The following is a 57,671-nucleotide window of genomic DNA, read 5'->3' as shown; positions in this document are numbered from 1 at the left end:
TACACTGCTGAATCTGGTTGCCGGTTTCCTGATGGCAGACAGCGGGGAATTACGGCTTAACGGCGAACCTCACCGCGAGACACCTCCCGCTAAACGACCGGTGTCGATTCTGTTTCAGGAAAATAACCTGTTTCCTCATTTGACGATCGGACAGAACATCGCGCTGGGGCTACATCCCGGCCTGCGACTGAGTGCCACACAGCGTGAAACGTTACGGCAGATCGCCGATCGGGTCGGTCTGGCAGATCTTCTGGATCGTCTGCCGTCGCAGGTGTCCGGCGGGCAGCGCCAGCGCGCGGCACTGGCACGCTGTCTGGTGCGCCACCAGCCTATTCTGCTGCTGGATGAACCCTTCTCAGCGCTCGATCCTGCGCTGCGTCAGGAGATGCTCGATCTGGTTGAGAGCGTGTGTCAGGAGCGTGAATTCACGCTGTTGATGGTGTCTCACAATCTGGATGATGCCATGCGGATCGCGAAGCGTACGGTGCTGATCGTGGACGGACAGATTTATTATGACGGGCCGACTCAGGCGCTACAGGATGGCAGCGCTGAAGCAGCCGCCATCCTGGGAATTTCACGTCCGTCTTCGGATTGAGAAGCTAAGGCAACGCCTGGTAGCGCAGGTTGCTGAACGTCACCTCGCCTTCGCCTGAAGCATACAGGGCAGGCCGCAGACTGAGGAAATCATACGCGACGTTGTGATGGTAGCCGGACACTTCCATCTGCACCGGGTATTTTTTCCACGGTTCCTGATCCGAGGTTCGGGTGTAGAACGTCACGATATGGCGATCGTTTTTCATCCGAATCTGTACCTCATTGCCCGTAATATGCGGCAATTTCTTCTCCGCCCTTTCCAGCCCGTAGCGATGCATGACGGTGCCATCCTGATTAAACGACAGCCCGACATATAGCTTCGCGTTGTAGAACAGCAATAAACCAGCCTGCGCGCCGGGAGCAAAGTTCGCTGTCACTTCAATCTGGTAAGCCTGATCGCCGGGGATCATCGTCAGCGGCGCGCTATCTTTCGGCGACGTGCCTTTTGCCTTCAAGTGCAGCTTGCCGTCGCTAAGCGTAACCCGCTTTAGCTCTTCCGCATTGGCGCGGTAGAAATGCCAGCGTGCCGGAAATTTCTCGTCGGTAAAGCTATCAGACCAGCCAATGCCGTGAGGCACCGCTTCGCCCCCTGTCGGCTTGCGAATCGGTTTGCCGGTATCAAATCCGGCAGACGTAAACCAGCCGTCATCGCCCCAGACAATTGGCTCCAGCATCGCCTGCCGCCCCAGCGTCATAAAGCCGTTTTCATAGCCGTGATACACCATGTACCAATTTTTATCCGGCCCGTCGATCAGCGTCGCATGACCGCGTGACCACCACTTCTCTGAACGATCCTGCGTGCGGATAATCGGGTTATGCGGCGAGTTTTCCCACGGTCCGTTGATCGATTTAGATCGCGCGGCAATCACCATGTGCCCGGTTGGTGGCCCAGCCGTTCCGCCTTCCGCCAGCACCATATAGAAGTAGTCGCCGTGGCGCAGCATCTTAGGCCCTTCCTGCGAGAAGCTTTCCACATCCCACTCTTCCGGGTACTGCCATCCCTGATAGACCACCGCCATGTCGCCGACCGTCGACAGCCCGTCGTCCGTTAATTGCACGCGGTTGCCACCAGACATAAAGATGTAACGCTTGCCATCCTCTCCCACGACGTGGCCGGGATCGCTGGCCGGGTTTTTCAAGCCCGTATCCTTCGGCAGCGTCCACGGGCCGTGGATATCATCGGCGGTAATCACATACAGCGTCTTCTTTTTCGTCCCTTTGGCGTCGATAATCCGGTTTGTGGTGAAGTAGATATAATACTTGCCGTTGTGTTTCACCAAATCCGGTGCCCAGATCGCATCGACAGGCGTCGTTATTGCTGGGCCAAGCGGTTCCCAGTTCACTAAATCGCGAGAATGCCAAATCAACAGCCCGGGGATGTCGTCAAATGACGAGAACGTCATGTAATAGTCATCCCCGTCTTTGATAATCGTGGGGTCAGGATGATCGCCCGCAATAATCGGATTGAGATAACAGCCATTGCCCAAATCCGCCTGACGCTGCTGTTCAATACCCCGTTTCCATTCGTTAGCAGGGCCAGCCTGACAGGCCATCGCCGTGCCGATACTCATTGCCATCAATAAGATACCGCTTAATACGCCTTTCCCTACCGCTCGGGACACGCCCATTTATCACCACCCACTATCCCAATGATTATTTTATAATTTATAACATTGAAACCCTGTTCCAATTGTGAAAACAGTCACGCTTCTCTCGGTTATACGGCGAAAAATCAGGCGGTAATCGTGCGGTGAAATACCAATATATACCCTAAATAATTCGAGTTTCAGGAAGGCGGCAAGTGAGGGAATCCCGATGAGCTTACTCAAGTAAGTGATTCGGTTGACAAATCTGCTGGGAGCAGATTTGAACGCTGCTTGCAGCGGCCCTTCAGGGCGAGGCCCACGACGGGCCGAGTATTTGAGCGCAGCCAACGCACATGCAACTCGAAGTATGACGGGTATACTGTGACCAATTCGACATATTCAGTTTTTATCCCTTGTAGGTATTGTGTCTTTTTGTACTGCTGTGCTTATATGAGTTGGCGAGTGAATAACTCATTCGAACACAACATTCGGCCATAAATAATTCACTAGAACATAAATAGGATTCCCGTGACGCACTATTCTTCTTCCACTTCAGCACTACTAAGCACCGCGCATGTTGACGCGGTCGTCGTCGTGCGCGTGGTCGTCGTGGTCGTCGTCGGCAGCGCGCCGTAACGGGTTCCGAATCGAAGATTCTCAAACCCCGCCGGCGCAAGCCGAGCGGGGTTTCTTGTTTTTACCCTCCCCGCTCCGACACCGCACCGGCCCTGATGAAGGATGTAAACATGCGTTATACAGGCGCTCAGTTAATTGTTCGGCTGCTCGAACAGCAGGGCATCACCACCGTAGCGGGCATTCCCGGCGGCGCGGCCCTGCCGTTATATGATGCACTGGGTCAGAGTAAGACTATTCGCCACGTTCTGGCTCGCCACGAGCAAGGCGCTGGATTTATGGCACAAGGCATGGCGCGAGCCAGCGGACGCGCGGCGGTTTGTATGGCTTCCAGCGGACCGGGGGCGACCAACCTGCTCACCGCCATCGCCGATGCCAAACTGGATTCGATCCCGCTGGTGTGTATCACTGGTCAGGTGCCTTCCAGCATGATCGGTACCGATGCGTTTCAGGAAGTCGACACCTACGGCATCTCTATTCCCGTCACCAAACATAACTATCTGGTTCGCGACATCAACGAACTGCCGCGCGTGATCCCGGAAGCCTTTCGCATCGCGCAGTCGGGCCGCCCTGGCCCCGTGTGGATTGATATTCCAAAAGACATTCAGAATGCGACCATTGAACTGAGCGAACTGCCGGACGTCTTCCCTCTCGATACGCCGCCCGCCATCGCCCAGCAGGAAATCGAGCGTGCTGCGGCCATGATTAATGCGGCTCAGCGTCCGGTGCTCTATCTGGGCGGTGGGATCATTAGCAGCGCCGCGCACGAACAAGCGATTCAACTGGCGGAACGCTCCAGCCTGCCAACCACCATGACGCTGATGGCGCTGGGAACCATGCCCGTCGATCACCCTCTGTCGCTCGGGATGTTGGGTATGCACGCCGCACGATCAACCAATCTGATCTTACAGCAGGCAGATTTGTTAATTGTGTTGGGTGCGCGTTTTGACGATCGCGCGATTGGTAAAGCGGAACAGTTTTGCCCGCAGGCCAGCATCATTCACATCGATATCGATCCCGCCGAGTTGGGCAAGATCCGCCAACCGCACGTGGCGATCAACGCGGATGTCGCACAGGCGCTGGATCAGCTGCTGCCACAGATTACGCCGCAGCAGCGTGACGTATGGCGCACCACCGTCCGTGGTCTGCAACAGGAATTTCCGTTCAGCATGCCGGGCGCTGACGATCCATTGAGTCATTATGGTCTGGTTCAGGCCACGGCACAGGCGCTGACGGATGATGCCATCATCACGACCGATGTCGGCCAGCATCAGATGTGGGTCGCACAGTCTTATCCGCTGCGTCGTCCACGCCAGTGGCTGACATCCGGCGGGTTTGGGACGATGGGTTTTGGCCTGCCTGCGGCGATTGGCGCGGCGCTGGCTGAACCGGATCGCACCGTGGTGTGTTTCTCGGGTGATGGCAGCCTGATGATGAATATTCAGGAAATGGCGACCGCGGCAGAAGAAGGACTCAACGTAAAAATCGTCCTGATGAACAACCAATCGCTCGGTCTGGTTCACCAACAACAGGATATGTTTTTCCAGAAACGCATCTTCGCAGCCGATTACCGCTACAGCACGAATTTCCTCGCGATTGCCGCAGGGTTTGGCTTTGCAACTTGCGATCTGAACGCCGCCGCCGACCCACAGGCCGCGCTGCAAGAGATGCTCAATCAACCAGGTCCTGCGCTGATCCACGTACTTATTGACGCCAATGAAAAAGTGTTACCCATCGTGCCACCGGGCGCAGCGAACATCGATATGATCGGAGATTAATGACTATGTCAACTCAACTAACTTCGTCAACTCAACCAACTTCAAATCAGGTCACGCTAGAACTCTCTGTGCGCAACCATCCCGGCGTCATGTCACACGTTTGCGGCCTGTTTGCCCGCCGGGCATTTAACGTGGAAGGCATTCTGTGTATGCCGCTGGCCAACGGTGAAGAAAGCCGCATCTGGCTACTGGTCAAAGATGACCAGCGGCTACCGCAGATGATCAGTCAGGTGGAAAAGCTGGAAGACGTCCTTCAGGTTCGCCGTCACGGTGAAGAAATGCGTATTTTCGAGCAGGTCGCCGAGTTTTACTGCTAACTGGCTTGGCCGGGTCTTTCCCGGCCTGCCCAACATTACCCGTTTAACACCTGCCATAGCAGATGACGGTAAACTGGCATCAGCGGGTGCTGTAGTAGTACGATCAGCAAGGCAACCGCTGCCACGGACATCACAGGCGCGACCCAGCGCAGGCGTCTGAGCGGCATCTTTCTGCTAAACCAGTCATGATGTTTACGCTTATCACTGCGCCACCAGCGCCAGTTTAGCCAGCCAGCGCCCCACAGCATGATGGCAGTAATCAGCAACAGCCACTTAAATCCTGCGCTGTTTGTCCCCGCGGGAATATCAATCGCAACGCCAGCCAAAATGCCCGGTAAGAAATAGGCTGGCGGCCACAGCAGGCAGCCGATGATATTCGGTACAGCAAATTTATAAGGCGGTAACCCCAGCATCCCCGCCACCATCGGGATGAGCGGACGCGTCGGCCCGACAAAACGCCCGATCAGTATCGTCGGCATCGGGTGCTGATACAGGGCATATTCGGTTTTACTCAGCAACGCCTGATGCTTTTTCAGGAAAGACCAGTTATGCAGCGGTGCCTTAAAACGCATGCCAATAAAATAGGAAATCCAGTCCCCTAGCAGGCAACCGATAATCCCTGCAGCCCACGCCGGGTAAAGCCCCATTTGTCCGCTGCCGATCAGTGCTCCCAGCGTTGCCATCATCACCGTTCCCGGCAACAGCAGCCCTACCAAAGCCAGAGATTCGAGAAAGGCAACCAGCATGACGGCGATCAGTGAATACGCTAGCGATTGGGTAACCAGATGATCCAGCCACGCTTCCATAAAATCTACCCGTACGTTATAAAAACAAGGATTGTCTGGATCATAGCAGAAGCCGTCAACTCCTGATTTCACCTCATCATCCGATTAGGATTAATGTAAAAATCCAACACACCGGATTACCACGCGATTTCGTCTCTCAGGCGATATTGATCTCCGTCCGCTAGCACGAAACCCAGCAATATCCTACCGAAAATATGTAGCATGATTTATCTATCCTACGTTGAAACGATCTCAGCTCGCAGGTATAGAAAGCCTGTACGTTCTGATAAATATCAACTATTCCCCTTATCAAGGCAGACGCAATATCATTTTCCAATTCAAGCCGTTAGCACCACTTCAGTAATGTTGTTTTATGGTCAATTCTTTTGCACCGACGGGCATCAACACTTATGATAGCGGTCATTTTTTGCCATCGTGCCACACTGCCACTATGTTTTTTAAACTATTCAAACATTTCGGATTACGACGTCTTATCCTACTCCTGGCAGTGGCGAGCGCCTTGGTAACACTGGCAAACAGTTTTTATGCCAGCTATCGCGTCCAACGAGAGCTGCTGATTGATAACACCCTTGAAGCCAACCGCGTTTACGCCACCAAGCTCGCGGCAATGACCCATTCCTTCTTTAAAGAATCCCAGCAGCAGCTCGCCTACAGCGCCAATATCGTCGCTACCCAAATGGATGATAAGGCCAGCCTGTTTAAAGAAGCCGAGCGACTGCGGTTACAGACCAGCAATTTCAACTCAGTCGTCATTGCAGATGAAAAAGGCATCGTCAGAGCCACGTCACCCGATACGTTCCAATTAATCGGGAGAAATCTGACATCAGAAGGCGCGCTCGAAGCCTTGAAAGAAAAACAGCCGCTTATCAGCCAGCCCTATGTATCCGCCGCCAATAACCTCATCGTGCTGATATCTGCGCCGATATTCACACGAGATGGCCGCTATAAGGGGTTTATCGGTGGCTCGATCTATCTTAAGCATCCCAGTGTGCTCAATACGCTCTTAGACAAACACTATTACCGCGATGGTTCTTATATTTATGTCACCGATAAGAACAAAAAAATGCTGTATCACCGTGACATGGAGCGTATTGGCAAAACAGAAACTAATAATCTGAAGATCGATGCGTATCACGAAAATAATGGCAGCCAGCATATGGTGAACTATCTGGGTGAAACCATGCTGGCGGGTTACGCCGTTGAAGCCACCTCACAGTGGCAAATTGTGGCGCTTCGCCCGACGGACATCACGCTAAAACCGCTCGATAGCCTGATGCTGAACGTACTGCGTCACACGCTTCCACTCGCACTGTTGACCATCTTCTGCGTCTGGCTGCTGGCCCGACTCATCGCCCAGCCTCTGTGGCTGCTGGCGCGCAGTGCCAATAAGATGGATGCACTCGATGTCTCCGACGACATCAGAAATATACACTCCTGGTATTTCGAAGCCTCACAGCTCAAACAGGCCATGCTGCTGGGTATCGATTTACTCCAGCGCAAAATTGGTAAGCTGCGTTCAGAAGCACATTCAGACCCCATGACCGAACTACTCAATCGTCGTGGGTTGGATAGCGTGCTCCGCTACTGGCAAATGGGGCAAAAAAGCTTTGCAGTCATCGCACTGGATATCGATCGCTTCAAGCGCATCAATGACACCCACGGCCACGATGTCGGCGACAACGTCATCCGCTATCTCTCACAGCTTATTCGCACCAGCTCACGCGATGCCGACATTCTGTGCCGCAGCGGCGGTGAAGAGTTCCTGGTACTGCTGCCCGAAACCAGTCTGAATGAGGCTATCAACATTGCCGAACGATTACGCCAACGCACGCAGGAATCGACCATTCCTGTCGTGGGCAATATCACCATCTCATTAGGCATTGCCCTATGGGAACCGGGCGTCAGCAATATGCCAATCGATCGCACCTTCAAGCTGGCAGATGAAGCCCTGTATCAAGCCAAGCAAGAAGGACGCAACCGCGTGGTCTCTGCCTCCGGCAACGAGCAGTAATCCATTTTCCCCTTATTTTATATACCCTAAATAATTCGAGTTTCATGAAGGCGGCAACGGCGCGACAAATTCGTCGGGAACGAATTTGACCAGCCAACGGCTGGCCTTCGGTGAGAGACAGGATGTCTCTCATTTCATCCCCAGGAGCTTACTCAGGTAAGTGACTGGGGTGAGAAAGGGAAGCCAACGCACAAGCAGCTTGAAGTATGACGGGTATAGAGGTGATGTCGCTGGACATCACCTGTATAAATAACCATACTTATCCCTACCATCCTTCCTTATCCCGCTCGCTATAAAAGGCCGCTTAGTGACTCAGGTTCGTCAGGGGTTTCTACTGACCCGCCACTGGAATGACACACCAGCTGGCACACAGGTTGAATTCTGGCTGGCCACCGATGAGGGCCCGCTGCTCGCACGTCTGCCAGTACAGCAGGCCGTTGCCTTTATTCCTGCACAGCAGGAAGCCCGTGCCAGAACGCTTTTACAGCAGGAGAAACGCTGGCAGTTAAAACCGCTCGCCATGCAGGATTTCCACCATCAGCCGCTGCTGGGGCTGTATTGCCCGCAATACCGACAGCTGCTGCGGCTGGAGAAATTGCTGCGTGAAGGCGGCGTTCAGGTCTACGAAGCAGATATTCGCCCGACGGAACGCTTTTTGATGGAACGCTTTATCACCGCACCCGTGTGGTTTAGCGGCAACGCCGTTTCAGATAGCCTGCTGACGGACGCCCGCATGAAACCCAATCCTGATTACCGCCCGATGCTCAAGCTGGTGTCGTTGGATATCGAGACCACCCGCCACGGCGAGCTTTACTGCATCGGGCTGGAAGGCTGCGGGCAGCGTCAGGTTTACATGCTCGGCCCACCAAACGGCACGCCCGCCGAGCACGAAGATTTTACGCTGGAGTATGTCGCCAGCCGTCCGCTACTGCTGGAAAAACTGAACATCTGGATGCAACAGCACGATCCTGATGCCATCATCGGCTGGAATCTGGTGCAGTTTGACCTGCGCGTCTTGCAGAAACATGCCGAGCGCTACAACATTCCGCTCAAGCTTGGGCGCAACGGTCAGGCGTTAGAATGGCGGGAGCACGGCTTTAAACAGGGGCATTTTTTTGCCAGCGCCACTGGCCGTTTGATTATCGACGGCATTGAAGCGCTCAAATCCGCGACATGGAATTTTGCCTCGTTTAGTCTGGAGTTTGTCGCGCAGTCGCTGCTGGGGGAAGGCAAAGCCATCGACACGCCCTATCAGCGGATGGATGAAATTGACCGCCGTTTTGCCGAAGATAAGCCCGCACTCGCTCGCTATAATCTGCAAGACTGCGAATTGGTTACGCGTATTTTCGACAAAACCGAGCTGCTGCCTTTCTTGCTAGAACGCGCCAGCGTCACCGGTCTGGCGGCCGACCGCAGCGGCGGTTCCGTTGCGGCATTTTCCCACCTTTATTTACCGCGCATGCATCGCATGGGTTACGTCGCCCCGAATCTGGGTGACGTCGCACTTGAAGCCAGCCCCGGCGGATTTGTGATGGATTCACGTCCCGGCCTGTATGATTCGGTGCTCGTACTAGATTATAAGAGCCTCTACCCTTCCATTATCCGTACGTTCCTGATCGACCCGGTTGGGCTAGCGGTAGGAACACAAAATCCAGACGCTCAGCACGCAGTCCCCGGCTTTCGCGGGGCATGGTTCTCCCGCGAACAGCACTGCCTGCCGGCGATTGTTGAACAAATCTGGCAAGGACGTGAAGCGGCGAAGCGTACTAATAACAAGCCACTGTCGCAGGCGCTAAAGATCATCATGAATGCCTTTTACGGTGTGCTGGGCGCGACAGGCTGCCGTTTCTTCGATCCGCGTCTCGCCTCCTCCATCACCCTACGCGGCCATGAAATCATGCGCAAAACGCGCGAACTGATCGAGGAACAGGGCTATCAGGTGATTTATGGTGATACCGACTCCACCTTTGTCTGGCTGAAGCACGCACATAGCGAAGAAGAGGCCGCAAAGATTGGCAATGCGCTGGTGCAGCACGTTAACCAATGGTGGATACAGCACCTGCAAGACACTCAGCAGTTGAGCAGCGCGCTGGAACTGGAGTTTGAAACGCATTTTCGCCGCTTCCTGATGCCAACGATTCGCGGCGCGGAACAAGGCAGCAAAAAGCGCTACGCCGGCATGATCGACACGCCACAAGGCGAAAAGATGGTGTTCAAAGGGCTGGAAACCGTACGCACCGACTGGACACCGCTGGCGCAGCAGTTTCAACAGCAGCTCTATCTGCTGATTTTTCAGCAACAGCCTTATCAGGACTGGCTGCGGGATTATGTCGATCATACCCTGAATGGGGATTTTGACGATCTGCTGATCTACCGTAAACGGCTGCGCCGCCGGCTTGATGATTACCAACGCAACGTGCCGCCTCACGCCAGAGCCGCGAAAATCGCTGATGACTATAACCGCCAGCAAGGACGACCGCTGCAATACCAAAACGGCGGCTGGATCAGCTATGTGATGACCGTCAACGGCCCTGAACCGCTGGAAACCCGGCATTCTCCGCTGGACTACCAGTTCTATGTAGAACGCCAGCTCCAACCCGTCGCAGATGCCATTCTGCCTTTCCTGCACGACGATTTTGCTACACTGGTAACAGGTCAGATGGGCTTGTTTTAAATGGCAGATATTCATGTTTTTAAATGACAGGGGTTAATTCGCGCCATAGCAAGTTTGAGGGGTGACGAACGCACCGTCATCCATTACCATAACGCCCTTTCTGAATTTGCATCAGCAGCATTATCGGCACCCGATAATGTAATCAGACATTCCTCCGACACAGACGAACATCGAGCTAAGAATTTATGCCTTTTACACTTGGTCAGCGCTGGATCAGCGATACGGAAAGCGAACTTGGACTGGGAACGGTTGTTGCCGTCGATACGCGTATGATTACGCTGCTTTTCCCTGCCAGCGGTGAAAACCGACTTTATTCCCGCAGCGACGCCCCCATCACCCGCGTGATGTTTAATCCTGGCGACACCGTCACCAGCCATGAAGGCTGGCAGCTCAAAGTTGATGACGTGCGAGAAGAAAAAGGGTTGCTGGTGTATTGCGGCCAACGCCTGGACGATGAAACGTCGGCGGAACTGCGTGAAGTCTTCCTCGACAGCAAACTGACGTTCAACAAACCGCAAGATCGCCTGTTTGCCGGGCAGATCGATCGTATGGATCGCTTTGCGCTGCGCTACCGCGCCCGCAAGCATCAGAACGAACAGGCGCTACAGCAGCAGGTCGGATTGCGCGGCATGCGTGCCAGCCTTATCCCCCATCAGTTGCATATCGCCCATGAAGTCGGCCAACGCCACGCACCGCGCGTTTTGCTGGCGGACGAAGTCGGTCTGGGGAAAACCATTGAAGCGGGGATGATCATCCACCAGCAGTTGCTGGCAGGTCGTGCCAGTCGCGTGCTGATTGTCGTGCCGGAAACTCTGCAACATCAGTGGCTGGTCGAAATGCTGCGCCGCTTTAACCTGCTGTTCTCACTGTTTGACGACGAGCGCTATGCCGAAGCCAAGCTGGACAGTAGCAATCCGTTTGAAACCGAACAGCTGGTGATCTGCTCACTGGGATTTGTGCAACGCAGCGCCCAGCGCTTTGCGCAGCTCGTCAACGCCGACTGGGATCTGCTGGTGGTGGATGAAGCCCACCATCTGGTCTGGAGCGAAGAAAGCCCTAGCCCGGAATATCAGGCCATTGAAACGCTGGCACGCGCCACGCCGGCCGTTCTGCTCTTAACCGCGACGCCGGAACAGCTCGGCCAACAGAGCCACTTTGCACGCTTACGCCTACTCGATCCCAACCGTTTCCACGACTACCAGGAATTCGTTGCCGAACAGCAGCAGTACCGCCCGGTTGCCGATGCCGTCACGCTGCTGTTAGCGGGCGAAAAAGCCCAAACGGCTGAACTGAATGCGCTGAGCGATCTGCTGGGCGAACAGGATATCGAACCGTTGCTGAAAGCCATCAACAGCGACAGCGATGACAATCAGAAAGCGCGTCAGGAACTGATCACCATGCTGATGGATCGCCACGGTACCAGCCGTGTGCTGTTCCGTAACACGCGTCAGGGGGTTAAAGGCTTCCCGCAGCGTATCCTGCATCAAATCCGGCTACCGCTGCCGGCACAGTACCAAACGGCGATTAAAGTGTCCGGCATTATGAACGCGAATAAGGCGCTGGAAGTCCGCGCCCGCGACATGCTGTACCCGGAACAAATTTATCAGCAGCTCGAAGGGGACGATGCCACGTGGTGGAACTTCGATCCGCGCGTGGAATGGTTACTGAACTACCTGACTGCACATCGTGATGAAAAAGTGCTGGTGATCTGTGCACAGGCCGCCACCGCGCTACAGCTGGAGCAAGTGCTGCGCACGCGTGAAGCGATCCGCGCCGCCGTCTTCCATGAAGGGCTGTCGATTCTGGAGCGTGACCGCGCCGCCGCCTATTTTGCTTCTGAAGAAGAAGGCGCACAGGTGCTGATCTGTTCAGAGATTGGTTCCGAAGGCCGTAACTTCCAGTTCGCCAGCCATTTAGTGATGTTCGATCTGCCGTTCAACCCCGACCTGCTGGAACAGCGTATTGGTCGTCTGGACCGTATCGGACAGGCCAAAGAAATTCAGATTATGGTGCCCTATCTGGAAAGCACCGCACAGGCGTTGCTGGTGCGCTGGTATCACGAAGGGCTGGACGCATTTGAGCACACCTGCCCGACAGGCCGTACCATCTATGATGCGCACCACACGCAGCTGATCGAGCGACTGACGACCGTTGGTGAACAGCAGGGACTGGATGAGTTTATCCATGTTTGCCGTCAACAGCACGACAGCCTGAAACAACAGCTTGAACAAGGCCGCGATCGCCTGTTGGAAATGCATTCTAACGGTGGCGAACAGGCTCAGCTGCTAGCGCAGGCCATTGCCGAGCAGGATAATGACGTCAATCTGGTGACATTCGCCCTGAACCTGTTCGATATTGTTGGCATCAATCAGGAAGATCGCAGCGATAACCTGATCATCCTGACGCCATCCGATCATATGCTGGTGCCAGACTTCCCGGGCCTGCCGCAGGACGGCTGTACGATCACCTTCGATCGCGATCAGGCGCTCTCTCGCGAAGATGCACAGTTTATCAGTTGGGAACACCCGCTGATCCGTAACGGACTCGATCTGGTGCTGTCCGGCGATACCGGCAGTTGCGCAGTGTCGCTGCTGAAAAATAAAGCGCTGCCGGTCGGCACGCTGCTGGCAGAATTGGTTTACGTGGTGGAAGCACAGGCACCGAAACACCTGCAACTGACCCGCTTCCTGCCGCCTACGCCGGTTCGCCTGCTGATGGACCGTAAAGGCACCAATCTGGCGGCACAGGTTGAGTTTGAAAGCTTCAACCGCCAGCTCAATGCGGTAAACCGCCATACGTCCAGCAAGCTGGTGAATGCCGTACAGCCTGATGTTCACGCCATGCTGCAACAGGCGGAAGCGCTGGTGGAAACGCAGGCGCGCCAGCTCATCGCCGAAGCTCAGGAGCAGGCTGACCTGCAATTGCGCCGCGAGCTGGAACGTCTGGAAGCGTTGAAAGCCGTCAACCCTAACATTCGTGAAGATGAGCTGACTGCACTGGAAAACCAGCGCGAGCAGGTGCTGAGCAACCTGCATGAAGCCAACTGGCGTCTGGATGCGATCCGTCTGGTTGTGGTAACGCATCAGTAAGCGTTGCTGACTGCGGTATCGGCATCGTGCTATACCGCAGCCATAAAGACATGTTGTTTGCAAAATCGAGATACACGGGCCTACCACGGGGCGAGGTCTCCCTGCGGGAACCTCATCCCCGTGTTCTCCCTAATATCACACATTATACGTTGCCTGAAAGGTGCTCCGATGGAACCCTATAATCCGCCTACCGATCCCTGGTTGCATATTCTGTATCAGGATCAGCACATCATGGTGGTGAATAAACCCAGCGGTCTGCTGTCGGTTCCCGGCCGTGCGCCAGAACATAAAGACAGCGTCATGAGCCGTATTCAGGCTGACTATCCGACCGCAGAATCCGTGCACCGTCTGGATATGGCAACCAGCGGCGTGATTGCCGTCGCACTCACGAAAGCCGCCGAACGCGAATTAAAGCGTCAGTTTCGCGAGCGTGAACCCAAGAAATCCTACCTTGCCCGTGTCTGGGGACATATGGCACAGGATGAAGGCGTCATCGACCTGCCACTGATCTGCGACTGGCCGAACCGCCCGAAACAGAAAGTCTGCTTTGAAACAGGAAAAGCAGCGCAGACGGAGTATCAGGTACTTTCACGTGACGCTGACGGTACAACACGCGTCAAGCTGATGCCGATTACCGGTCGCTCCCACCAACTGCGTGTTCACCTGCTCGCGCTAGGTCACCCTATCCTCGGCGATGGCTTTTATGCGCATCCCGATGCCAAAGCACTTGCCCCCCGCCTTTTACTGCACGCACAAGAACTGGCTATTACCCACCCTGAATTCAATACCCCAATGCACTTTCGTTGCGAAGCGGATTTTTGAGGCAGATACGCCGACAGTATTTGCAAATCGGTGTTTGCTGGAACGGTAAAACGGGGAAGGAGTAAGAAGAGGAAGGATGCGGATTATTTTGTCTGATTCGCGCTTTTCAGCAGTTCATAGGCGGCCTGAATATCCTGCGCTTTGCGCTTGGCCATCTCCATCATCCTCGGCGAAAGCTTCTTGGCGACCAGCTTATCGGGATGATGCTCGCTCATGAGTTTGCGGTAGGCACGCTTAATCGTCACAGCGTCATCGCTGCTGCGCACGCCTAGCGTACGACAGGCACTTTCGACCGTTGGCCCACGCGGCGGTGAAACTGGGCGTTGGCCGCCATAAGAGTGTCCGTTGGAGTAACCCCCGCTGGAGTGGCCGTTACTGCGTCGTTGATACGATTTACCGTTCTGGCGTGACTGATTCTGCCGCGACTGTTGCCCCGTGCTACTTTCCATATTGCGCAGAAAGAACTCAAACTGCTCACGCGTCACACCCAGCTCATCGGCAATCACATACAACACGCGTCGTTCATTTGGATGCAAAACGCCATCAACAAACGCGACCTGAAGCTGAATTTCCAGAAACATCTTAATTAAATCAAAACGTCCCAGACAGGCATCACGTAGCTTGCGTAATTTTATTCGCAGAGGGAAATGGCTAGTCTTTCCTTCGCGGAAAGCCCGTTGAGCGGCGGTTCTGGCCTCACCAAATAGCTCAAGGCGATCCATCATTTTGGTTGCGATCTTGATATCAGCTTCCGTCACCCGGCCTTTGGATTTGGTCAGGTGCCCCATGGCCTGAAAGGTCGTGAGAAAGAACAATGACTGACGGGTAGACTGGGCGGAGAAATAATCACGGCGACGCGATGCCCGAGCTTTGTCAATCCAATGCCCCATCAGTAAGCCCATGATCATTCCCCAGATGCCAGCGCTTGAGACGATTCCCAGCGCCAACCCCAGCAACTTTCCCCAATACCGCATATACTCCTCAAATCCTCATGCCGTCAGCCAAAAATTGCTTTATCATACCTGTCATTTATCTTTGCACCTAACGGCGGTGCGTATAGGCGGTGGGGATTTAACACTGGCGCAACGCTAACGAGTGATATAGTCTCTGACCGCTTGCCGGCATGATGCCCCTGATGACGGAACACCTGATACTACGTATGAAAAAAAGTTTCCCAACTCTGCTGGCCACTCTGGTTTGGTCGGCGCTTTACAGCCAGCACGCGCTGGCCGATCTCGCTCAACAGTGCATGCTGGGTGTACCGACGTACAACAGACCGCTGGTAACAGGCGATCCTAATCAGCTGCCGGTCAATATTCAGGCCGACAAAACCGAAGCCAACTATCCCGACAACGCCAAATTCATCGGCAATGTTAACATCCAGCAGGGCAACAGCGTCATGACCGCCGAACAGGTGGAGCTGAACCAGCTGGATCCGACAACGCAGAGTAGCACGCCTACGCGTACCATTACTGCGACGGGAAATGTCCACTACGACGACAATCAGGTTATCCTGAAAGGCCCTAAAGCCTGGGCCAACCTGAACACCAAAGATACCGACGTCTATGAAGGCGACTATCAGATGGTGGGCCGTCAAGGGCGTGGTTCCGCCGACAAAATGAAAATGCGTGACAGCAATCGCTACACCATTCTGGAAAACGGCTCCTTCACTTCCTGCCTGCCGGGAGATAATAGCTGGAGTGTCGTCGGTTCGGAAGTGATTCAAGACAGAGAAGAGCAGGTTGCTGAAATCTGGAACGCACGTTTCAAGATTGCTGGTGTACCTGTGTTCTATAGCCCGTATTTACAGCTTCCTATCGGCGATAAACGACGCTCTGGCTTCCTGATCCCCAATGCGAAATATGGTAGCAGCAATGGCTTCGAACTGCTGACGCCCTATTACTGGAATATTGCCCCTAATTTTGACGCCACGATCACACCGCATCTGCAAACTAAACGTGGTATGCAGTGGCAGAACGAATTTCGCTACCTGACCACACCGGGCCTTGGTGTCATTCAGTTCGACTGGCTGCCCAGCGACAATGAATACGCCAAAGTCTCCCCGCAAGATAGTAACGATACCCGCTGGCTGTTCCACTGGGGTCATAGCGGCGTGATGGATCAGGTGTGGCGTTTTAATGCCGATTACACGAAAGTCAGCGACGACCGCTACTTCACCGATCTGGACTCGCATTACGGCTCGACCACCGATGGGTATGTCACGCAAAAACTCAGCGCAGGCTATGCGAACCAAAACTGGGACACTACGCTGTCTACCAAACAGTTCCAGGTCTTTTCCAATGCGACCAGCCGTGATGTCTACCGTGCTGAACCGCAGCTTGATATCAATTATTACCAGAATGATATCGGCCCGATTGATATGCACCTTTATGGTCAGGCGGTAAAATTTACTAACGTCAACGACAATCGACCGGAAGCGACTCGCCTGCACGTTGAGCCAACGTTGAATCTGCCACTGGCAAACCGCTGGGCAAGCCTGAATACTGAAGCCAAGCTATTGGCGACGCACTATCAGCAGGACAATCTCGATCGCTATCGTTCTTCCTCAACGCCAAACATTGATCAAGGTACAAAAGATGCACTGAAAGATTCGGTGAATCGGGTGATGCCGCAATATAAAGTCGATGGCAAGATGGTCTTTGAACGCGAAATGGACTGGTCGCAGGCTTATACCCAGACGCTGGAACCACGTGCGCAGTACTTGTACGTCCCTTATCGCGATCAGAGCAGTATTCATACCTATGACTCCACGCTGATGCAGACCGACTATTCAGGTCTGTTCCGCGATCGCAGCTACAGCGGCCTGGACCGCATCGCATCCGCGAATCAGCTTGTGACCGGTGTCACCACGCGTATTTATGATGATGCGTTGGTTGAACGTTTTAACGCTTCCATTGGTCAAATTTATTACTTCGATCGCCAACGCACTGGCGACCGCACCACGTCGTTCGATAGAAGTGAGAACAACGGCAGCCAGGTATGGGCAGGTGACTCCTTCCTGAGAATCGATGACAGGTGGGAGGTTCGCGGTGGTCTGCAATATGACAATCGCCTGAACGAAGTCGCGCTGGGCGATGCCGTGTTAGAATACCGTCGTGATGCGGAACGTCTGGTGCAGTTGAACTACCGTTACGCCAGCCCAGAATATATTCGTGACATGATCCCTAACGTTACGAACCCTGGCTTCCAGCAAGGTATTTCGCAGGTCGGTATCACCGCAAGCTGGCCGATCGTCGAACGTTGGGCGGTGGTTGGGGCTTATTATTACGACACCAAGGCTAATCAGCCAGCAAATCAGCTGATTGGGTTGCAGTACAATACCTGTTGTTGGGCCGTGAGCGTTGGTTATGAACGTAAAATTACCGACTGGAACAGCGCCAGCCGCAGCAGCGAATACGACAACAAAGTGTCATTTAATATCGAATTACGTGGTTTAAGCAGCAATTACAGTCTGGGTTCCGACAAAATGCTGCGTTCAGGTATTTTGCCTTACCAGCGCGCATTCTGATGCAATATGGTGTGCTTATACACTAAATAATTCGAGTTTCAGGAAGGCGGCAAGGGAAGGAATCCCGATGAGCTTACTCAAGTAAGTGATTCGGGTGAGTGAACGAAGCCAACGCACATGCAACTTGAAGTATGACGTGTATAGATGTGGCAAACAGGCTGTCTCACTAAAACGTTGGAACTTTTAACCCGCCTTGCGGATGAAATAATGGGAAAGGTATGAAGAACTGGAGAACGCTTATTCTCGGATTGGCACTGAGTGCCTCTACCGCGTTCGCAGCACCACAGGCGGTTGATAAAGTCGCAGCAGTGGTCGACAACAGCGTCGTGTTGGAAAGTGATGTAAACAGTCTTTTGCAGTCGGTAAAACTGAACGCCCAGCAGGCCGGGCAACAGTTACCGGATGACGCCACGCTGCGTCATCAGATTACCGATCGCCTGATCATGGATAACATCATCCTGCAAATGGCGCAGAAGATGGGTATCCAGGTGACGGATGAGCAGTTGAATCAGGCGATTACCAATATTGCCGCTCAGAACAAGATGTCTCTGGACCAGTTAAAAAGCCAGTTGGCTTATGAAGGTCTGAACTACAACACCTACCGTAACCAGATTCGCAAAGAGATGCTGATTTCGGAAGTGCGTAACAACGAAGTCCGCCGTCGCATTACCGTGCTGCCACAGGAAGTCGATACGCTGGCTAAGCAAATCGCCACCCAGACCGGTGAAAACGATGAGCTGAATCTGAGCCATATTCTGATCCCATTACCGGAAAACCCGACTCAGCAGCAGGTTGATGAAGCGGAAAACCTGGCAACGTCGCTGGTGAAACAAATCAATGAAGGCGCGGATTTTGGCAAGTTGGCCATTACCTATTCTGCAGACCCTCAGGCGCTGAAAGGCGGCCAAATGGGCTGGGGCAAGTTGCAAGAGATCCCAACGCTGTTTGCTGAACGCTTAACACAGGCGCAGAAAGGTCAGGTCGTTGGCCCGATCCGTTCTGGTGTGGGTTTCCATATTCTGAAAGTGAACGATATTCGCGGCGGTAACAAAAGCGTATCGGTAACCGAAACGCATGCTCGCCATATTCTGATTAAACCGTCTGTCGTCATGACGGACAGCCAGGCGCAAGCCAAGCTGGCCGAAGTGGCACAGCAGATCAAAAACGGCAGCACCGATTTCGCCTCACAAGCCAAACTGCTCTCTCAGGATCCTGGTTCAGCGAATCAGGGCGGCGACCTTGGCTGGGCTTCTCCAGATATGTACGATCCGGCCTTCCGCGATGCGTTGTTGAAACTGAAGAAAGGTGAAATCAGTCAGCCTGTTCATTCCTCTTTTGGCTGGCACCTGATTCAGTTGCTAGACACCCGTCAAGTTGATAAAACCGACGCGGCGCAAAAAGAGCAAGCGTACCGTATGATCTTTAATCGTAAATTCGCTGAAGAAGCGCAAACCTGGATGCAGGAACAGCGTGCAGCGGCCTATGTCAAAGTGATTAATGGTGCCAGTAACTAATGCAGACTGAGAGCAATACGCCACGCGTTGTGATCACCCCCGGCGAACCCGCCGGGATTGGCCCCGATCTGGTGATTGCTCTGGCTCAGCAGGCTTGGCCTGTAGAGCTCGTGATCTGTGCGGATCCTGACCTGTTACTCAGTCGCGCATTGCAGCTGTCTATGCCGCTGACGCTGCGTGACTATCAACCCGGCCAGCCCGCACAGCCACAACAGGCGGGTAGCCTGACCATTCTGCCGATCGCCGCACCGGCAACCATCATTCCAGGCCAATTAAATGTCGCTAACAGCGCTTATGTCGTTGAAACGTTGGCGCGTGCTTGCGATGGCTGCCTGAACGGTGAATTCGCCGCGCTGATTACCGGCCCGGTGCATAAAGGCATTATCAACGATGCCGGCGTTCCCTTCAGCGGACACACTGAGTTTTTCGCCGATCGCAGCCGCTGTGACCGTGTCGTCATGATGCTGGCAACAGAAGAACTGCGCGTTGCCTTAGCGACCACGCATCTTCCGCTTGCAGCCGTTTCTGCGGCGATTACCCGCCAGAGTCTGCACGAAGTCATCACGATTTTGCATCATGATTTGCAGAAAAAATTCGGCATCGCTCAACCGCAAATCTATGTGTGTGGGCTAAATCCTCATGCCGGTGAAGGCGGCCATATGGGCCGTGAAGAGCTGGATGTGATTAACCCGGCGCTGGACGAACTCCGGCAGCAGGGTATCACGCTGGTTGGGCCGTTGCCTGCCGACACACTTTTCCAGCCAAAGTATCTGCAACACGCTGACGCCGTTTTGGCGATGTATCACGATCAAGGGCTCCCGGTTCTGAAATATCAGGGCTTCGGGCGCGCCGTTAATATCACGCTGGGGTTAGCTTTTATTCGTACGTCGGTCGATCACGGTACAGCGCTTGAGCTGGCCGCAACCGGCAGCGCCGACCCCGGCAGCTTCATCACGGCATTAAATCTTGCCATTAAAATGATAAAACACAGTAATGAATAATCGCGTACACCAAGGTCACTTCGCCCGTAAACGTTTTGGGCAAAACTTTTTAAACGATCACTTCGTGATCGATAGCATCGTTTCGGCGATTCATCCTCAACCGGGTCAAGCGATCGTTGAGATCGGTCCCGGCCTCGGCGCGTTGACCGCACCCGTTGGCGAACGGATGGATCGTTTTACCGTTATCGAGCTGGATAGGGATCTGGCAGCGCGCCTGGAAACGCATCCGACGCTGAAAGACAAGCTGACGATTATTCAGCAAGATGCCATGACGATCGATTTCGCCGCGCTCGCTGAACAGGCTGGGCAACCGCTGCGTGTTTTCGGCAACCTGCCGTATAATATTTCCACACCGCTGATGTTCCACTTGTTCACCTATACTCAATCTATCCGCGACATGCACTTTATGTTGCAGAAAGAGGTGGTTAACCGCCTGGTGGCAGGGCCGAACAGTAAAGCCTTCGGACGCCTGAGCGTCATGGCACAGTATTATTGTCAGATAATCCCAGTGCTTGAAGTACCACCAGAGGCATTCAAGCCCGCGCCTAAAGTTGACTCCGCCGTAGTGCGACTCGTTCCTCATGCCGAGATCCCCTACCCGGTCAGCGACATTCGCGTGCTGAGCCGCATCACGACGGAAGCGTTTAACCAGCGCCGTAAGACACTGCGTAACAGTCTGGGCAACCTGTTCACCCCGGAAATTCTCACCGAGCTGGGAATTGATGTCTCCAGCCGCGCAGAGAATGTGACCGTTGAACAATATTGCCGATTGGCGAACTGGTTGAGCGAGCATCCTGCAAAACAGGAATAACTGGAGTTCATCATGATTAATGCGCCCCGTGTTTGTGTACAGGTTCAGAGCTTCTACGTGGAATCACAGTCGGAGCCTGATGAAGAACGTTTCGTGTTTGCTTACACGATTACGGTTCGCAATCTGGGGCGTCATGAAGTCCAGCTTTTGGGACGTTATTGGCTGATCACCAACGGTAACGGTCGCCAGACAGAGGTTCAGGGTGAAGGTGTCGTCGGCGAACAGCCGATTATCCAGCCCGGCGGCGAATTCCACTATACCAGCGGTGCCGTCATCGAAACGCCTCTCGGCACGATGGAAGGCCACTACCATATGGTTGACCATCAGGGTAAAGCGTTTCAGGTTTCCATCCCCGTTTTCCGTCTGGCTATTCCTTCACTGATACATTAATTATGTCTACCTATTTAGTTGGCGATGTTCACGGCTGTTTCGTGGAACTTAATGCGCTATTGGCGCAAGTTTCCTTTAATCCAGAGCAAGATACGCTCTGGCTAACTGGCGATTTAGTCGCACGCGGGCCGGATTCCCTCCAGGTTCTACGCTTTGTTCGCTCCCTCGGTTCCTCTGTGCGCATGGTGCTTGGCAATCACGATCTGCACCTGCTGGCCGTTTATGCGGGAATCAGCCGCAACAAGCCGAAAGATCGGCTCAACGAACTCCTTACCGCGCCCGATGCAGACGAGCTCATCAACTGGCTACGTCGCCAGCCGATCTTGCAGGTTGATGAAGAGCTGAAGCTGGTGATGGCGCACGCGGGCATCACACCGCAGTGGGATCTGCCGACGGCGCTCATGTGCGCACGCGAAGTCGAGTCGATCCTGAGCAGCGACAGCTACCCGCTTTTCCTCGATGCCATGTATGGCGATATGCCGAACCACTGGATCCCAGAGCTCAGCGGTCTGGCCCGTCTACGCTTTAGCACCAATGTCTTTACCCGTATGCGCTACTGCTTCTCTGGCGGGCAGTTGGATATGCTCTGCAAAGAACCGCCGGGTCAGGCACCGTCTCTGCTAAAACCGTGGTTTGAGCTGTCGAGCCAGGTTACCGGGGAATACGCTATTGCGTTCGGCCATTGGGCCTCGCTGGAAGGGAAAGGCACGCCGGAAAACATTTACGCACTGGATACCGGGTGCTGTTGGGGGGGAGAACTGACTATGCTGCGTTGGGACGATAAGCGCTATTTCACGCAACCGTCACTTTTATCAAACACGTCATCAAATACCGAGCTTTCTGGCGATAGCGTGCCCTTATCGGGTGAGTAAAGGCTCGAAAGCCGTTGCTCCATCGCCAACCGTGCCAGAGTCATAGAAAGGGGAAAGTCGTCTCAGACTGAGCCTTTTTGGATGACGGTACGGCCAACGCCTCGGCGGGAATCGACCAGATGCCACCGCCAAGAAACCCGGAAAGGCCGACGGCTTCTACGCCGCCTGACGGCAATTCACGTCGACGTGGATCGCTCAGGCGGTCAGTATTCAGATTACGGTTTCTATTCGTCATGCTTACTGTCTCCTATCTATCAAATACAGCGGCTTAACGACATCTCAATTGAACGACGGAAGCCGCTACTCGTTTTTATACTAGCGATGATAGATGACGGAAATGTGACCCCTTTCCGTTAAAAAATGGAGAAGTCATCTCTCACTGTGGCTGCTGGTGGGTTGCCGCGGTGGATTTTGTCAGCGGTTGAGAAGCCGCGGAATATTGCACCACCAGCATCCCCATCACGATTAACGCGACACCCGCGATTCGCCCCAGCGTCGCAGGCTTCACCGCCAATCCCATCAAACCAAAATGATCGATGATCAACGATGCCACAACCTGCCCAACAATCACGCAGACAATAAAACCTGAGGCTCCGAGCTTTGGCGTCAGCAACAAGGCGGCGGTGATATAGGCCACACCCGCCACGCCGCCCAGCCAGATCCACCACGGCCCCTGCAAGGCATTACCCAGTGCTGGCGTGGGCACCCGAGCAGCAAACAGAATCGGCAACAGCACGCAGATGCTGACCAGCAGTGAGACCAGCGTTGCCCAAAGTGGATGGCCTAACGAGCGCCCCAGCATCGCATTACTGGCGGCCTGAAAAGGCACAATGCTCCCGGCGAATACCGCAATACCCAGCGGCAGCAATAATGAGAGAGAAAAAGAAGAGAATAACGACATGGAGCCCCCTGATTCACAATATAAGTTCACAACGTAATTGGGATGTTCCAATACTCCATCATCCATTAAACTGATGGAAATTCGTAATTCATACGGAAGACATTCACAGAATGGATGATTTACGTCGTATCGATATGAATCTGCTGCTAACGCTTCATGCGCTGTTGACGGAAAAACACGTCACGCGGGCGGCACTGCGTCTGCACCGCAGCCAGCCTGCCGTCAGCCATTCACTAGCACAGCTTCGCCAGATTTTTAACGATCCGCTGTTAGTCCGGCGTGAAGTCGGTCTGACGCTGACGACCCGTGCACAGGCGCTACTCGGCCCGCTGGAACTCGCGCTTGATCAACTAAATGGCCTCATACAGGCTCCACAGTTCGATCCGCGCCATAGCACGCGACATTTCCGTTTGGCGCTTTCTGATTACGGTACGAATGCCGTTTTGCCAACGCTCATGCGGCATCTACGCGTGCAGGCTCCCGGCGTTTCGCTGGCCGTCAGTCATGCCGGCCGTGAAATGATGCTGGCACAGTTGATTGATGGAGAAATCGATTTAGGCCTCGGCGTATTTCCTGAACGCCCGTCTGAAGTACACGCCGAGCTTCTCTTTGAAGAACAGTTTGCCTGTCTGGCCGACCGCGCCACGCTGCCGGAAAACGGTACGCTATCGTTTGAGGCATGGCTGGAACGCCCACATGTTCTGGTCACCATGCATCCCGATTCAGCCAATGAAGTGGACAGCGCGCTTGCTGCAAGCGGCCTGTCACGCAATGTCGTGCTTACGCTGCCCCACTGGCACGCCGCCATCAATCTCATTGCCGGTACTGACCTGATTTTAACTGCCGCACGGCGCAGCATGGCCCACATCACTACGCCAGATTTGCACATTTTTTCGCCTCCGTTCGCGATACCTAATTTTGCCTTCCAGCAGGTGTGGCATACGCGACGCGAGAGCGATCCTGCGCATCGCTGGCTGAGACACGCCATTTGGGAAAGCTGTCAGGCGGGGGAAGTAAACATCGGGTAAGAAAACGAAAAAACCCGCAACAAGGCGGGTCTAGCGAGTCATCGACAGAACGTTATCGCAGGAAGGCGCTTAGCGGCGTTCCAGAATTTCGAAGCAGTAACTGTGTGAGTTACGCTCGTCAGCATCATGGAATTCGCTGAAAACAGACTGCCACTCATCCGGCTCATAGTCAGGGAAATGCGTGTCGCCTTCCACTTCGGCATCAATGTGCGTCAGATAGAGGCGATTAGCCTGCGCCAGCATTTGTTGATAGATACTGCCGCCGCCAATCACCATCACTTCCTCGACATCGCCCGCCGCCGCCAGCGCAGCGTCCAGCGAAGAGACCCAGGTCACACGATCGTCATCACCGGGATGATTGCTGACGACAATGTTCAGTCGGCCGGGCAGCGGCTGACCGATAGAACGGAAAGTATTACGCCCCATAATAATCGGCTTATTAAGCGTATTACGCTTAAACCATGCCAGATCGGCTGGCAAATGCCACGGCATCGCGTTTTCCATACCAATCACGCGATCCACTGCCAGTGCAGCAATCAAACTAATAACCATGGTGAAAAAACCCTGTAGGTCAGAAAATTGCTGACACTATACGGAAAGCCCTTTCGCTCGTCGATATAGATACAAGACCGAAACGTAATATAAGAGTTTTATACTCCCGGCCGTTTACGGTAGAGCCAGATCCCCGGTAAAGACAGGCCGATAGAGAGCGCGCCGACGATAAAACTGGCCTTCAGGAAATTAGTCATCATGACGCTCATCAGCGCTTCGCTGTAGCCAAGATGCGAAATCTCCACCACCGAAATCATCGCGGTATAGGCAGAAATACCGGGAAACATCGGGATCACCGCCGCTACGGTAAAGACTTTCGGATGCGCCAGCAGCCAGCGTGACCAGCGAATACCGATGATGCCGATCAGAATCGCCGCCAGAAACGACGCCCACTCGATATTCATGCCGAAATGTATCGCCAGAAACCGTACGCCATGCCCAGCACCGCCCAGCAGCGCGCAGTAAGGCAGCACTTTCAGCGGCACATTGAAGACCATCGCAAATCCCAACGCAGGGACCGCCGCCAGCACCATATCCTGCAAGAGTGCCCACAGTAAACTTAAGCCCATCCGCGTAACCCCCACAGCGACATCGCCATCACCACACCAATACAGGTTGCCAGCGTCAGTAAACTCGCGACCGTCCAACGTGCCAAACCGGTATTCACGTGCCCTTTAAACATATCCGCCACGGCGTTAATCAACGGAAAGCCGGGAACCAGCAGCAGCACGCTCGCCGCCATCGCGACCGTTGAGGTTTGTTCAAAAGCAGGCAAACGCATCAACAGCCCTGATGCCGACGTCGCGACAAATGCTGTAATGCAGAAGTTGATCAACGGATTCAGGTGTCGCGCCGTAAAGACCTGTCGGACGTACATCGCCAGACCGCTGGCAATCAGCGTGACGATAAACGCATCCCACCCGCCGCCGTTCAAACGGCTGAAGCAGCCGCAGGAGAGCGCCACAACGGAAACCATCAGCCAGCGCGGATAGCGCAGCGGTTTGATATTTCCCAGACGTTTTTCCACCCCTGCCACATCCAGCAGCTTATGCTCGGCCATGATGACCGCATGCTGAACCTCAATGACGACGTGCATATTAATGCCGCGATCCACATTCTTCCGCGTCGACGTCAGGCAATGCCCTTGCATGATGGTGGTCAGCACAATCGAATTTGCTGAGATGGAGCTTTCAACGCTATCAGCGCCGAGTGCCATACCTAGCCGTGACGACAACTGCTCTACGACCATACTTTCCGCACCATGCTGTAACAGCAACAGCGCACACTGGATGCACAATCGGGTTATTTCCCGCTGCAGTGGTGCTTCCCCCATCTGTTTTTCGGCACTACATTGTTTTTCACTACTGAATGGTTCACAGTTCTCACGTTCACTGACCATGTTGTTATCTCAACCCGCCCCTGAAATTAACCACAAAAAATTAAAGGACAATTGTTAACATATCGCCGCCGAATAACCAATAAGTGTGATGCGAATTCATTATTCTGGCGCTATCATTTCAGACGTTCTCACTATTTCACTCATCTGGATGACCATGTTAGAAACATCACTGTTTGTCGCGACCATCGCCACGCTGGGGATGCTCTCTCCCGGCCCCGACTTTTTCCTCGTTATCAGGAATGCGGCGCGCTATCCGCGTGCTGCTGCAATGATGACCGCCTTTGGCGTCATCTGCGGCGTAGCAACTCACATGGCGTACTGCGTCGCCGGGCTAGCCGTCGTCATCACCACCACGCCTTGGCTGTTTAATGTACTGAAATATGCGGGTGCCGCCTATCTGATCTGGATCGGTATTCAAGCGCTATTCGCGCGCGGCGGAAGCAAAATGGACGTATCAAACCTGACACAGCAAAGCGTCAGCCTGAAAAAAGCGTTCCTGCAAGGCTATCTCTGCAACCTGCTGAATCCGAAAGCCACACTCTTCTTTCTGGCAATGTTTACTCAGGTTCTGAACATTCACTCAGGCCTCGGTGAAAAACTGTGGTACGCCATGATTATCTGGCTGCTTTCTCTCGTCTGGTGGCCGCTGTTGGTGGTACTTTTCCAAAGCGAACCGGTACGCCGTGGATTGGCTAAAGTGCAGAAATTGGTCGATAAGCTGCTGGGAACGGTGTTGATCGCGTTAGGTATCAAAGTCGCGCTAGGCTAACACTCAAAACGCGCCCATGAAAAAAGCCAGCGCTGTTACCAACGCTGGCTTTTATTATCCGCTTACTGCCTACCGAAGTCGGTCAATCAGCCTTTAATCATCGCATGCATTTCCTGCACGGAAGTCACCTTCTCCGTCGGATCTGCCGTCAACGACATGGCCGTAGCGAAACCGCCGTTCAGCGTCGTGTCGTAGTGCACCTTGTACTGCAGCGCGCTGCGGCGAATCAGCTTGGAATCTTCAATCGCCTGACGCCCTGCGGTGGTGTTGACGATGTAAGTGTACTCGCCGTTCTTGATGCGGTCCTGAATATGCGGACGACCTTCATGCACCTTGTTCACCAGACGCGGGTTAATACCCGCTTCGCCCAGCTCAATCGCCGTGCCGTGCGTCGCATCCAGCTCAAAGCCGTACTTCAACAGCTTGGCAGCCAGATCCACCACGCGAGCTTTGTCACCTTCACGCACTGACAGCAACGCACGTCCGGTTTTCTTCATGTGCGAGTTACTGCCCAGCATCGCTTTAGCAAACGCTTCAGCAAACGTGCGGCCCACGCCCATCACTTCACCGGTTGAACGCATTTCTGGCCCCAGAATCGGGTCAACGCCAGGGAATTTGTTGAACGGCAGCACCACTTCTTTTACGGAGTAGTACGGCGGGATAATTTCTTTTGTGACGCCCTGCTCAGCCAGCGTTTTGCCTGCCATCACGCGTGCCGCTACTTTCGCCAACGGAACGCCCGTCGCTTTCGAGACAAACGGTACGGTACGCGCCGCACGTGGGTTCACTTCAATCAGATAAACTTCGTTATCCTTCACCGCAAACTGCACGTTCATCAGGCCGCGAACGCAGAGTTCAAACGCCAGTTTCTCAACCTGCTGACGCATCACGTCCTGAATCTCTTTGCTCAGCGTATAAGCCGGCAGTGAACAAGCCGAGTCACCGGAGTGAACGCCCGCCTGCTCGATGTGCTCCATAATGCCGCCAATCAGCACACGCTCGCCGTCACAAATCGCATCAACGTCGACTTCGATGGCATCGTCAAGGAAGCGGTCTAACAGCACCGGCGCATCGTTGGACACGCTAACCGCGTTTTGGAAGTAGCGACGCAGGTCGATTTCGTCGTACACGATTTCCATCGCGCGGCCGCCCAGAACATAAGAAGGACGGACAACCAGCGGGTAGCCGATGCCACGCGCTTTTTCTACCGCCTGCTCAATGGTCGCGACCGTAGCGTTAGCCGGTTGCTTCAGCCCCAGACGATTCACAGCCTGTTGGAAGCGCTCGCGGTCTTCTGCACGGTCAATCGCGTCCGGGCTGGTGCCAATCACTGGCACACCCGCTGCTTCCAGCGCACGCGCCAGTTTCAGCGGCGTCTGGCCACCGTACTGCACGATAACGCCTTTTGGCTTCTCGATGCGGACAATTTCCAGCACGTCTTCAAACGTTACCGGCTCGAAGTACAGACGGTCGGACGTATCGTAGTCTGTTGAAACGGTTTCCGGGTTACAGTTGACCATGATGGTTTCATAACCATCTTCACGCAGCGCCAGTGAAGCGTGGACGCAGCAGTAGTCAAATTCGATCCCTTGACCAATACGGTTCGGCCCACCGCCCAGTACCATGATTTTGTCACGATCCTGAGTCGGGTTGGCTTCACACTCTTCTTCGTACGTGGAGTACATGTACGCTGTATCGGTCGCAAATTCTGCCGCACAGGTATCGACGCGTTTATAGACGGGATGCAGGTCGAACTTATCGCGCAGCTTGCGAATTTCGCTTTCCGCCACACCAGCCAGTTTCGCCAGACGCGCATCAGCAAAGCCTTTACGCTTCAGCGTACGCAGGAATTCGGCATCCAGCGCGGTTGCACCTTTTTCAGCGACCTGCTCTTCCAGACGCACCAGCTCTTCAATCTGCACCAGGAACCAGCGGTCAACGTTGGTCAGGTTAAACACGCCATCGACAGACATCCCCGCGCGGAAGGCATCGGCGATGTACCAGATACGCTCGGCACCGGCATCTTTCAGCTCGCGGCGAATTTTGGTCAGCGCTTCAGGGTCATCTAAATCCACTTTCGGATCGAAGCCCGTTGCGCCCACTTCCAGGCCACGCAGCGCTTTCTGCAAGGATTCCTGCTGCGTGCGACCAATCGCCATCACTTCACCCACAGATTTCATCTGCGTGGTCAGACGGTCGTTGGCACCCGCGAATTTCTCGAAGTTAAAACGTGGAATCTTAGTGACAACGTAGTCGATAGCAGGCTCGAAGGACGCTGGCGTACGGCCACCAGTGATGTCATTCATCAGCTCATCGAGCGTGTAACCTACAGCCAACTTGGCCGCGATTTTTGCAATCGGGAAGCCCGTCGCTTTAGAGGCCAGCGCGGAAGAACGTGATACACGCGGGTTCATTTCGATAACAATCAGACGGCCGGTTTTCGGGTTTACCGAGAACTGAACGTTAGAACCGCCCGTTTCTACGCCGATTTCACGCAGTACCGCCATCGAGGCGTTACGCATGATTTGATACTCTTTATCCGTCAGCGTTTGTGCCGGTGCAACGGTGATGGAGTCTCCGGTGTGGATCCCCATGGCATCGAAGTTTTCGATGGAGCAGACGATGATGCAGTTGTCGTTCTTATCACGCACCACTTCCATCTCATACTCTTTCCAACCGATCAGCGATTCATCGATCAGCAGCTCTTTGGTTGGAGACAGATCCAGACCGCGCTCACAGATCTCTTCGAACTCTTCACGGTTGTAAGCGATACCGCCACCGGTACCGCCCATCGTAAAGGAAGGACGGATGATGCACGGGAAGCCGACGTCAGCCGCAACCGCCAGCGCTTCTTCCATATTGTGTGCAATACCGGAACGCGCGGTATCCAGACCGATCTTCTTCATTGCTACGTCGAAGCGGCGGCGATCTTCTGCTTTATCAATCGCATCCGCCGTTGCACCAATCATGGTAACGCCGAATTCGGCCAGCACGCCCTGACGTTCCAGCTCCAGCGCACAGTTCAGCGCAGTCTGGCCACCCATCGTTGGCAGCACCGCATCTGGACGCTCTTTTTCAATGATCTTGCGCACCACTTCCCAGTGAATCGGCTCGATGTAGGTCGCATCGGCCATTTCCGGGTCGGTCATGATGGTTGCCGGGTTGGAGTTCACCAGAATAACGCGGTAACCCTCTTCACGCAGCGCTTTACACGCCTGTGCACCCGAGTAGTCGAACTCACACGCCTGGCCGATAACAATCGGGCCTGCGCCCAGAATCAGGATGCTTTTAATATCTGTACGTTTTGGCATTTTCTCGCTCCTGATTATTTAGCTGAAGAACGGTAAGTCTGAATCAAGTCAATAAAGTGGTCGAACAGCGGCGCGGCATCGTGCGGGCCTGGACTCGCTTCCGGGTGACCCTGGAAGCTGAACGCGGGCTTATCCGTGCGGTGAATCCCCTGAACCGTATGGTCAAACAGGGATTTATGCGTGACGCGCAGCGTGGCAGGCAGATTATTTTCATCAACCGCAAAGCCGTGGTTCTGCGCGGTAATCATCACACAGTTGTTATCCAGATCTTTGACCGGATGGTTGCCACCGTGGTGACCCAGCTTCATTTTGATGGTCTTGGCACCGCTCGCCAGTGCCAGCAGTTGGTGACCCAGACAGATACCGAATACCGGAATATCCGTTTCCAGGAAGGTTTTGATCGCGCGAATCGCGTAGTCGCACGGTTCCGGGTCGCCCGGGCCGTTAGAGAGGAAAATACCGTCTGGATTCAGCTTCAGCACCTCTTCGGCAGGTGTCTGCGCCGGAACAACCGTCAGGCGGCAGCCGCGATCCACCAGCATACGCAGAATGTTGCGTTTCACACCGTAGTCATAAGCCACAACGTGGTAAGGCAGTTCGCTTTCGTTTTTCGCCGCAGGCAATTCGCCTTCCAGCGTCCAGCTTCCCTGTAGCCAGCTGTAGCTTTCTGCCGTCGTCACTTCTTTTGCCAGATCCATGCCCTTCAGCCCCGGGAAGGCTTTCGCTTTCTCCAGCGCGACGGCAGCATCCGGCGCATCGCCCGCGATGATGCAGCCATTCTGTGCGCCTTTCTCACGCAGCAGACGGGTCAGTTTACGGGTATCGATATCAGCAATGGCGACGATGTTGTTGCGTTTGAGGTATTCAGACAGGCTTTCTTCACTACGGTAGTTGCTGGCAATCAGAGGTAAATCGCGAATAACCAGACCTTGAGCCTGTACAGAGGGGGATTCTTCATCGTTGGCATTGGCGCCGACATTACCGATATGGGGATAAGTGAGAGTGACAATCTGGCGGGAATAGGAAGGATCAGTAAGGATTTCTTGATAACCGGTCATCGACGTATTGAAGACCACTTCCCCCACTGCCGACCCTTCTGCCCCAATGACCCGACCGTGGAATTGGGTTCCGTCTTCCAGAACCAATAGCGCTGACTTAATCAAAACACCCTCCAAGGAATAAACAATCACGTTATTTGCATATTAATTCAGATTTGAGTCACTAAATCAATGCAAAAACTACCTGTAAGGCCAATTTTTGGCAAATTGGGCGCATTTTAATGATGGTCTTCCTGATTGTCTACCCAAACCGCTTTTTTTCTCTTATTTTTATGCTTTACGAAATAAATAGTGACCCACTGACGTAAAAAACGCTATCAACTTAGATAAGTAAACGGTTGCGAGACAACATCGTTAAAATAAGGATAACAAATCGCCAGTAAAGGGGACTTCGGTAGTCACAAGGAAGAATTACTGCTAAAAAATAGAATAAAAAACAGATAAAAAGAAACAATAAGATAAAATTTACCTTAAACAGGTAAAAGCAAAGGTGATTATAAAAATAACCACCATTATCAGTTAGATATGATATTTATATAAAAATTAAATACTATAAATCATCCAGAGAAAGCACATCTCTCATATCAAAAAGGCCACTTTCTTTCGAGCTAATCCAGATAGCGGCTCTTACTGCACCATTAGCAAATGTCATACGGCTGGATGCCTTGTGGGTAATCTCAACGCGCTCGCCAATGTCAGCAAACATCGCCGTATGTTCACCGACAATGTCACCCGCACGCACAGTCGCAAAACCAATGCTTTTCGGATCGCGTTCACCCGTATAGCCTTCACGGGCGTACACGGCACAGGACTTCAGATCGCGTCCCAACGCATCGGCAATCGCTTCGCCCATCGCCAGCGCGGTACCCGATGGCGCATCCACTTTGTGACGATGGTGTGCTTCAATGATTTCGATATCAGTATAGTCGCCCATGACCTTGGCGGCTTTTTCCAGCAGCTTCAGCATGACATTGACGCCGACGCTGAAGTTCGCTGCAAACACAATCCCAATATCCTGTGCAGCCTGCTTAATCGCCGCTTTCCCTGCGTCATCAAAGCCAGTTGTCCCAATAATCATGCCTTTACGGTGCTGACGGCAAAATGCCAGATGCGCTAAGGTGCCTTCCGGACGGGTGAAGTCGATCAAAATATCGAAATCATTCTGCACGGCATCCAGATTTTCATTCACGGTAATACCGCTTTTACCCAGCCCAGCGAGTTCGCCGGCATCGCTTCCTATCAGAGACGAACCAGAACGCTCCAGCGCCGCGCCCAATACCACGCCGTCCATTTGCTCGATAGCCTGAATCAGCTGGCGTCCCATACGGCCGCCCGCACCTACAACCGCAATACGGATGGATGAATCCTTCATAATGTCTCTCTCTTTTTGATCCTGACGACATAAAAATAACATCAGGTTAACGGGCGCTGCGCACTATCGCCAGCGGATTTACCGCCAGATTAGAAAATACTGTTTGAAGTCGCAGAAAATCAGCAAAACTGTCTAACCACACACAGCAAAATGGCGCATCAGAGCGATGAAAAGCCGCAAGGTATTTGAAGATAAGCAAAAGTGGTCAAAATTAAACCACATAGCATAACGCATAAAAATTCATTTTTATGCATTAACATTTTCATGAGTGAATAACAGAGAAGAGATATACCCTAAATAATTCGAGTTTCAGGAAGGCGGCAAGCGAAGGAATCCCGATGAGCTTACTCAAGTAAGTGATTCGGGTGAGTGAGCGTAGCCAACGCACATGCAACTTGAAGTATGACGGGTATAAAATGGAAGGGGATAAAAGCGGTAAGGCCTAAGCCCTACCGCAGAAACAGCATTAATCTATCTGTTTGACTTCAACACGCAGTTCTTTCGGCACTTCAAAGACGATGTTTTCTTCACGTCCCTGCATTTCAACCGCCACCTTGCCGCCTAATTCTTTCAGGCGCTGGATCACCTGTTGTACCAGAATATCCGGTGCCGATGCGCCTGCGGTTACCCCAACATGCGAAGCGCCCGCTAGCCATGACTCCTGGATATCTTCTGCTGAATCAATCAGATAAGCCGCTTTCCCCGCGCGCTGTGCTAATTCAGCAAGGCGATTGGAGTTTGAGGAGTTTTTAGAGCCGACGACAAAAACGACATCCGCCTTATCCGACAAGTGGCGAACGGCTTCCTGACGATTGGTCGTGGCATAGCAGATGTCATCTTTACGCGGGCCGACGATCTGCGGGAAACGCTCACGCAATGCATCAATCACCGCATAGGTATCATCAACAGAAAGAGTAGTTTGCGTCATAAAACACAGATTGCTTTCGTCTTTTACCTGTAGCTGCCAGACATCCTCAGGGGATTCCACCAGATACATGCCGCCGTCCGCATTGCTGTACTGCCCCATCGTTCCTTCAACTTCAGGGTGCCCGGCATGCCCGATAAGAATCGCTTCTACGCCTTTCTTACTGGCTCTGGCCACTTCCATATGCACCTTGGTTACCAGCGGACAGGTCGCATCGAATACCGTCAGATCGCGGTTTTTGGCTTCATTACGTACCGCTTGCGAAACGCCATGTGCCGAGAAAATCAGAATCGCACCGTCCGGCACGTCTTCAATCTGCTCAATAAAAATCGCACCACGTTCGCGTAATCCGTTAACCACATAGCGGTTATGTACCACTTCATGACGGACGTAGATCGGCGTACCAAAAAGCTCCAGCGCACGTTCCACAATGCTGATAGCCCGATCGACACCGGCACAAAAGCCGCGCGGATTAGCCAGCAGGATCTGCATGTGTCACCTCCTGTTGTACGGGATCGATATCCAGCACTTCAAGATCGAAGGTTATCGCCTGGCCGGACAGAGGATGGTTGAAATCCACGGTGACAGACTCTTCGGTCACATCACGGATAATCCCCGGCATATCATTTCCGGCAACGCCGCTGAACAGCATGATGGTGCCGACTTCCGGCACGCCGGTCTGGGCGAAATCACGACGCAGGAAGAACTGGATCAGGTTCGGATTGGTCGGCCCAAAGGCCGACTCCGGCGGTAACGTAAACTTGCGTTTATCGCCTCGCATCAATCCCAACAGGTTCTGTTCCAACGCGTCAGACAGGCTACCGTCGCCAAGGCGAAACAGCGCTGGTTTGCCGCGCTCACGCGTGGATTCGGCCGTAGAGCCATCCTCCAGCGTCAGAATAAAATGCACCAGCAGCGCGCTGTTATGCTGAACACTCTCGGACATCAGTGACCCTTTTGCTTAACGGTATCAGTATCATCATGCGTACTGAAAAAACCTTCCAGTACGATGAGTGCCGCACCAATACAGATAGCGGTATCGGCAAGGTTAAACGTGGCGAAATGCCAATCACCGACATAGAAGTCGATGAAATCGACAACAAATCCGTGCCATGTCCGGTCGAACAGATTGCCCAGTGCACCGCCGATAATCAGCGAATACGCAATGTTATTGAGCCGCTGTTTGACGCTGCCACGGTACATCATCACCAGCAGTGCAACCACGATAGCAATCGCGATGCCAGCAAAGAACCAGCGTTGCCAACCGCCTTTATCCGCCAGGAAGCTGAATGCTGCGCCGTAGTTACGGGCGTAATGCAGATTCAGAGAAGGCATCACTGGCACCGTATCTCCCAGCGCAAAGTGGGCAAGGATCCACTGCTTGCTGCCAAGATCGACAATTAAAACCAGTATCGCCAGCCAGAGCCAGCGCAGTCCACTCGAACAGATCTTATTCATCAGACAAATTTACGCTCTTCGCCGTTACCGCCCACGTTAGTCGCACAGCGACCACAAACTTCAGGATGCTCGGCATTGCTACCGATATCCGTCTCGTAATGCCAGCAGCGTGGACACTTGTGCCCTTCTGCCTCACTTAAGGCAATTTTCAGTCCGGTGAGTTCCGTTGCCTGCGCGTTATCCGGCGCATTTTCATAACGTTCCACCTGCGCTTTTGACGTCAACAGCGCAAAGTGCAGTTCCTGACGCAGCTGATTCAACTTGCCCGCCAGATTGGCATCGGCGTACAGCGTAACGGAGGCCTCCAGCGAGCCACCGATACGTTTGTCATTACGCGCCTGCTCAATGACTTTGTTCACTTCGCTACGCACTTTCAGAACATCCGTCCAGAACGCATCGTTCATGGTTTCCGCGCTATCCAGCGCGAACAGACCGTCATACCACTCTTCGGTAAAGACGTACTGCGCACGCTCACCCGGCAGGTAGTTCCAGATCTCATCCGCGGTGAAGGACATAATCGGTGCCATCCAGCGTACCAGCGCTTCTGAGATATGGTACAGCGCAGTCTGGCAGCTACGGCGTGCCACGCTGTCGCCTTTTGCCGTGTACTGACGATCTTTAATGATATCCAGATAGAACGATCCCATCTCGATCGAGCAGAACTGCATTAGACGCTGTACGACACGGTGGAAATCATAGCTTTCGTACGCTTCGAGGATCTCTTCCTGCGCGGCTTTTGCACAGCCAACCGCCCAGCGATCCAGCACAACCATGTCTTCTGGTTTCACTATATGCTGCTGTGGATCAAACCCATTCAGGTTCGCCAACAGGAAACGCGCGGTGTTACGGATACGGCGGTAGGCATCGGCGGAACGCTTCAGAATCTCATCGGATACGGCGATTTCACCGGAGTAATCCGTTGAACCGATCCACAGACGCAGAATGTCGGCACCGAGTTTGTTCATTACGTCCTGCGGGCTGACGGTATTTCCGATCGATTTGGACATCTTGCGGCCCTGACCATCAACGGTGAAACCGTGGGTCAGTACCTGACGGTAAGGCGCTTTGCCTTTGATCGCCGTAGAGATCATCAGGGAAGACATGAACCAGCCACGATGCTGGTCGGAACCTTCCAGATACATATCAGCCGCATGACCACCGAATTCAGGGCGTACATCCACGACAGACGCGTGCGTTGATCCAGAATCGAACCACACGTCCAGCGTGTCCGGCACTTTGACGTAGTTATCCGCGTCTGCGCCCAGCACATCGGCCGGATCGAGATCCCACCATGCCTGAATGCCATCGGCTTCAACACGTTTCGCTACCGCTTCAATCAGCTCAGCCGTACGCGGATGCAGCTCTTCCGTCTCTTTGTGGACGAACAGCGACATCGGCACGCCCCAGGTACGCTGACGGGAGATACACCAGTCAGGACGGTTGGCGACCATCGCTTCGATACGCGCCTGGCCCCAATCCGGGATCCACTGCACGCCTTTGATTTCAGACAGAGACTGCTTACGCAGGCCTTTCTGATCCATGCTGACAAACCATTGTGGCGTGGCACGGAAAATGATCGGCGACTTATGACGCCAGCAGCACGGGTAGCTGTGTTGTAATTTCTCTACGTGCAGCAACATGCCTTTTTCACGCAGGATTTCAACGATCAGGTCGTTGGCTTTGAAAACGAATTTGCCATCCAGTTCAGGATAGGTGCCGCTCAGGTAGCAACCGTTCGGCCCCACCGGGTTGGCGATTTCCAGATTGTATTTCTGGCTGATCACATAGTCGTCAGGACCGTGACCACCGGCGGTATGCACCGCACCGGTACCCGCGTCCAGCGTTACATGGTCGCCCAGAATGGCCGGTACGTCGAAGCCGAGGAACGGATGTTTGAAACGCAGCAGCTCAAGATCAGCGCCTTTACAGTCGCCCAGAACGATCCACTGCGTCACGCCGACGCGTTTCATCACGCTTTCAACCAGATCGGCCGCCAGAATCAGCGCCTGACCGTCAATCTGCACCAGCTGATAATCGAATTCCGCATTCAGTGAGATCGCACGGTTTGCTGGCAGCGTCCACGGCGTGGTCGTCCAGATCACCAGCGAAACAGGGCCATCTACGCTACTCACGCCAAATTTGGCTAATACCGCGGCCACATCGCTGGCGTTGAACGCGACATCAATGGATGGAGAGGTTTTGTCGTAATACTCAACTTCCGCTTCCGCCAGCGCGGAACCACAGTCGGCACACCAGTGAACCGGCTTAGCACCCTTGTGCAGGTGGCCGTTTTCAATGATGCGGCCCAGCGCACGGATGATGTTCGCTTCGGTTTTGAAATCCATCGTCAGGTAAGGACGATCCCAGTCGCCCAGCACGCCGAGACGAATAAAGTCGGCTTTCTGACCGGCAACCTGCTCTGCCGCATATTTACGGCACTCCGCACGGAATTCTGCGGCGCTGACTTTCTCACCCGGCTTACCGATCAGCTGTTCTACTTTCAGCTCAATCGGCAGACCGTGGCAGTCCCAGCCCGGCACGTAAGGGGAATCGTAGCCAGACAGACCTTTTGATTTAACAATAATATCTTTCAGAATCTTGTTAACTGAGTGACCAATGTGAATGCTGCCGTTCGCGTACGGAGGGCCATCGTGCAGAATGAAGGTCTTCTTTCCCTTCTTCGCATTGCGAATAATCCCGTACAGATCCTGCTCATACCAACGTTTCAGCATGTCAGGTTCGCGCTTGGCCAGATCGCCACGCATCGGGAACCCTGTTTCCGGCAAGTTCAGGGTAGTCTTATAGTCACTCATTAGATTCTCGATTTCGTTTCGGCTAGAAAAATTAAACCGGTGTCTTTAACCCGAAGAACGTCCGGGCTGTCACCACATCATCGGCGATTTGCTGTTTTAACGCATCGAGCGAAGCAAAACGCTGTTCATTACGGATCTTTTTACGCAGTACGACTTCAATATGACGACCATAGAGGTTCATCGTCACGTCCAGCAAATGCACTTCAAGCTGCTGGCGTTTGTCACCGTTTACGGTCGGACGCGTGCCAATATTGGCAACGCCCGGTAGCGGTTCTTGCCCCAGCCCATAAACGCTGACGGCATACACGCCGCTGACGGGGGAAACCTGACGTTTCAGCGGCAGGTTGGCGGTAGGGAACCCAATGGTTCGCCCCAATGCTTTGCCATGTTCCACACGCCCGGAAATGCTGTAAGGGTGGCCCAACAGACTTTCTGCCAGCTCAAGTTCATCACGACTGAGCGCTTCACGTACGGCAGTGCTGCTAACCCGTTTGCCGCCATTACAGAACGAATCGGTGCTGATGACATCAAATCCCGACTCACGTCCAGCCTTCTGTAATAACAGGAAATCTCCCTGACGACCAGCCCCGAAGCGGAAGTCATCTCCCACCACCAGAAACTTCACGCCCAATTTTTTCACCAGCAGGGAAGAAACGAACGTCTCAGCATCGTTGGCGGCAAAACGTGCGTCGAATCTGACGCACAGCAGATAATCCACGCCGGCCTGCGCCAGATATTTCACCTTGTCACGCAGACGCGTCAGGCGAGCGGGCGCTTTTTCCGCAGCGAAGAGTTCCAGCGGCTGTGGTTCAAAAATCATGACCATCACCGGCAGCCCACGAGCGCGACCTTCCTGCTTTAGTCGTTCAAGCAGCATTTGGTGTCCGAGGTGCACGCCGTCAAAATTACCAATAGTGAGCACACAGCCGTAATGGTGTGCCCGAAGATTGTGTATACCGCGAATTAGCTGCATGGCTGGCCCAGAACAAAGGGTTAATATTATGGAAATCGGCGGATTATACCTTGTACAGCGAGTAAGGTTAACCCGCGATTCGCGCCTTTTGCAGCCACCTTGTAAATCGTGCCAGTATTTGCACGTTTTTTAGCTGAATCATCGATGGATGACGCCTATACGCAGAATATCCAGACGGCGGACGGCACATGCAATCCGACTTTACCGATGACAGACAGGGCTTTATCAAATTCAGGATGAATTTATGATGCGAAAAGCTGTATTCCACCGCGTGAAGCTGCTAAAATCCTGCGCCATCACAACGTAACAAGTGTCGACGTACAAACGACGCTTATTTGCACAAATCCATTGACAAACGAAGGCTAAACGAGCATATTCCACGGCCTTTGAATTGTCCTCGATTGAATATATTTGGGAGTTGGACCTTGGCTAATATCAAATCAGCTAAGAAACGCGCCGTACAATCTGAGAAGCGCCGTAAGCATAACGCAAGCCGTCGCTCAATGATGCGTACTTTCATCAAGAAAGTATACGCGGCGATCGCTACTGGCGATAAAGAAGCGGCACAGAAAGCATTTAATGACATGCAACCGATCGTGGATCGTCAGGCTGGTAAAGGCCTGATCCACAAGAACAAAGCTGCACGTCATAAATCCAATCTGGTTGCGCGCATCAACGCCATGCAATAATCACGCATCTGCGTGTTGTTGCTAAGAAAAAACCGGCCTAGGCCGGTTTTTTTGTGTCTGTGGTATCACAGAAGAGCGCTGAAAAATCCGCGTTACAGACGCGCTGCACCGCCGGATGTTGGATCATTCTGGCCGCAAAAATCGCATAATACTCATCCTGAATGTTCTCAATCCTACCGATCTCGACGATATCGCCCTGCTGGTAGATTTCATTGGCATACAGCGACGGTGCAACGAAAATCGCGTCGTTATTAATGCCGAACGCGGTCATCAGCGCCGCATCATCAAATTCGCCCAAAATAGTCGTCTGAATATTCTGCGCCGTAAACCAGTTCAGTAATTTCCGTCCCAGCATGGTTCGCCGCCCGGGAATCAGCAGCTTACGTTGTTCAAGGCTGGCGGGAAAAGGCTGCTCAGGCTGCGGACGTTTACAATAAAAACTCACACCACATTCGCCCAGCTTGATTGAAAACAGCCCTTCCTGCTGCGTCGAATCAACCGGACAATCTGACAGAATCATATCCAGCTTATGCTGGCTCAACTGCTCCAGCAGCATTTCGTGCGTCGACTCAAAACAGCGTAAATGGATATGTTCCTGTTCCGTTACGACCGTTTCCAGCACCCTGCTCACCAGCCGTTTGGACAGCGCATCAGCCACGCCGACATCGAATAACAGGTTCGATTCTTTGCGGTAGTTCACAATATCCAACATTTCCTGGCTAAGCTGGAACATGCTATCCGCATAGCGAAAAACAAGCTGTCCCAGCTCTGTCGGTTCCAACCCGCGCCCCTTACGTTTGAAGAGCTTGCCCTGTAAACGCTCTTCCAGGCACTTGATTTGCCCGGTAATGGTCTGCGGCGTTAAGAACAGCGTCTCTGCCGCACCCGCAACGGATCCCGACTTATAAACCTGCCAGAAATAATAGAGATGATTAAAATTCAAATGAGACACACCTGCCCCCTCTTGACGCCTCCGGCATAGTATCAACCCTTACACGGTTGCATCACCTTGTCCAGCGTAGGCAACACGACGCGTAGTGCCAGATAGCCAAGCAGCGCAGCCAGCCCCGATGCCAACAGAATTCCCAGCTTGGCATAGGTAATCAACTCCGCATCGCCGCCAGAGAAGGCCAGCAGCGTAATGAATATCGACATGGTAAAACCGATGCCGCACAGCATTGACACCGCCACGATCTGGCTAAAGTGAACACCAGCCGGCAGACGCGCGTAGCCCAGTCGGATGGTTAGCCAACTGAACAAGGTAATGCCCAGCGGTTTACCAATCAGCAACCCGGCTGCAATGCCAAGGCTCAAAGGAGAAAACAGTTTTTCCAGCACAATCCCCTGCAATACAATGCCTGCGTTAGCGAAGGCAAACAGCGGGATAATCAGAAACGCGACCCACGTTTGTAAGCCATGCTCCAACGTGATTGCCGGAGAATGCTGCCCGTCGGACGTGCGTAAAGGAATAAAGAATCCGACAATCACTCCCGCCAGCGTCGCATGAACCCCACATTTCAGAATGCAAACCCACAAGACGGCACCCACCAGCAAATAGGTGGAGGTTTTACCAACCTTCTGCATGTTCATATAGGCCAGCGCTATAATCGCCAACGCCGCACCGCCCAGCGCAGGCCAGAAGATCTGCTGCGTATAAAAAAGGGCAATGATCAGGATCGCCCCCAGATCGTCAATGATCGCCAGCGCCAGCAGGAAGACTTTCAGCCCCGCGGGAACTCGTTTGCCCAATAGCGTCAGCACACCAATGGCAAACGCGATATCTGTCGCAGCGGGAATCGCCCAGCCAGCACGCGTCACTTCATCATTCGCGTTGAAAAGCAGAAAGAGCAAGGCTGGAAACATCATTCCGCCTACCGCAGCCGCCAGTGGCAGCATCGCCTGCTGGCGGCTGGCTAACGAGCCTTCGATAAGCTCGCGTTTCACTTCCAGACCAATCAGCAGGAAGAAAATTGCCATCAGGCCATCGTTAATCCACAGCAGCAGGTTCTTATTGATTTCGAGTGCGCCAAACCGCATTTCCACTGGCATCATTAGAAATTGCTGATAGCCAGCGGCGGTAACAGACCAATTGGCAAACGTGAGTGCCAATACTGTCGCCATCATTAACATCACACCAGCCGCCGCATCCAACTGAATAAAACGGCGAATCATTGTTATCATTGACTTAATCTCCCATGAGGCTCGAGCGTTAATAGCGTACGCTTGCTTTCTTGCCGGCAAGATTACGCAATCTAACCACTCGTTAAAAGCAGATTAAAGCTGGCTTAATCATCGTAAAAAACGATCTATTGAATTGAGGCTATCTGGAGGAAGGAATAAAAAACGTTGGGAGCGTTTTTCAACGTTGCACAGCAACGGCCGCAGTGACGGACGGATGTCTGTCATAAAAAAACCGGCAGGTTTACCCCACCGGTTTCTTATCACGCGTTAACGACAAGCCATTAACGGGTTAAATCATCGAAAAATTTCTTCACGCCATCGAAAAAGTTTTTCGAGCGTGGGCTATTTCTCTCGCCAGACGGGCCACCGAAGCTCTCATCAAGCTCTTGCAGCAGTTGTCTTTGGCGCTCGTTCAGGTTAACCGGCGTTTCTACAACCACACGGCACAGCAGATCGCCCTGCGCACCGCCACGTACCGATTTCACGCCCTTGCCACGCATACGGAACAGTTTCCCGGTTTGCGTTTCCGCAGGCACTTTCAGCTTCACGCGGCCATCCAGCGTAGGAACTTCAATCTCGCCGCCTAATGCTGCCATCGCAAAATTGATCGGCACTTCGCAGTACAGATTGTTTTCTTCACGCTGGAAGATCGGGTGCGCTTTAACCTGTACCTGAACGTACAAATCACCTGACGGTGCACCGTGCTCGCCCGCTTCGCCTTCACCAGACAAACGGATACGATCGCCCGTGTCCACGCCCGCCGGAATTTTCACCGACAGCGTTTTGCTCTTCTCTACGCGGCCATGGCCGTGACATTTGCCGCATGGATCTTTAATGATCTTACCGCGACCATGACAATGCGGACACGCTTGCTGCACGGTAAAGAAGCCCTGACGCATCTGAACCTGACCGTTCCCATGACAGGTTGGACAGGTGATCGGGGAGCTACCCGGCTTCGCGCCGTTACCGTGGCACACATCACACTCTTCGAGTGCGGGAATACGGATCTCTTTGGTGACGCCACGTACCGCTTCTTCCAGCGTCAACTCCATGTTGTAGCGTAAATCGGATCCACGGCTCGCGCGCTGACGGCGACCGCCGCCAAAGATGTCTCCGAACACGTCGCCAAAAATATCACCAAAATCGGCACCGCCGCCGCCAAAGCCACCGCCGCCTCCGCCCATACCACCTTGCTCAAACGCCGCGTGACCGTACTGATCGTAGGCTGCGCGTTTTTGCGAATCGATAAGGATTTCGTAGGCTTCTTTGATCTCTTTGAACTTGGCTTCTGCCTCGCTATCACCAGGATTACGATCCGGGTGGTACTTCATCGCCAGACGCTTGTAGGCTTTCTTTATTTCGCGCTCATCTGCGTTTTTAGCAACGCCCAGGCTTTCGTAATAATCTTGCTTCGCCATTTCTTTTCCTGCCCCTCAACATGCGTGCACGGGCGCAGAGTTTCCTCGACGCCCGTGCTGATTGCCAGCAGTAGCCTTGTGGCTGCTACTGCGCCCGCTCAAGGGCGATTACTTTTTATCTTTGACTTCTTCAAACTCAGCATCAACGACATCGTCGTCGCGACGAGCAGAAGCATCATCAGCGGCACCTTCAGCACCTGGCTGTGGCTGAGACGCTTCCAGCAGCTTGCCGGAAACCTGAACCAGCGCCTGAATTTTCGCTTCGATGTCTGCTTTGTCTTCGCCTTTCAGCGCGCTTTCCAGCGCTTTCAGTGCATCGTCAATGGCAGTTTTATCATCAGCGGCCAGTTTGTCGCCCACTTCTTCCAGCTGCTTACGCGTGCTGTGCAGCAGGTGATCGCCTTGGTTACGCGCCTGAACCAGCTCTTCAAACTTACGGTCAGATTCCGCATTGGCTTCTGCGTCACGTACCATTTTCTGGATTTCTTCTTCGTTCAGACCAGAAGATGCCTTGATGGTGATTTTCTGCTCGCGACCGCTGTTTTTGTCTTTCGCGGAAACGTGCAGGATACCGTCAGCATCGATGTCAAAAGTGACTTCGATCTGTGGCATACCGCGCGGTGCAGCCTGAATACCATCCAGGTTAAACTGACCCAGAGATTTGTTATCGTGCGAACGCTTACGCTCACCCTGCAGAACATGAATCGTTACCGCAGACTGGTTGTCTTCCGCCGTCGAGAACACCTGACTGTGTTTAGTCGGGATCGTCGTGTTTTTGGCGATCAGCGGAGTCATCACGCCCCCCATCGTTTCGATACCCAGAGACAGTGGGGTTACGTCCAGCAGCAGAACGTCTTTCACGTCGCCCGACAAGACACCGCCCTGAACCGCAGCACCGATAGCAACCGCTTCGTCCGGGTTCACGTCTTTACGTGGCTCTTTACCGAAGAAGTCAGCAACTTTCTTCTGTACCAGAGGCATACGCGTCTGACCACCAACCAGAATCACGTCCTGAATTTCAGAAACGGACAGGCCAGCATCCTGCAACGCGACTTTCAGCGGCTCCAGAGAACGGTTCACCAGCTCTTCAACCAGTGATTCCAGTTTCGCACGCGTCACTTTGATGTTCAGGTGCTTAGGACCGGTCGCGTCTGCCGTGATGTACGGCAGGTTAACGTCGGTCTGCTGTGCAGAAGACAGCTCGATCTTGGCTTTTTCTGCCGCTTCTTTCAGACGCTGCATCGCCAGTGGATCGTTGCGCAGGTCGAAACCTTGCTCTTTCTTAAATTCGTCAACCAGATAGTTGATCAGACGGCTATCGAAGTCTTCACCACCCAGGTGGGTATCACCGTTGGTTGCCAGAACTTCAAAGGTTTTTTCGCCATCAACTTCGTCGATTTCGATGATGGAAATATCGAATGTACCGCCGCCCAGGTCGTAAACCGCGATAGTGCGGTTGCCAACTTCTTTATCCAGACCGTACGCCAGCGCTGCCGCCGTCGGTTCGTTGATGATACGTTTGACTTCCAGACCCGCGATACGGCCAGCGTCTTTGGTTGCCTGACGCTGCGCATCGTTGAAGTAAGCCGGTACGGTAATAACCGCTTCAGTGATCGTCTCACCCAGATAGTCTTCCGCCGTTTTCTTCATTTTTTTCAGCACTTCAGCTGAAATCTGCGGCGGAGCCATTTTCTGATCTTTCACTTCCAGCCATGCATCGCCATTATCTGCCGCGATAATTTTGTACGGCATGATGTTGGCATCGCGCTGAACTTCTTCGTCTTTGAAACGACGGCCAATCAGGCGCTTGATAGCAAACAGTGTATTTTTCGGGTTGGTCACTGCCTGACGTTTAGCCGGTTGGCCAACCAGAGTTTCACCGTCTTGCGTATAAGCAATGATTGAAGGCGTGGTGCGATCGCCTTCGCTATTTTCCAGTACTTTTACCTGAGTACCGTCAATAATCGCGACACAAGAGTTGGTTGTACCCAGGTCGATACCAATAATCTTACCCATCTAAACATCTCCACTAAAAAGTCATATTCGGTATGGTGGTTAAACCTACTGTGCGGGCGAAATGTCGTTTTTCAACAAGATTTCTCGTTTTTCCAACGACACCCCCTCGTTTTCATCAGCAGCACACGTTTCATTTTCATGCTAACCACCGATGTAACGACCCGACACACGCCTTTGCGGCAGGTCAAACTGTTTCGGTTGGAAATAAGATGGGGCCAACATTTCTATCATCAAGGGGGGAAGATGAAAAAAAATGACCTTTATCCCTCGTACGATCAAACTATTCTGCCTTCCCCATGTTGTGTCCGTTCCAAACGCCCGATATGATGCCGCGCCCGCCGCAGAAATGGGGACATTTCCCTACATAATGGCGGGCAATAACACCTAAACGACACCTATCCCAACGTGATTGGCGCACTCGCTAACCTTAATGCCGCGCCCGACGCGAAGGGACTATTAATAATCTGTTATTGCAGAGGATTTATGAGCACGAACACGTTGGCAAATCCTGGTCCATTAGGACTGATGGGCTTCGGGATGACCACTATTCTGTTGAACCTGCACAACGCAGGCTTTTTCCCACTTTCTTCCATCATTCTCAGCATGGGTATTTTCTACGGCGGTATTGCCCAGATTCTGGCTGGCCTGCTGGAATATAAAAAAGGGAATACGTTTGGCGTGACTGCATTTACGTCTTATGGCGCATTCTGGCTGACGCTGGTTGCCATTCTCGTACTGCCAAAAATGGGTCTGGCGGAAGCCAGCGACGCTCAGTTCCTTGGCGTGTTCCTTGGTCTGTGGGGCGTCTTCACGCTGTTTATGTTCTTCGGCACCTTCGGTACTAACCGCGCCCTACAATTTGTCTTCGGCAGCCTGACCGTGCTGTTTGCACTGCTGGCCGTAGGCAACTTTACCGGCAACCACGCCCTGCTGGCCTTCGCGGGTTACGAAGGCATCATCTGTGGCGCTAGCGCGATTTATCTGGCAATGGCTGAAGTGCTGAACGAGAAGTTTGGCCGCACCGTCCTGCCAATTGGTGCTCGTGGCGCGTCTCACTAAGTTCTGACGCCATATCCGTACCAACGCAATCCTGCGTTCCATGCAAACGAGCCCTGTCAGGTTGACAGGGCTCGTTTGTTTTTGATGCCGGGCTATTTTTTGATAATAGCGTGCTTAAACTTCGACGAGCGAACGATCGCGCGCGTCGCTATCGGCTGAAGCACGCGAGTCCGCATCCAGATCGCGCTGCAAATAAATCCCCAGCAGCAATCCCACGCCAGCCAGCGTCAGGACATAGAAGGCAGGCGCCATCGGCGTCGCCTTCATAATCAGCGTCACGAAGACGGGCGTCAGGCCACCGAAAATGGCGTAGGAAACGTTGTAGGAAAAAGAAATCCCGGAGAACCGCACCGCCGCCGGGAATGCCCGCACCATGACATACGGTACGCCGCCCACCACACCAACGCTGAGCCCCGCAATCGCATAGCTGACAAAGAGCAACGTCGTACTACTTGCTGCCGAGCTATAAAAGAACCAGCTACAGGCAGCCAGCAACAGGCTACCCACAATGAACAGCTTGCTCGCACCGAAGCGGTCAACCAGCAGTCCCGCGCCGACGCAGCCCACCATCAGCGCAATCGTTGCCAGACAGTTCGCCTGCAATGCCAGCGCAGCAGGAATGCCGTGGACTTTTTGCAGGTAGGTCGGTGCCATCAGAATAACGACGACAATGCACGCAGATAGCAGCCAGGTCAGCAGCATTGAAACCACAACCGCGCGTTTATGATTTAAGACGACAGATTTCAGCGGCAGCTCTTCCGCCAACTTTTTCTGCTCACGCATCTCCATAAAAATGGGGGTTTCCTGCAACCAGCGGCGCAGATACATGGCGACAAGACCGAATACTCCGCCAATAAAGAACGGCAGACGCCAGCCGCCGCCAGACATCTGCTCTGGCGTGAGCACCGTGTTCAGCAGCGTCGCGATCAGCGAGCCCAGCAGAATCCCCATCGTTAAGCCGGCAGTCAACGTACCGCAGGCAAACCCAATACGGGCGCGAGGCACATGCTCCGCAACGAAGACCCATGCGCCGGGGACTTCCCCACCGATTGCGGCACCTTGCAGCACGCGCATTAACAGCAGTAAAAGTGGTGCCGCAATACCAATGGCTTCATAAGTTGGCAGCAAGCCCATTGCCAGCGTCGGTAACGCCATCAGCAATATGCTCAGGCTGAACATTTTCTTACGTCCGCTCTTGTCGCCAAAGTGGGCCATGATGATGCCCCCAAGCGGGCGGGCCAGATAGCCTGCGGCGAAAATACCGAACGTCTGTACCTGCCGCAGCCATTCAGGAATATCGGGTGGGAAAAAGAGATCGCCAATCACGGCGGCAAAGAAGACGAAAATAATAAAATCGTAAAACTCTAACGCGCCACCCAGCGCAGCCAGAGACAGCGTTTTATAGTCCTGCCGGTTCAACCGGCGAGGATGGGCGTGTTGGTCCTGAGTCATAAGTTACCGTGCATTGCCAGAGTGAGAAAAAACATCACCGCAGTGTGTAAAGTAGAAATTACTATAGCGGCAAAATTTTTATACACCAGCAAAGCTGAATCTTATGTTTCAAATCGCCTAACTTCAGTTTTTTATTTCGCGCACGGCATTTTTAGGGCGAAAAGCTGCTACCACATCCACATTGGTTTCAATATAAGGGCCTTCCAGCAACTGGATACAATACGGTACGCTGGCAAAAATACCGGCGACAACGACCTTGCCATCTGCATCTTTTAAGCCTTCCAGCGTTTCCTTAATCGACTTGGGTTGCCCTGGAAGATTAAGAATCAGCGCCTGTTTACGCAGCACGCCCACCTGACGGGAAAGGATCGCGGTAGGAACAAAGCGCAGGCTGATCTGACGCATTTGTTCGCCAAACCCCGGCATTTCTCGATCGGCAACGGCCATCGTGGCATCCGGCGTGACATCACGACGTGCAGGCCCCGTTCCCCCGGTTGTCAGCACCAGATGACAGCCGCGTTCATCAACCAGTTCACACAGCGTTTGTTCAATCATCGGCTGTTCATCCGGCACCAGCCGGGTTTCCACTTCAAAAGGCGTGGTCAACGCGCTGCGGAGCCAGGATTCCAGCTCTGGGATGCCTTTATCCTGATAAATCCCGCCGGAAGCACGATCGGATACGGAAACCAAGCCAATACGCAATACGTTCATAAGCACCTCAGTTTAAACAAAACACCAATTTTATCAGGATATTGACGGCTTTTAGCAAACAATTCGCTCTCATGCGGAAATTCACACGATGTTCATTATTTCACGCTGAGTGCGATATGACATTTGATAATAATTATTAAATAGCGTCTCAAAAAATGTCAGGGCATGACTTAAATTAATAATAACGCGGCGCAATTAAAATTTAAGAATAGTAGGCAAATAAAAAAGATCGCTACCCCATTAAGAGCGGGTGAAATACGCCGATAGATTAAAGAGAAAAGGATGATATCCACCACGACAGAGCATCACGTTAAATCAGATCATATGATAAAATTAAAGCACTTCTTTAGTATCACAATAAGTAAAAAAGCCCTATCAAGGAAGTCGCCATGACCGATCTTAAATATAAGATATTAAAGTTATTTTCACACCCCACCTCGGCCTTCTTCCTTTTTGGGTTTATTTCTTTTTTTATCGTTATCTTTCTTACTCATGAAGCAAGCAGAAACGCATGGAAAGTAGAACGGCAGAATCTGGACATCACCATCAAGACCTATGAGTCTTATAATGCGGGTGGAGAAGTAACGGAGAGTGATATCACCCGAAAAACGGGTTCCTACATTTCTTCACGGGTGAGAACGTGGGTATTCAATACACGCGACGTACGTAGCGAATGTATTAATCGATTATCATCGTCTGAGCTTACATTTAATGATATGGCGATTATCCGTGTCTGCCAGAATAAACTGCCATCAATTGGTGAATATGCAGGTAAAGGCAGCCTTACTACCATATTTCCGGTGCTATCGCCTACGGATGAATTATTGGGTATCCGGATTAGAACCACGTCAGAAACGCCTCCTCCTACGTTTTTTTATACACTGACATCCCTTGGTACCGCGGCCGTCATTCTCAGCGTTGTGCTGCTTTCTGCGATCTTAGGCAGCTTGCTCTCACTTCTGGCAAAAAAATACCTGATAGAGCTGCCCATCATCGCGCGGTATGACGATCTCACCGGTTATTTGCGGCGAGACGCGTTCTTTCTGGCCGCTAATAAAGCCTTTAGTATCGCTAACCTGACCAAGAGGCCCGTTAGCGTCATTCTGATCGACATTGACTACTTTAAGCAGGTAAATGATAGCTTTGGGCATAGCGTCGGGGATAATGCGTTGAAGTTTGTTGCCGACACCTTCAAGAAATCATTTCGCCGTGAAGATATTTTTGGCCGGATTGGCGGCGATGAATTCGCGATCGTATTACCGAATACCGGATTAGACGATGCGTACACCATCGTAGACAAAGCAAGAGAGCGCGTTAGCGACACGCCTTGTGAAACCGCCGCGGGGAAAATCAGGCTAACTGTCAGTATTGGGTTGGTTGAATACTATATCGCTGGGGAAGATCTTAGCGAGGTCATGAAACGTGCCGATGACAAGCTTTATATCGCGAAAAAAACCCGTAACGCGACGGCGAAATAGCCCTATTCCCTCCACGAGACTAAACTGCAGACAAAAAAATAGCCGGGAATCCCCGGCTATTTTCATCAACAAAATGCTTACAGTAAATCGGCAATCATCTTTTCCAGTTTTTCCTGGTCGATAGCAAACTTACGGATCCCGTCGGCCAGTTTATCAATCGCCATTGGATCCTGGTTGTGCTGCCAGTAGAACTCCGCTTCCGTCATTTTCGCCGGACGAACTTTCACCTCACCGACGTAAGACAGTTTGCGAACGACTTCGCCTTCGCTTTCTGACAGTTCTTTCAGCAGAGCTGGTGCAATCGTCAGGCGATCGCAACCGGCCAGTTCCAGAATCTCACCGACGTTACGGAAGCTTGCGCCCATCACGACGGTTTCATAGCCGTGCTCTTTGTAGTAGTCGTAGATTTCGCTGACGGAAACCACGCCTGGATCTTCATGTGGTGCGAATTCTTTCTTATCGCCATTGGCTTTGTACCAGTCAAGGATACGGCCAACGAACGGTGAAATCAGGAACACGCCCGCTTCAGCACAAGCGCGCGCCTGTGCAAAGGAGAACAGCAGCGTCAGGTTACAGTTGATACCTTCCTTTTCCAGTTGCTCCGCCGCGCGGATGCCCTGCCAGGTGGAAGCCAGTTTAATCAGGATACGCTCGTTGCTGATGCCCGCGTCGTTGTACAGCTTGATCAGGTGTTTTGCCTTCGCCACGCTGGCTTCGGTGTCATAAGACAAACGCGCATCTACTTCTGTGGAGATGCGGCCAGGGATCAATTTTAAAATTTCGAGACCGATATTGACCGCCAGTTTATCTGTGGCATCCACGACCTGCTGTTTGCGATCGTTGCTCTGCTCACGCGCCCAGGCAATAGCCTCGTCGATCAGCTTGCGGTATTCAGGAATTTGCGCCGCATTCAGAATCAGTGAAGGGTTGGTGGTCGCATCTTGCGGTTGGTACAGTTTCATTGCCGCAATATCGCCGGTATCAGCTACAACCGTGGTCAGTTGGCGTAGGGAAGTCAGTTTATCCGTCATGTTGGCATGTCTCGTTGTTTATACGTGGTGCTCGTGAATGAAAATAGCTCGTATATGAATCGACTTATTATCTAATCTGGTGGCCGTCTGTTTTGCGCCGAAATCTGATAATAACACGCGCACTTTCCCGTGCAAGCCAGCCTTTTTCCACTCGCCCCTGCAACGGCGGTTACACGCCGATAAGACGCCATATTTTCCCCTTCCCGAACGCGCGGGAACGAGAAAGACGAGGCGTATTATAGCTATCGCCGTTTTCTTACTACGTTCTTGCTATAGTAGGGCCATCAGAAACCAGACCGACAGGACATGGCGCATGCTTATTACTATTTCACCCGCAAAAACGCTCGACTACACCAGTCCTTTGGCAACGACGCGTTATACCCAGCCGGAACTTCTGGACTATTCCAGCCAGTTGATTGATGTGTGTAAAAAACTGACGCCGGCACAGATCGCTTCGCTGATGAGCATCAGCGATAAGCTGGCTGACCTGAACGCAGGCCGCTTTAGCGATTGGCAGCCGGATTTCACACCGGAGAACGCGCGTCAGGCGCTGCTGGCGTTTAAGGGCGACGTCTATACCGGATTGGCCGCAGAAGATTTCAGCGAGGATGACTTCGATTTCGCTCAACAGCATCTGCGTATGCTGTCAGGCCTGTATGGCGTGTTGCGCCCGCTGGATTTGATGCAGCCGTATCGGTTGGAAATGGGCACCAGGCTGGAAAATAAAGCCGGTAAAGATCTCTACAGTTTCTGGGGCGACACCATTACTGAAAAGCTGAATCAGGCGTTGCACGATCAAAGCGACGATGTGCTGGTTAATTTGGCATCGGACGAATATTTCAAAGCCGTTAAACCGAAAAAGCTCAATGCCCGTCTGATCAAGCCCGTTTTCCTGGATGAGAAAAACGGTAAGTTCAAGGTAATCAGCTTCTACGCCAAGAAAGCGCGCGGTCTGATGAGCCGTTTCATTATTCAAAACCGCCTGACTCAACCCGAGCAGTTGAAAGCGTTTAATCTGGAAGGTTACTTTTTCGAGGCTGCGGATTCTTCAGCTAACGAGCTGGTTTTCAAGCGCCACGAACAGTAAACATACCCGTCATACTTCAAGCTGCATGTGCGTTGGCTGCGTTCACTCACCCGAATCACTTACCTGAGTAAGCTCATCGGGATTCACTCTCTTGCCGCCTTCCTGCAACTCGAATTATTTAGGGTATAAATAGTACGATAGGCAAAAAAGAAAGGCGGCGAAAACGCCGCCCTTTCAATCGATTTATTCCGGCAGTGACATCAGGAACTCACGCAGCTTCGCGAAATCATCCGGGAAGTTGTGCGACAGCAGATCCAGATCGGCACGCTCAGCTAGCGCTTCTGGCAGATCCAGTTCTTTGCCAAGAATGTCTTCTACGCTTTCCTTGAATTTCGCTGGGTGCGCCGTACCCAAGAACAGGCCGAACTCACCGGCTTGCAGCTGATCGCGCAGCAGACGGTAAGCAATCGCCGCGTGCGGCTCAGAGAGATAGCCTAACGCATCCAGCTCATGCATGGTTTCTTTCGTGGTTTCATCGCTCACTGCGCCAAAGCCCAGCGTTTTCAACTGCCAGTTCTTACGACGGAACAGCTCTTCCACGCGCGGCCAGTTGTTCGGCTGGCTTACGTCCATCGCGTTGGATAACGTTGCCACCGTTTTATTCGGTTCCCAATTTCCGCTGCTCAGGAAACGCGGCACGGTGTCATTGGCGTTGGTCGCTGCGATGAAGCGCTTAATCGGCAGACCCAGCGATTTCGCCAGCAGGCCAGCAGTCAGATCGCCGAAGTTACCACTTGGTACAGAAACCACTAGCTGGTTACGGGCTTCCTGCGGCAGTTGTGCAACGGCTTCAAAGTAGTAGCAAATCTGCGCCAGCAGACGGCTAATGTTGATGGAGTTCGCTGAGTTCAGGCCAATCGCCTTTTTCAGTTCTTCATCATCAAACGCCTTTTTCACCAACGCCTGACAGGCATCGAAATCGCTGTCGATCGCGATGGTGTGAATATTGCCACCCAACGTACAGAACAGTTTTTCCTGCAACGGGCTAATCTTGCCCTGCGGATACAAAATCACAACGCGGACATTTTCCAGACCGTAAAAGGCGTGCGCCACAGCGGCACCAGTATCGCCAGAGGTCGCCGTCAGAATAGTGATTTTCTCGTCGCCAGACACTTCGGTCAGCATTTGCGCCATAAAGCGGCCGCCGAAATCTTTAAAGGCCAGCGTCGGGCCGTGGAACAGCTCCAGCGCAGCAATGTCTTCAGCAACTGGCGCAACGGGTGCCGGGAACGCAAAGGCAGCTTTTACGCGCTCGAACACGGTTTCAGCCGCGATCTCGTCGCCAATATACGCAGACAGAATACGGCTGCTGCGAGTAACGAAATCCAGATCCAGCAGTGCATCAATTTCGGTGCGCTCAAATTCCGGCAGTTCCAGCGGGAAGAACAGCCCTTGCTGGCTACCCAGCCCTTGCTTGATAGCCTGAGCAAAACTGACCTGCTCGTTATGATCTTTAAGGTTGTACAGTTTCATGCGTTATCCCAGTTGTCGTGCGCCAGTCGTATCAAGACGGCAAATATGAACAAAACCTTCATCGTTCTGCAAATAGTTATCCCGCAGCCAGTCGGCTAAGCGCTGTGCGCTTGCCATGTCGTTGCAGACGGAGAATAACGTTGGGCCAGAGCCGGAAATACCGCAGGCCAGCGCCCCGATATCTTCAGCAGCCTGACGAGCGGCCGCAAAGCCGGGCAGCAGTTTCGTACGATAAGGTTCCGCGATGACATCTTTCATCAGTTTCGCCGCCAGCTCAGCCTGTCCGGTATGGCAAGCGTGGATAAAGCCGGCCAGATAGCGGCCGTGGCTGATACAATCTTGACGACGATATTGCGCAGGCAGAATCGCGCGCGCTTCAGCAGTGGAGACTTTAATCCCCGGATACGCCATGACCCACAGCCAATCATCGAATGACGGCACAGGCTGGCTGATGATGCCGTTCTCTTCCAGCATCAGTTGGACGCCGCCAAGGAAACACGGGGCAACGTTATCGTAGTGAACGCTGCCGGAAATGCGCCCTTCCAGCTCACCCATCAGCGTCAGCAGACGGGTATCATCCAGCGGCTTACCGCAAAATTCGTTCATCGCCATCAGCCCAGCGACGACAGAACAAGCGCTGGAACCGAGCCCCGAACCAATCGGCATGTTCTTTTCGAGCGTCATCGCTACTGGCACGGTTTTGCCAATTTCCTGACAGAACAGTTCCCAACATTGATACACAATGTTTTCTTTCGGGTTGTCCGGCAGCTTGCTAACAAAACGCCCTTCATTACGCAGGCTGAACAGATCGGCGGCTTCAACAGAGACGCAATCCCCCAGCAGTGAACCGTCTACTGGCGAGACGGCCGCACCCAGCACATCAAACCCGACGCTGACGTTACCGATTGATGCAGGTGCATACACCTTAACCATAATTATGCTCCCAACTTCCATGACAAGGTGCGCAGCAGATCTGCGAACACACCAGCAGCGGTAACATCGTTACCCGCACCATAACCGCGCAACACGAGCGGCAGTGGCTGATAATAACGGCTGTAGAATGCCAGTGCATTCTCGCCATCTTTGACTTTAAACAGCGGATCGTTGCCGCCAACGGCACTGATCTTGACCTTACAGCGGCCTTCTTCAATCACGCCGACATAGCGCAACACTTTACCTTCATCACGCGCTTGTGCAACACGGCTGGCAAACTCATCGTCTGCCGACGGCAGGCGCTGCATGAAGCTGGCAACATCGCCGGAAGCATCGAAGCTGGCAGGCAGAACAGATTCCACTTCAATATCGCCCAGCTCCAGTTGATAACCTGCTTCACGCGCCAGAATCAGCAGTTTACGCGCTACGTCCATACCGGACAGATCGTCACGCGGATCGGGTTCGGTATAGCCTTTTTCTTTCGCCTGCGTGGTCGCTTCCGACAACGACATGCCTTCATCGAGTTTACCGAAAATAAAGGACAGCGAGCCAGAGAGAATTCCGGTAAAGCGAATCAGCTCATCACCTGCATTCAGCAAATTTTGCAGGTTCTCAATCACCGGCAGGCCTGCACCAACGTTGGTGTCATACAGGAAACGACGACGGGATTTCGCCGCAGCGCTACGCAGTTGGTGATAGTAATTCATCGACCCCGTGTTGGCTTTCTTGTTTGGCGTCACGACATGGAAACCGTCGGCCAGGAAATCCACGTACTGATCGGCCACAGCCTGATTCGACGTACAGTCAACGATCACCGGGTTCAGCAGATGGTACTCTTTAACCAGACGGATCAGACGACCCAGATTAAACGGTTCGCGGGCTTTACCCAGCTCTTCATGCCAGTTTTCCATCGAGATGCCGTTAATATTGGTCAGCATCGCTTTGGAGTTGGCGATCCCGCACACGCGCAGGTCGATATGTTTGTCTTTCAGCCACGGCTGCTGGCGGTGGATCTGATCCAGCAGTGCACCACCTACGCCGCCGACGCCGATCACAAATACGTCAATCACCTGATCGGTGTTAAACAGCATCTGGTGGGCAACACGTACGCCAGTGGTGGCGACATCGTTATTCACCACGACGGAGATAGAACGCTCGGAGGAGCCCTGCGCGATAGCCACGATATTGATATTTGCCGTCGCCAATGCCGAGAACAGACGAGCAGACAGGCCGCGCAGCGTACGCATGCCATCGCCCACCACAGAGAGGATGGCCAGACGCTCCATCACATCCAGCGGCTCCAGCACGCCTTCTTTCAATTCCAGATAGAATTCGTCTTCCAGCGTTTTTCTGGCGCGCGCCAGCTCGTTTTGCGATACGCAGAAGCTGATGCTGTATTCGGAAGATGACTGCGTAATCAGAACAACAGAAATACCTGCGCGTGACATCGCGGCAAACACGCGCGCGGCCATACCGACCATACCTTTCATTCCAGGGCCGGATACGTTAATCATCGCCATGTTGTTCAGGTTGGTAATGCCTTTCACCGGATACTGTGTATCCGTGCTGTCCATGCCGATGAGCGTGCCGGGAGCCTGAGGATTTTCGGTGTTTTTGATGAGGCAGGGAATTTGGAACTGGGCGATAGGAGCAATGGTGCGAGGGTGGAGGACTTTGGCGCCGAAATAGGATAGCTCCATCGCCTCCTGATAGGACATCGACTTCAATAATCGAGCGTCCGGCACCTGACGCGGATCGCAGGTATAAACGCCGTCCACATCGGTCCAGATCTCACAACAGTCGGCACGTAAACACGCAGCCAGTACCGCAGCGGAATAGTCAGAGCCGTTGCGGCCCAGCACGACCAGTTCCCCTTTGTCGTTGCCGGCAGTAAAGCCTGCCATCAGGATTACATGATCTTTCGGGATGGCGCTTTCAGCGATGCGGCGAGTCGACTCCGTGATATCCACGGTAGATTCAAGATAGTGTCCCTGCGCCAGCAGCTTCTCGACTGGATTGATAACGGAGACCCCATAGCCACGGGCCTGAAAGACCGCTTCCATGATGGCGATAGACAGTTTTTCCCCCCGGCAGATGATCGCAGCGTTCACGCTATCAGGGCACTGGCCCAGCAGCGCGATGCCGTGCAGAACGTGTTTCAGCTGTGCAAACTCCTGATCCACGAATGCCTTCAGGCGGGCATGGTCAAAGCCGGGTTGAGACGCGGCAAGGCCTTGCAGCAGCGAAGAAAAGATCGTTTCGGCGTCGTTTAAATGAGGCAGGATATCTTGTCCGGCGACGGTTTTCTCAATCATGGCAACCAGATGGTTGGTAATTTTCGCCGGAGCGGACAATACGGTAGCCACCTGTCCCTGGCGCGCGTTGTTCTCGATAATGTCGGCAACGCGTGCAAAACGCTCCGCATTTGCTACTGAAGTCCCGCCAAATTTCAACACTCGCATTTTTATCTGTTCTCCTGAATTTCTGCCAACCAAACGCCGGAAGCGTTTTTTGTATGCCGCTTACAGACGGCGTTGAGGGATAACCTGCCATAAAAAAAAAGCCCGCACTGTTCGGTGCGGGCTTTTTCTGGAATCTTTATATGCGTCAGCCCGCACCGTTACTGGTTGTATCGGTGATGGTAATAATCGTGGTGATCAGGCTGATAGTGCGCATGTTAAAATCGAATCTCATTAGAAGTAGAGTTATCTGCCCTATTAGTTAGGCCAATCGCCCTTTGAAGTCAACGGATTTCTTTTTTTTCTTCTCGCCGAAGGAAAAATCCCTGCCGCTCAACCCACTGCCTAAACAGGAATAAGCCGGACAAACCGTTGTCAAAATACGTGACTCAAGATGTTCGACTGCCAAAAAAGCCATCTCTGCTATCTTATTTCGGCAATCTTTTTTCAATGTCGTGTAGCAACCGATGGAGCATCGCCGTATCGCGTTGCTCTAAACGCCCCAGCCGCTGATGCAGCCAGTCCCGCAGTTTTTCATCGCCCTCAACCGCCAGAGTAACCAAAAGCCGACCCATACGATCGCGTAGCGCCGATAACTGCCCCGCCACCGCTGGCGGTGTCGCTTCCGGTTTGACCTGCATGAGTTCAGCCAATTGGTAACAGTACACCATCACCGCCTGACCAAGGTTCAGCGAGGG

Annotated in this window: 48 protein-coding genes and 1 other annotated feature (2 of these 49 cut by a window edge); of the genes, 20 read left to right on the top strand and 28 right to left on the bottom strand. The window is 53.1% G+C overall.

The genetic code is table 11. The features are described 5' to 3' along the window. Positions 1-595 carry the 3' portion of a thiamine ABC transporter ATP-binding protein ThiQ gene (gene thiQ / locus Q3A88_RS03340; RefSeq protein WP_110162386.1) on the top strand. It extends 116 nt beyond the left edge of the window, so 595 of the gene's 711 nt are visible here — the last part of the coding sequence; its start codon lies off the left edge, out of view; it ends in the stop codon at positions 593-595. 4 nt (positions 596-599) lie between these two features. Here thiQ and Q3A88_RS03335 read toward each other — a convergent pair whose 3' ends face one another. Next, a complete protein-coding gene (locus Q3A88_RS03335) occupies positions 600-2,222 on the bottom strand; it encodes a family 43 glycosylhydrolase (RefSeq protein ID WP_110162385.1) in 1,623 nt (540 codons plus the stop codon). A gap of 486 nt (positions 2,223-2,708) precedes the next feature. On the opposite strand from Q3A88_RS03335, the gene Q3A88_RS21870 reads away from it, so the two are divergent. From Q3A88_RS21870 to ilvN, 3 genes are all read left to right on the top strand, one after another. Continuing rightward, entirely contained in the window at positions 2,709-2,816 is a 108-nt protein-coding gene (locus tag Q3A88_RS21870) for an ilvB operon leader peptide IvbL (RefSeq protein WP_015731251.1), read from the top strand. Positions 2,817-2,926: 110 nt separating this feature from the next. Beyond that, entirely contained in the window at positions 2,927-4,591 is a 1,665-nt protein-coding gene (gene ilvB / locus Q3A88_RS03330) for an acetolactate synthase large subunit (protein WP_181393540.1), read from the top strand. A 5-nt stretch (positions 4,592-4,596) separates the two neighbouring features. Next, the gene (gene ilvN, locus Q3A88_RS03325; protein ID WP_039517747.1) at positions 4,597-4,908 is read left to right on the top strand and encodes an acetolactate synthase small subunit; all 312 of its coding nucleotides are present in this window, start codon (positions 4,597-4,599) and stop codon (positions 4,906-4,908) included. 35 nt (positions 4,909-4,943) lie between these two features. Here the strand turns inward: ilvN and Q3A88_RS03320 are convergent, their stop codons facing one another. Beyond that, complete coding sequence (locus tag Q3A88_RS03320) at positions 4,944-5,714, bottom strand: DedA family protein (RefSeq protein ID WP_014916681.1); 771 nt, start codon at positions 5,712-5,714, stop codon at positions 4,944-4,946. Between the two features lie 430 nt (positions 5,715-6,144). Here Q3A88_RS03320 and Q3A88_RS03315 point away from each other — a divergent pair, with 430 nt between their 5' ends. The 4 genes from Q3A88_RS03315 (at position 6,145) to rluA (ending at position 14,310) form a co-directional block, all read left to right on the top strand. After that, on the top strand, positions 6,145-7,725 hold the full coding sequence (locus Q3A88_RS03315; protein WP_317177453.1) for a sensor domain-containing diguanylate cyclase: 1,581 nt from the start codon (positions 6,145-6,147) through the stop codon (positions 7,723-7,725). Positions 7,726-8,032: 307 nt separating this feature from the next. After that, positions 8,033-10,399 (top strand): DNA polymerase II, encoded by a 2,367-nt coding sequence (locus Q3A88_RS03310; protein WP_110162383.1) that lies wholly within the window; start codon positions 8,033-8,035, stop codon positions 10,397-10,399. 185 nt (positions 10,400-10,584) lie between these two features. Further along, on the top strand, positions 10,585-13,488 hold the full coding sequence (gene rapA, locus Q3A88_RS03305) for an RNA polymerase-associated protein RapA (protein WP_039283501.1): 2,904 nt from the start codon (positions 10,585-10,587) through the stop codon (positions 13,486-13,488). Positions 13,489-13,656: 168 nt separating this feature from the next. After that, complete coding sequence (rluA, locus tag Q3A88_RS03300; protein ID WP_014916685.1) at positions 13,657-14,310, top strand: bifunctional tRNA pseudouridine(32) synthase/23S rRNA pseudouridine(746) synthase RluA; 654 nt, start codon at positions 13,657-13,659, stop codon at positions 14,308-14,310. Between the two features lie 83 nt (positions 14,311-14,393). Here the strand turns inward: rluA and djlA are convergent, their stop codons facing one another. Beyond that, complete coding sequence (djlA, locus tag Q3A88_RS03295; RefSeq protein WP_317177404.1) at positions 14,394-15,284, bottom strand: co-chaperone DjlA; 891 nt, start codon at positions 15,282-15,284, stop codon at positions 14,394-14,396. A gap of 185 nt (positions 15,285-15,469) precedes the next feature. Between djlA and lptD the strand changes: the two genes are divergently transcribed. From lptD to apaH, 6 genes are all read left to right on the top strand, one after another. Next, on the top strand, positions 15,470-17,839 hold the full coding sequence (lptD, locus tag Q3A88_RS03290) for an LPS assembly protein LptD (protein WP_317177403.1): 2,370 nt from the start codon (positions 15,470-15,472) through the stop codon (positions 17,837-17,839). A 218-nt stretch (positions 17,840-18,057) separates the two neighbouring features. Next, entirely contained in the window at positions 18,058-19,353 is a 1,296-nt protein-coding gene (surA, locus tag Q3A88_RS03285; RefSeq protein ID WP_110162382.1) for a peptidylprolyl isomerase SurA, read from the top strand. Then, positions 19,353-20,354, top strand: a complete 1,002-nt coding sequence (gene pdxA / locus Q3A88_RS03280) for a 4-hydroxythreonine-4-phosphate dehydrogenase PdxA (protein WP_317177402.1) — start codon at positions 19,353-19,355, stop codon at positions 20,352-20,354. Before surA ends, pdxA begins: the two co-directional genes overlap by 1 nt. Continuing rightward, a complete protein-coding gene (rsmA, locus tag Q3A88_RS03275; protein ID WP_014916690.1) occupies positions 20,347-21,165 on the top strand; it encodes a 16S rRNA (adenine(1518)-N(6)/adenine(1519)-N(6))-dimethyltransferase RsmA in 819 nt (272 codons plus the stop codon). Before pdxA ends, rsmA begins: the two co-directional genes overlap by 8 nt. Before the next feature lie 12 nt (positions 21,166-21,177). Beyond that, a complete protein-coding gene (gene apaG / locus Q3A88_RS03270; protein ID WP_010299764.1) occupies positions 21,178-21,555 on the top strand; it encodes a Co2+/Mg2+ efflux protein ApaG in 378 nt (125 codons plus the stop codon). A 2-nt stretch (positions 21,556-21,557) separates the two neighbouring features. Beyond that, positions 21,558-22,427 (top strand): bis(5'-nucleosyl)-tetraphosphatase (symmetrical) ApaH, encoded by an 870-nt coding sequence (apaH, locus tag Q3A88_RS03265; RefSeq protein ID WP_317177401.1) that lies wholly within the window; start codon positions 21,558-21,560, stop codon positions 22,425-22,427. 40 nt (positions 22,428-22,467) lie between these two features. On the opposite strand, the gene Q3A88_RS03260 is transcribed toward apaH, so the two are convergent. Next, entirely contained in the window at positions 22,468-22,662 is a 195-nt protein-coding gene (locus Q3A88_RS03260) for a hypothetical protein (protein ID WP_039521616.1), read from the bottom strand. Between the two features lie 141 nt (positions 22,663-22,803). Next, on the bottom strand, positions 22,804-23,328 hold the full coding sequence (locus Q3A88_RS03255) for a DMT family transporter (protein ID WP_039278221.1): 525 nt from the start codon (positions 23,326-23,328) through the stop codon (positions 22,804-22,806). A gap of 110 nt (positions 23,329-23,438) precedes the next feature. On the opposite strand from Q3A88_RS03255, the gene Q3A88_RS03250 reads away from it, so the two are divergent. Beyond that, positions 23,439-24,356, top strand: a complete 918-nt coding sequence (locus Q3A88_RS03250; RefSeq protein ID WP_317177400.1) for a LysR family transcriptional regulator — start codon at positions 23,439-23,441, stop codon at positions 24,354-24,356. A gap of 69 nt (positions 24,357-24,425) precedes the next feature. Here the strand turns inward: Q3A88_RS03250 and folA are convergent, their stop codons facing one another. The 3 genes from folA to Q3A88_RS03235 all read right to left on the bottom strand — a co-directional run bounded on the left by folA (position 24,426) and on the right by Q3A88_RS03235 (position 26,241). After that, positions 24,426-24,908 carry a type 3 dihydrofolate reductase gene (gene folA / locus Q3A88_RS03245; protein ID WP_010299774.1) on the bottom strand — a complete coding sequence of 161 codons (483 nt, stop codon included), beginning with the start codon at positions 24,906-24,908 and terminating at the stop codon, positions 24,426-24,428. Between the two features lie 98 nt (positions 24,909-25,006). Then, positions 25,007-25,477: a threonine/serine exporter gene (locus tag Q3A88_RS03240; protein ID WP_180785308.1), complete on the bottom strand. Its 471-nt coding sequence runs from the start codon at positions 25,475-25,477 to the stop codon at positions 25,007-25,009. Continuing rightward, positions 25,468-26,241, bottom strand: a complete 774-nt coding sequence (locus Q3A88_RS03235) for a threonine/serine exporter ThrE family protein (RefSeq protein ID WP_317177452.1) — start codon at positions 26,239-26,241, stop codon at positions 25,468-25,470. Before Q3A88_RS03235 ends, Q3A88_RS03240 begins: the two co-directional genes overlap by 10 nt. 220 nt (positions 26,242-26,461) lie before the next feature. On the opposite strand from Q3A88_RS03235, the gene Q3A88_RS03230 reads away from it, so the two are divergent. Continuing rightward, positions 26,462-27,076 (top strand): LysE family transporter, encoded by a 615-nt coding sequence (locus tag Q3A88_RS03230; RefSeq protein ID WP_014916698.1) that lies wholly within the window; start codon positions 26,462-26,464, stop codon positions 27,074-27,076. 86 nt (positions 27,077-27,162) lie between these two features. Here Q3A88_RS03230 and carB read toward each other — a convergent pair whose 3' ends face one another. From carB to ribF, 8 genes are all read right to left on the bottom strand, one after another. After that, positions 27,163-30,387, bottom strand: coding sequence for a carbamoyl-phosphate synthase large subunit (carB, locus tag Q3A88_RS03225; protein ID WP_014916699.1), 3,225 nt, complete (start codon positions 30,385-30,387; stop codon positions 27,163-27,165). A 14-nt stretch (positions 30,388-30,401) separates the two neighbouring features. Beyond that, positions 30,402-31,550 carry a glutamine-hydrolyzing carbamoyl-phosphate synthase small subunit gene (gene carA, locus Q3A88_RS03220; RefSeq protein ID WP_410522754.1) on the bottom strand — a complete coding sequence of 383 codons (1,149 nt, stop codon included), beginning with the start codon at positions 31,548-31,550 and terminating at the stop codon, positions 30,402-30,404. A 445-nt stretch (positions 31,551-31,995) separates the two neighbouring features. Next, complete coding sequence (dapB, locus tag Q3A88_RS03215) at positions 31,996-32,817, bottom strand: 4-hydroxy-tetrahydrodipicolinate reductase (RefSeq protein ID WP_014916701.1); 822 nt, start codon at positions 32,815-32,817, stop codon at positions 31,996-31,998. Positions 32,818-33,283: 466 nt separating this feature from the next. Then, positions 33,284-34,234, bottom strand: coding sequence for a 4-hydroxy-3-methylbut-2-enyl diphosphate reductase (ispH, locus tag Q3A88_RS03210; protein WP_014916702.1), 951 nt, complete (start codon positions 34,232-34,234; stop codon positions 33,284-33,286). Beyond that, on the bottom strand, positions 34,215-34,688 hold the full coding sequence (gene fkpB / locus Q3A88_RS03205) for an FKBP-type peptidyl-prolyl cis-trans isomerase (RefSeq protein ID WP_014916703.1): 474 nt from the start codon (positions 34,686-34,688) through the stop codon (positions 34,215-34,217). The genes ispH and fkpB overlap by 20 nt, the downstream gene beginning before the upstream one ends. Next, positions 34,688-35,203: a signal peptidase II gene (lspA, locus tag Q3A88_RS03200; RefSeq protein WP_094371036.1), complete on the bottom strand. Its 516-nt coding sequence runs from the start codon at positions 35,201-35,203 to the stop codon at positions 34,688-34,690. The genes fkpB and lspA overlap by 1 nt, the downstream gene beginning before the upstream one ends. Then, entirely contained in the window at positions 35,200-38,013 is a 2,814-nt protein-coding gene (ileS, locus tag Q3A88_RS03195; protein ID WP_233991023.1) for an isoleucine--tRNA ligase, read from the bottom strand. Before ileS ends, lspA begins: the two co-directional genes overlap by 4 nt. A gap of 31 nt (positions 38,014-38,044) precedes the next feature. After that, a complete protein-coding gene (gene ribF, locus Q3A88_RS03190; protein ID WP_014916705.1) occupies positions 38,045-38,986 on the bottom strand; it encodes a bifunctional riboflavin kinase/FAD synthetase in 942 nt (313 codons plus the stop codon). A 425-nt stretch (positions 38,987-39,411) separates the two neighbouring features. On the opposite strand from ribF, the gene rpsT reads away from it, so the two are divergent. Next, complete coding sequence (gene rpsT, locus Q3A88_RS03185; RefSeq protein WP_010681770.1) at positions 39,412-39,675, top strand: 30S ribosomal protein S20; 264 nt, start codon at positions 39,412-39,414, stop codon at positions 39,673-39,675. Between the two features lie 37 nt (positions 39,676-39,712). Here the strand turns inward: rpsT and nhaR are convergent, their stop codons facing one another. The 4 genes from nhaR to dnaK all read right to left on the bottom strand — a co-directional run bounded on the left by nhaR (position 39,713) and on the right by dnaK (position 45,290). After that, complete coding sequence (gene nhaR / locus Q3A88_RS03180) at positions 39,713-40,627, bottom strand: transcriptional activator NhaR (protein WP_052903064.1); 915 nt, start codon at positions 40,625-40,627, stop codon at positions 39,713-39,715. 32 nt (positions 40,628-40,659) lie between these two features. Then, the gene (gene nhaA / locus Q3A88_RS03175; protein ID WP_317177398.1) at positions 40,660-41,856 is read right to left on the bottom strand and encodes a Na+/H+ antiporter NhaA; all 1,197 of its coding nucleotides are present in this window, start codon (positions 41,854-41,856) and stop codon (positions 40,660-40,662) included. 281 nt (positions 41,857-42,137) lie between these two features. After that, positions 42,138-43,274, bottom strand: a complete 1,137-nt coding sequence (gene dnaJ, locus Q3A88_RS03170; RefSeq protein WP_317177397.1) for a molecular chaperone DnaJ — start codon at positions 43,272-43,274, stop codon at positions 42,138-42,140. A gap of 108 nt (positions 43,275-43,382) precedes the next feature. After that, on the bottom strand, positions 43,383-45,290 hold the full coding sequence (gene dnaK / locus Q3A88_RS03165) for a molecular chaperone DnaK (RefSeq protein WP_014916708.1): 1,908 nt from the start codon (positions 45,288-45,290) through the stop codon (positions 43,383-43,385). A 483-nt stretch (positions 45,291-45,773) separates the two neighbouring features. On the opposite strand from dnaK, the gene satP reads away from it, so the two are divergent. Continuing rightward, entirely contained in the window at positions 45,774-46,349 is a 576-nt protein-coding gene (gene satP, locus Q3A88_RS03160) for an acetate uptake transporter (RefSeq protein WP_104212736.1), read from the top strand. A gap of 114 nt (positions 46,350-46,463) precedes the next feature. Here satP and Q3A88_RS03155 read toward each other — a convergent pair whose 3' ends face one another. Then, complete coding sequence (locus Q3A88_RS03155) at positions 46,464-47,801, bottom strand: MFS transporter (protein ID WP_205605026.1); 1,338 nt, start codon at positions 47,799-47,801, stop codon at positions 46,464-46,466. A gap of 123 nt (positions 47,802-47,924) precedes the next feature. Beyond that, positions 47,925-48,512 carry a molybdopterin adenylyltransferase gene (gene mog, locus Q3A88_RS03150; protein ID WP_039549844.1) on the bottom strand — a complete coding sequence of 196 codons (588 nt, stop codon included), beginning with the start codon at positions 48,510-48,512 and terminating at the stop codon, positions 47,925-47,927. Positions 48,513-48,901: 389 nt separating this feature from the next. Between mog and Q3A88_RS03145 the strand changes: the two genes are divergently transcribed. Continuing rightward, the gene (locus tag Q3A88_RS03145; protein ID WP_317177396.1) at positions 48,902-49,990 is read left to right on the top strand and encodes a GGDEF domain-containing protein; all 1,089 of its coding nucleotides are present in this window, start codon (positions 48,902-48,904) and stop codon (positions 49,988-49,990) included. Between the two features lie 77 nt (positions 49,991-50,067). Here Q3A88_RS03145 and tal read toward each other — a convergent pair whose 3' ends face one another. Next, entirely contained in the window at positions 50,068-51,021 is a 954-nt protein-coding gene (gene tal, locus Q3A88_RS03140) for a transaldolase (RefSeq protein WP_039501560.1), read from the bottom strand. 313 nt (positions 51,022-51,334) lie between these two features. On the opposite strand from tal, the gene yaaA reads away from it, so the two are divergent. After that, positions 51,335-52,108, top strand: a complete 774-nt coding sequence (yaaA, locus tag Q3A88_RS03135) for a peroxide stress protein YaaA (protein ID WP_317177395.1) — start codon at positions 51,335-51,337, stop codon at positions 52,106-52,108. Between the two features lie 183 nt (positions 52,109-52,291). Here yaaA and thrC read toward each other — a convergent pair whose 3' ends face one another. The 5 genes from thrC to Q3A88_RS03115 all read right to left on the bottom strand — a co-directional run. Further along, complete coding sequence (gene thrC / locus Q3A88_RS03130) at positions 52,292-53,581, bottom strand: threonine synthase (protein WP_010681780.1); 1,290 nt, start codon at positions 53,579-53,581, stop codon at positions 52,292-52,294. A gap of 3 nt (positions 53,582-53,584) precedes the next feature. Continuing rightward, positions 53,585-54,514, bottom strand: coding sequence for a homoserine kinase (gene thrB / locus Q3A88_RS03125; RefSeq protein WP_010681781.1), 930 nt, complete (start codon positions 54,512-54,514; stop codon positions 53,585-53,587). Positions 54,515-54,516: 2 nt separating this feature from the next. Continuing rightward, entirely contained in the window at positions 54,517-56,976 is a 2,460-nt protein-coding gene (gene thrA / locus Q3A88_RS03120) for a bifunctional aspartate kinase/homoserine dehydrogenase I (RefSeq protein ID WP_075278375.1), read from the bottom strand. A 91-nt stretch (positions 56,977-57,067) separates the two neighbouring features. Further along, positions 57,068-57,183, bottom strand: a sequence feature (Thr leader region). Then, positions 57,122-57,190, bottom strand: a complete 69-nt coding sequence (gene thrL, locus Q3A88_RS21865) for a thr operon leader peptide (protein WP_014916714.1) — start codon at positions 57,188-57,190, stop codon at positions 57,122-57,124. It overlaps the preceding feature by 62 nt. 211 nt (positions 57,191-57,401) lie before the next feature. Continuing rightward, on the bottom strand, positions 57,402-57,671 hold the end of the coding sequence (locus Q3A88_RS03115; protein WP_317177394.1) for a tRNA/rRNA methyltransferase. 417 nt of this gene lie beyond the right edge of the window; only the last 270 of its 687 coding nucleotides appear in the window; its start codon lies beyond the right edge, outside the window; the stop codon is at positions 57,402-57,404.

The sequence above is a fragment of the Pectobacterium sp. HCp5_1 genome, assembly GCF_032905925.1.
Taxonomy (GTDB): Bacteria; Pseudomonadota; Gammaproteobacteria; order Enterobacterales; family Enterobacteriaceae; genus Pectobacterium; species Pectobacterium brasiliense_A.
This window is presented reverse-complemented; position numbering and strand designations above follow the sequence as displayed.

Bases quoted from the DNA above. Each gene is read 5' to 3' on its own strand.
- Q3A88_RS03335 (WP_110162385.1), bottom strand. From the start codon at position 2,222: ATGGGCGTGTCCCGAGCGGTAGGGAAAGGCGTATTAAGCGGTATCTTA.
- ilvB (WP_181393540.1), top strand. From the start codon at position 2,927: ATGCGTTATACAGGCGCTCAGTTAATTGTTCGGCTGCTCGAACAGCAG.
- ilvN (WP_039517747.1), top strand. From the start codon at position 4,597: ATGTCAACTCAACTAACTTCGTCAACTCAACCAACTTCAAATCAGGTC.
- Q3A88_RS03320 (WP_014916681.1), bottom strand. From the start codon at position 5,714: ATGGAAGCGTGGCTGGATCATCTGGTTACCCAATCGCTAGCGTATTCA.
- Q3A88_RS03315 (WP_317177453.1), top strand. From the start codon at position 6,145: ATGTTTTTTAAACTATTCAAACATTTCGGATTACGACGTCTTATCCTA.
- rapA (WP_039283501.1), top strand. From the start codon at position 10,585: ATGCCTTTTACACTTGGTCAGCGCTGGATCAGCGATACGGAAAGCGAA.
- rluA (WP_014916685.1), top strand. From the start codon at position 13,657: ATGGAACCCTATAATCCGCCTACCGATCCCTGGTTGCATATTCTGTAT.
- djlA (WP_317177404.1), bottom strand. From the start codon at position 15,284: ATGCGGTATTGGGGAAAGTTGCTGGGGTTGGCGCTGGGAATCGTCTCA.
- lptD (WP_317177403.1), top strand. From the start codon at position 15,470: ATGAAAAAAAGTTTCCCAACTCTGCTGGCCACTCTGGTTTGGTCGGCG.
- surA (WP_110162382.1), top strand. From the start codon at position 18,058: ATGAAGAACTGGAGAACGCTTATTCTCGGATTGGCACTGAGTGCCTCT.
- pdxA (WP_317177402.1), top strand. From the start codon at position 19,353: ATGCAGACTGAGAGCAATACGCCACGCGTTGTGATCACCCCCGGCGAA.
- rsmA (WP_014916690.1), top strand. From the start codon at position 20,347: ATGAATAATCGCGTACACCAAGGTCACTTCGCCCGTAAACGTTTTGGG.
- apaG (WP_010299764.1), top strand. From the start codon at position 21,178: ATGATTAATGCGCCCCGTGTTTGTGTACAGGTTCAGAGCTTCTACGTG.
- apaH (WP_317177401.1), top strand. From the start codon at position 21,558: ATGTCTACCTATTTAGTTGGCGATGTTCACGGCTGTTTCGTGGAACTT.
- Q3A88_RS03260 (WP_039521616.1), bottom strand. From the start codon at position 22,662: ATGACGAATAGAAACCGTAATCTGAATACTGACCGCCTGAGCGATCCA.
- Q3A88_RS03255 (WP_039278221.1), bottom strand. From the start codon at position 23,328: ATGTCGTTATTCTCTTCTTTTTCTCTCTCATTATTGCTGCCGCTGGGT.
- Q3A88_RS03250 (WP_317177400.1), top strand. From the start codon at position 23,439: ATGGATGATTTACGTCGTATCGATATGAATCTGCTGCTAACGCTTCAT.
- folA (WP_010299774.1), bottom strand. From the start codon at position 24,908: ATGGTTATTAGTTTGATTGCTGCACTGGCAGTGGATCGCGTGATTGGT.
- Q3A88_RS03240 (WP_180785308.1), bottom strand. From the start codon at position 25,477: ATGGGCTTAAGTTTACTGTGGGCACTCTTGCAGGATATGGTGCTGGCG.
- Q3A88_RS03235 (WP_317177452.1), bottom strand. From the start codon at position 26,241: ATGGGGGAAGCACCACTGCAGCGGGAAATAACCCGATTGTGCATCCAG.
- Q3A88_RS03230 (WP_014916698.1), top strand. From the start codon at position 26,462: ATGTTAGAAACATCACTGTTTGTCGCGACCATCGCCACGCTGGGGATG.
- carB (WP_014916699.1), bottom strand. From the start codon at position 30,387: ATGCCAAAACGTACAGATATTAAAAGCATCCTGATTCTGGGCGCAGGC.
- dapB (WP_014916701.1), bottom strand. From the start codon at position 32,817: ATGAAGGATTCATCCATCCGTATTGCGGTTGTAGGTGCGGGCGGCCGT.
- ispH (WP_014916702.1), bottom strand. From the start codon at position 34,234: ATGCAGATCCTGCTGGCTAATCCGCGCGGCTTTTGTGCCGGTGTCGAT.
- fkpB (WP_014916703.1), bottom strand. From the start codon at position 34,688: ATGTCCGAGAGTGTTCAGCATAACAGCGCGCTGCTGGTGCATTTTATT.
- ileS (WP_233991023.1), bottom strand. From the start codon at position 38,013: ATGAGTGACTATAAGACTACCCTGAACTTGCCGGAAACAGGGTTCCCG.
- ribF (WP_014916705.1), bottom strand. From the start codon at position 38,986: ATGCAGCTAATTCGCGGTATACACAATCTTCGGGCACACCATTACGGC.
- nhaA (WP_317177398.1), bottom strand. From the start codon at position 41,856: ATGATAACAATGATTCGCCGTTTTATTCAGTTGGATGCGGCGGCTGGT.
- dnaJ (WP_317177397.1), bottom strand. From the start codon at position 43,274: ATGGCGAAGCAAGATTATTACGAAAGCCTGGGCGTTGCTAAAAACGCA.
- dnaK (WP_014916708.1), bottom strand. From the start codon at position 45,290: ATGGGTAAGATTATTGGTATCGACCTGGGTACAACCAACTCTTGTGTC.
- satP (WP_104212736.1), top strand. From the start codon at position 45,774: ATGAGCACGAACACGTTGGCAAATCCTGGTCCATTAGGACTGATGGGC.
- Q3A88_RS03155 (WP_205605026.1), bottom strand. From the start codon at position 47,801: ATGACTCAGGACCAACACGCCCATCCTCGCCGGTTGAACCGGCAGGAC.
- mog (WP_039549844.1), bottom strand. From the start codon at position 48,512: ATGAACGTATTGCGTATTGGCTTGGTTTCCGTATCCGATCGTGCTTCC.
- Q3A88_RS03145 (WP_317177396.1), top strand. From the start codon at position 48,902: ATGACCGATCTTAAATATAAGATATTAAAGTTATTTTCACACCCCACC.
- tal (WP_039501560.1), bottom strand. From the start codon at position 51,021: ATGACGGATAAACTGACTTCCCTACGCCAACTGACCACGGTTGTAGCT.
- yaaA (WP_317177395.1), top strand. From the start codon at position 51,335: ATGCTTATTACTATTTCACCCGCAAAAACGCTCGACTACACCAGTCCT.
- thrC (WP_010681780.1), bottom strand. From the start codon at position 53,581: ATGAAACTGTACAACCTTAAAGATCATAACGAGCAGGTCAGTTTTGCT.
- thrB (WP_010681781.1), bottom strand. From the start codon at position 54,514: ATGGTTAAGGTGTATGCACCTGCATCAATCGGTAACGTCAGCGTCGGG.
- thrA (WP_075278375.1), bottom strand. From the start codon at position 56,976: ATGCGAGTGTTGAAATTTGGCGGGACTTCAGTAGCAAATGCGGAGCGT.